The sequence below is a fragment of the Chryseobacterium sp. L12 genome (assembly GCF_056133985.1).
Genome location: NZ_JBVYOF010000006.1, coordinates 1 through 57671 on the forward strand (window position 1 = coordinate 1; position 57671 = coordinate 57671).

Below are 57671 nucleotides of genomic sequence, written 5' to 3' on the forward strand. Positions count from 1 at the left end.
ATCGAACTCACGTTATTTATGATGTCCGTCCTAAAGCATGCCGTGAATATCCTCACACAGACCGTAAAAAAATCTACCAGATCAATCATTTAATGATGAAAAATATAGTGATTTGTCCGGCTGCCTTTGAATTTGTGGAAAGGATGATGAAAAATTTGAATAAATAGTATTCCTTACAGCAGTTTAGTCATCAATTGTATCATTTTCATCAAATTATAGCGCTGATTATAAATAGTTTAAAACTTAAATTCCATCTATTTCAGCAATTCTGAATTGTACCATTTTTTCAATAAGAGCCAAAGGCAATTGTTCTTCCAAAGGAAACTGCACTGCACCTTTTGAAAAGCTGTATTTTCTTTCAGTAAAATCTTTTTCAAATTTTTTCAACGTCTCGGGAAGCGGATAAAAGCCAATGTGATTTTTATACGCAGCAAAATAAATCAGCGGTTTATTTTTATATTTGAAAGCAGGCATTTGGTAACTAATACATTCTTCCGCATTAGAAATCTGTAGATGTACCATATCTCTTATAGCCTTCAGTTTCATCTGTGTTCTGCCGGGAAAAGAAGAAAGTATCCTTCGAAGGTTTCATACGTATTTTTCATTTATTAAAAATAAAAAAAAGCGCTGAAAATTTCAACGCTTTCACTTTCACTATTACTTTTTTCCCATTTATTCCCGGGAACAGGCTTTAAGAAAAAAGGTCGGAAAAACTTCCCGACCTTTTATATTTTTATACTACTCCCTGAGCCAACATTGCTTCGGCTACTTTTACAAAGCCGGCAATATTTGCACCTTTTACGTAGTTTACATAGCCATCTTCCTCTTTACCATAGTCTCGGCAAGCTTTGTGGATACCGATCATGATTTCTTTCAGTCTCGCATCTACTTCTTCAGAAGTCCAGTTAAGTCTGATGGAGTTTTGAGTCATTTCCAGACCTGAAGTAGCAACACCACCTGCATTAGACGCTTTACCAGGAGAGAATAATACTTTTTTCTCCAGGAAGTAATTGATTGCATCCAGAGTTGAAGGCATATTGGCAGCTTCAGTTACGCACATACATCCGTTATCAACCAAAATTTTAGCGTCTTCAAAATCAAGCTCGTTTTGTGTTGCAGAAGGAATCGCAACATCACATTTCACTTCCCAAGGACGTTTTCCTGAATGGAATTCAGCCGAAGGATATTTTTTTGCGTAATCTTCAGCTCTGTTGTTTCCGGAAGCTCTAAGCTCTAGTAAATATTCAATTTTTTCGCCTTCAATTCCGTCTTTGTCATATACGTAACCGTCTGGTCCTGAAATGGTAACAACCTTTCCGCCCAATTCGTTTACTTTTTTGATTACGCCCCATGCAACATTCCCGAATCCTGAAACCGTAACGATTTTATCTTTGAAAGTCTGTCCGATTGTTTTCAGCATTTGTTCTGCGAAATACACCACACCGTAACCTGTAGCTTCAGGACGAATTAATGATCCTCCGTAAGCAAGACCTTTTCCTGTAAGAACTCCGGTGAACTCATTTCTGATCTTTTTGTACTGACCGAATAAATATCCGATTTCTCTTGCTCCAACTCCAATATCTCCGGCAGGAACGTCTGTTTCAGGACCTACATGTTTGCACAATTCGGTCATGAATGCCTGACAGAAACGCATTACTTCCATGTCGGATTTTCCTTGCGGATCAAAATCTGAACCTCCTTTTCCACCGCCCATCGGGAGCGTAGTAAGAGAGTTTTTGAAAACCTGCTCAAAAGCCAGGAATTTCAATACAGAAAGATTTACGGTAGGATGAAAACGGATTCCTCCTTTGTAAGGTCCGATTGCTGAGTTCATCTGGATTCTGAAACCTCTGTTTACCTGGATTTCACCTTTATCGTCAACCCACGGAACTCTGAAAATAATAATTCTTTCAGCTTCAGCCATTCTTTCAAGCAGCTTCATGCCTGTATATTCTTTTCTTGTCAAAATAAAAGGAATTACCGTAACGGCAACTTCTTTTACAGCCTGTAAAAATTCCGGTTCATTCGGGTTTTTTGCTTCAATTTTTGCAATAAATTCCTGAATTTTCTGGTCAACATTATATTGTTCCATATTAGGTAAGGGTTGAATATTATCTCAACAAATTTAATTTTTTTTTCAAGATTCACAATAGCTGATTTGTTATTTGTTGAAAATTGAATAATAATGCGACATAATATTGTAAGTATGATAATTATTGTTTAAATATTATTAAAAATTAAATGTTATTTGTGAAATAATGAAATATTAAGAAATCATTAATTCTTACAAAGCTGTAAATTGTCTCCCCGAAAATGATTTTACTTTGCCCAAAAGCTCAAGTTCAAGAATTATAGGTAAAATTTTATGTGAAGGCAGAGAATTTTTTTCAGCTAAATCATCTAAACTTATGTGAGGATTGGCTAAGATAGATCGGTATATTTCTTCTTGATTTTCAGTAAGCTGAATGGAAGCTGTACTCTGAGGAAAAAGTTCGCCTGTAGTTTCTGATGACTGATGCAAACCTAAAGATTCTCTGAGATCCTTAATAGTGGAAATGGCAGTAGCTTTGTGCTGGAATATCAGCTGATTACATCCCTGACTGTATTTGTCTGTAATTTTTCCCGGAAGTGCGTAAACATCACGATTATAGCTGTTTGCAAATGTTGCTGTACTTACAGAGCCACCTCCAAACGCTGTTTCTACAACAATTGTAGCTGGTGAAATTCCTGCTACAATCCTGTTTCTTTGGATGAAATTTTCCCGGTCAGGTTTTCGGGTAGTATTAAATTCGGTAAGTAAAGCTCCATTTTCTTCCAGTATTTTCTCTGAAAGTTTTCTGTTTTTTGAGGGATATAAAGTATGAAACCCATGAGCTAAAACGGCTGTAGTGGGAATACCATTTTCCAGAGAATATTCATGAACCTCTTTATCTACACCCAATGCTAAACCACTTATTGATTGGTACTTGCTGTGCTTTGTTTCAGTGAAAAAATCTTCAATAAATTTTTTTCCGTAGGAAGTCATATTTCTTGTTCCTACAATGCTTACACATTTTAGATGAGGATCAAAAGTTCCTTTTTGGTATAAGATTGCAGGAGCATCATCACATTCATTCAACAGAAACGGAAAGTCTTTCTGATGCCTTAAATTGATGCGGATATAATTTTTTTCACAAAATTGGATTTCTTTTTCGGCAAACTTCAGGTGTTCAGGATTGCCAATATCCGAAACTGTTTTTTTTCCAATCCCGTCAACTTCAGCAAGATCTTTTTTAGTAGTTTCCCAAACAGTTTTTGCGCTGCCGAAAGTTCTTACCAATTTGCTGAATATGATGTCGCCTATGTAACTGCACTGCCTTAAAGCGATAGAATAGAGATGTTCTTCTTTATACATCTGTGTTTTTATTTTCAAAAATAATCAAATTATTTCTTTCTGAGTTCATCCAAATGATCCCAGATATCATCTCTTTTTTTATACGGAAGTTCCAGAAAATCGTCAGGATTATTTTCTTTATATTCCTGCCAGAGTTTATCATCTTTTTCACTGTAATAATTCGGAAATTCCCAGATAAATTTTTTCTTTTTTTCTCCTGATTTTTTAAAAGTAAATGCCATAATGCTGCCTATAAGAGCGCCGGATAGGTGAGCCTGCCAGGAAATTTTGCTTGGCTCGTTCATTGTGTAAAACAGCTCTTCGGGAAACATTCCCCAAATAAGGCTTCCGTAGTACAAAACAACGAGAAGCGAAATAGTAAGAAGTTTCATATTCCAACGGAAAACTCCTGCAAAAAAAAGAAAAAATGCAAGTACATATACTACTCCGCTGGCTCCGATTGTACAGGTATAGAGATATTCACCCGTGAAAATATCTATAGGAGGAAGAATCCAAAGCAGAAAACCACTGCTGATCCACCCTAATAAGAAAACTTTGTTAGCTACCTCAGGATAAAACTGATATAAAAGAAATAAAAGGAATATAATAGGAATAGAATTACTTACAATATGATCTACATTTCCATGTAAAAGAGGTGAGGTGATAATGCCAAACAAGCCTTCCGGAAGCAGAGGAATAATGGAGCCGAAACAACTTGAAAAAAAGCCCATGCTTTGGAGTAAAAATCCAAACCACATGGCTGCGATCATGATCACCGGAACAATAACCGCTCTTTTATGAATTATATTTTTAATCATATCTGTATGCTGTCAAATCAAAAGCCAAGGATAAATTTCGGTAATTTTGGCGATGATTGGTCTCTTAAGTTGCTATTTGAGACAAAAAGTAATAAATTTGATTTTCAAACCTTAAGAATATTCATTCTTATCTAATTTTTAAACTAAGTAAACACAACTTCATGAAAAAACTTTTTGTGTTATTTTTATGTTCTGCAATGAGTGCTTATGCACAGGTTATAGTGAGTGATTCTGCAGCTGTTGATACCATTGAGAAGCCCAAATACTGGTCTGTTGATGTTAAAAACAGCCTTCTGTTTAATCAGGTAGCTTTTTCCAATTGGGTAGGAGGAGGAGCCAATAATGTTGGGTGGCTCGCTAATGCTAATTATAATCTTACCTATGAGAAAGACCGTAATCTTTGGGAAAATGTCATTATTTTAAATTATGGACAAAATACAACCAAAGGAATCGGAACCAGAAAAACTCAGGATGTCATTAATTTTTCCAGTAATTACGGAAGACAGTTCTCAAAAAGCTGGTATGTGTCTGCGGGAGCAAGTTTACTTTCACAGTTTTCGGGAGGTTTTGAAGACGGTAACAATCCTGAAGCTAAAAAAATATCAAATTTTATGGCGCCGGGTTATGTAAATGCCGGTTTGGGTATCACCTATAGGCCTGATGAAAACCTTACTGTTACCTTAAGGCCTGCCAACGGGAGATTTACTTTTGTTCTGGATAAAGAATTGCAATTGGCGGGAAATTACGGTTTGAAATCTGATGGAGATTTTTTCCTGATGCAGCTTGGTTTTTTGGGAACAGCGATTTACAAAGTAAAATTGATGGAAAATATTGAAATGACCAATACGGCATCTGTCTTTTCTAATTATCTTGAAAATCCCGATCACATGGTTCTTTCGTATAATATGCTTCTGAATATGAAGATCAATAAGTACATATCTTCAATAATTACGGTAGATCTGATGTACGACCACAATCAGATTCAGAAAACTCAGCTTAAACAAACATTGGGAATTGGGCTTGCCTATAATATTAATAACGGGGTGAAGCGTTCTGCCAAAAAATATAATCAGACTTGGCTGAAATGATAATCTCTAATATGAAAAGAATTGTTTCAAAACTCAATATGTGAATCAAAAATCCCTTTCAGAAAAGTCAGAGAAATCATAAAAAAAGTCCGTTTCATAACAAATGAAACGGACTTTTGTATTTTAGAAATAAATTAAAACTCAATATTTACTTCGAGCTTTTCTGTCAAAAGTTTAGAAATTTTTTCTTTTAGAGGTTCAATGTCAATATTTTGCATCGCATCATTGGCAAAAGCAAATAACAATAACGCCTGTGCTTCTTTTTTAGAAATTCCTCTTGCTCTCAGATAGAATAATGCATCCTCATTTAATTGTCCTACGGTGCAGCCGTGAGAACATTTTACATCATCTGCGAAAATTTCCAGCTGTGGTTTTGTATCAATAGTAGCGCCTTCGCTTAAAAGAACATTATTATTCTGCTGATAAGCATTGGTCTTTTGTGCTATTTTGTCAACGAAAACTTTTCCGTTGAAAACCCCGTGAGACTGATCTTTAAAGATACCTTTATAATTCTGGTAACTTTCGCAGTTAGGCTGATTGTGATGAACAGCAGTATGATGATCTACTAATTGATCTTTTCCGATAATGGTAATTCCGTTCATAAAGGAATTGATATTTTCACCGTTCTGAATAAAATCAAGATTGTTTCTAACCAGTTTTCCGCCGAAAGAAAAAGTATTTACTGTAGTCAAACTGTCTCTTTCCTGTTTTGCAAAAGTATGGTCAACCATATAAGACGTATCATTGTCATTCTGAAGCTTATGCCAGTCTGCTTTTGCATTGGAGTGGGTAAAAATTTCCGTCACAGAGTTGGTAAAAACATACGTTTCATCAAAATTGTGGTGACTTTCAATAATCTCTACTTTCGCACCTTCTTCTGCAATCAATAAATTTCTTGTGTTATAGAAAGTATTTTCTTCCTGATTTTGTGAAAGGTAAAATATGTGAATTGGCTTCTCAATTACTACATTTTTAGGGACTTTCAGGAAAAATCCGTATTTGCAGTAGGCTTCATTCAGATTGGTAAAAGCTAAATCTTTTGAAGCAATTGTATTGAAATACTGATCGAAAACGTCTTTGTGATTCTCATCATTCAAAGCGTAATTGAAAGATAAAAATTCTGCATTTTCAATAGAAATCTTAGAAAATTCTTTGTGAAGCTTACCATTTACAAAAACAATCCAGTCAAAGTTTTCTTCTCCTAAATGCAGCTCATCAAGCTGTTCTTTTGTTATATTATGGCTTTCTTTCGGAAAGAAATTATATTCTTTCTCAATGATTTCCTTAATGTTGGTGTATTTATATTCTTCGTCTTTCTTTGTTGGAAAGCCAATCTGCGAAAATTTCCTCAATGCTTCAACTCTTGTATCATGTAAAAAACGATGACGGAGTGTGCCTAGGAATTCGCTGTGATTGTTTAAAATTTGTTCGTTTAAACTCATTATATAATTTGAAATTTAGATTTAAAATTTAAAATTAAGGACGCTGAAATTTATTTCCATTATGATTAATATTTTTAAATATCTCATAAAACCAGAAATCATTTTAGATAAATCCGTAAGATCATTCTTCAAATCATTAAATTCATTTTCGTTATTAAAATTTCTATCAAATGCTCTGATTAATTGTGAACGTACTTCACCGTGAGAACCTTTTGGCATTGATAAAAAATTGATAAATTCTTTATTATCTTCCCTTTTCAAAACCTTCTGCAATGTTCCATTACTGAAGCAGCTGCTCTGTCGATTTGTGATGATTAAGAAATTTTTCATTTTGCAGGCAATTTTGATATATCAATTGGCAAAAGTTTCTTGAACTCTTCCAAATTTCTAAGTCTTCAAAATTGTTTATTGTTCCCACAATGTCAATTTCAAATATCGAACCTCAAATTAATTTAGAAGCCAGTCATAGCCTTTAGCTTCTAGTTCCAGTGCTAAAGACTTGTCTCCGGTTTTGATGATTTTTCCGTTAGCTAAAACGTGTACAAAATCAGGCTGAATATAATTTAATAATCTTTGATAATGCGTAATCAGAAGAACTGCATTTCCTTCATTTTTAAAAGCATTAACGCCGTCTGCCACAATTCTCAAAGCATCAATATCCAATCCTGAATCTGTTTCATCCAAAATAGCTAATTTAGGATTCAGCATCATCATCTGGAAAATTTCGTTTCTTTTCTTTTCACCTCCGGAAAAACCTTCGTTCAATGATCTGGAAAGAAAATCTTTTTTGATTCCTAATTTCTCAGACTTCTCACGAATCATTGCCAGCATTTCTTTTGCAGGCATATCTTCAAATCCGTTTGCCTTTCTTGTTTCGTTTACTGCAGCTTTAATAAAATTAGTTACAGAAACTCCGGGAATTTCTACAGGATATTGAAACGAAAGAAAAATGCCCTTATGGGCTCTTTCTTCGGGCGCATCTTCGATGATATTTTCACCATCAAAAATAATTTCGCCTTCGGTTATTTCATAATCTTCTTTTCCTGCAATAACAGATGAAAGGGTAGATTTTCCGGCTCCGTTGGGTCCCATGATTGCATGAACTTCGCCCGGCTTTATTTCTAGGTTGATACCTTTTAAAATTTGAGCGCCATCTTCAATTCTGGCGTGTAAGTTTTTAATATTTAACATTTTAATTTATATAAATTATCGCAAGGTTAAACAAGCTGATTTAAGTTGCGTATATGTTTTAAGTTAAACAATGGCGTTTCACTTATTTTCGAAATACAATTAGTCTAAACCGTTTGCAATTCTTTTGACACCATTTTTAAATAATTGAGAATTAAAGTTTAATAACATTCCCAATTTATAATTTCCCAATCTCAAATAGTTTTTCAGTTGAGAAGCATGAAAACTGTTCAGATTTTCTACTGATTTTATTTCTAAAACTACTTTGTTTTCAATAAGTAGATCCATTTTAAAGGCTTTCTGTATTACTAATTCATCATAGGTAACGTCCAAGAACTTTTGTCTTTCTACTATTAACCCAGTTTTTTGAATTTTATAATACAAGCATTCTTCATAAACACTTTCGAATAATCCTATTCCAATTTGTCTGTGAATTTTTAATCCGCTTTCGAATACAATTTTTGAAATTTCGTTTTCATTCATCTTATGTTATTTTCGTAAAGATAAACAAGTTCTTGATGTCTGATAAAATAAAATTGTATTACTTTCTTAAGCTTTAGCGGCATAGTTTAACTTTAAAATGTTTTCAAACAATTAAAAAAAACTTTGTCTTGCTTTGCGTTAAAAACTATCCTACAGAACCCTCCAAAGAAATCTCCAATAATTTCTGAGCTTCAATAGCAAATTCCATTGGTAATTTGTTGAGAACTTCCTTGCTGAAACCGTTTACAATTAATGCAATTGCTCTTTCAGTATCAATTCCTCTCTGATTACAGTAAAAAATCTGATCTTCCCCGATTTTTGAAGTCGTTGCTTCATGCTCCAATTGTGCAGAAGGATCTTTAATTTCTATATAAGGGAAAGTATGCGCACCACATTCGTTACCCATTAATAAAGAATCACATTGAGAAAAGTTTCTGGCTCCTTTTGCTGAAGGCATTACTTTCACCAATCCTCTATATGAATTATTAGATTTTCCGGCAGAAATTCCTTTTGAAATAATGGTTGATTTCGTATTTCTTCCAATATGAATCATTTTTGTTCCTGTGTCGGCATACTGATGATTATTGGTTACTGCGATAGAGTAGAATTCACCGATCGAACCGTCTCCTTTCAGGATACAAGAAGGATACTTCCACGTCACCGCAGAACCTGTTTCAACCTGAGTCCAGGAAATTTTTGCTCTTCTTTCGCAAAGACCTCTTTTGGTTACAAAATTAAAAACACCACCTTTTCCTTCTTCATTTCCGGGATACCAGTTTTGAACGGTAGAATACTTAATTTCAGCATCATCCAAAGCAATCAGTTCAACCACTGCGGCGTGAAGCTGGTTTTCATCTCTGGATGGAGCAGTACAGCCTTCAAGATAAGATACATAACTTCCTTCATCCGCAATCACAAGTGTTCTTTCAAACTGACCTGTTCCTGCCTGATTGATACGGAAATATGTAGATAATTCCATCGGACATCTTACCCCTTTTGGAATATAGCAGAAACTTCCGTCTGAGAATACTGCGGAATTTAAAGCTGCATAAAAATTGTCTCCTCTCGGAACTACTTTTCCAAGATATTTCTTAACCAGATCAGGATGATTTTTGATTGCTTCTGAAATTGAACAGAAGATAACTCCTTTTTCTGCTAATGTATCCTGAAAGGTTGTTTTCACGGAAACAGAATCCATTACAATGTCTACTGCAACTCCCGAAAGTCTTTTCTGTTCTTCAATATTGATTCCTAATTTTTCAAAAGTTTTCAATAATTCAGGATCTACCTCATCCAGACTTGCCAGTTCAGGTTTTACTTTAGGTGCGGCATAATATCGAATTGCCTGAAAATCAGGCTTCTCATACTTAATGTTTGCCCAATCCGGCTCTGTCATTTTCTTCCATATCCTGAAAGATTCCAGTCGCCATTCTGTCATCCATTCCGGCTCTTCCTTTTTTGCAGAAATTGCGCGGACAATATCTTCGTCTAAACCCGTTGGGAAATCTTCGTAATCAATTTTGGTTTCCCAGCCGAATTCGTATTTTTTATTTTCCAGATCGACTCTAAGGTCGTCTTCAGTATATTTACTCATTTTGATATTTTTTAGATTTTAGGCTAAGATTTAGATTTCGCATAATCTGCTTTCCAAATCTGACTCTAATTTCTAATTATAAAGAAAAACTCTCTCCACAACCACACGTTCTGGATGCATTCGGATTGTTAAAAACAAATCCTTTTCCATTTAAACCTCCGGAATATTCTAAGGTGGTACCTGCCAGATAAAGTATAGATTTTTTTTCGACAACTATTTTAATTCCGTTATCTTCAAAAATCTGATCGGTTTCTTCTTTTTTATTATCAAAACCCAAAACATACTCTAGACCTGAACATCCACCACTTTTTACCCCAACTCTTATATAATCTTCAGCAGGGTTAAAGCCATCCTCTGTCATCAGCTGAACCGCTTTTACCTTTGCCTGATCTGAAACCTTTATCATTGTATTTATTTAGAATGATTTAATTATGCAAAAATACGAACAATTATTAGGAAATAAAAATTAGCATTTTTATTTTACCTATATTTATGATTGATAGCTTTAACTTTACATTTCTTTTAAAATCAAAAGACTAAATAATAAGAACAATGAAAAAAATAGGATTTGCTGCATTGGTACTCATTGCGCAGCTTTCTTTCGCCCAAGCCAACAGGTTTGTTTATCAGGTTACAATGAAACCTAATGCGGAAGATAAAAATGATGTAAAAACTGAAAATGCATATCTTGATATTTCAGCTGAAAAATCAATGTTTTATTCTGAAAACAGAATAAAAAGAGATTCTGTGATTCGGGCGGGTTTCCAAAGTGGTGGTGCAAGAGGTTTTAATCGTGAACAAATGCAAAATTTTAGATCTTCCATCAATTATTCAATTGAAAAAAGTAAAAAAGATCAAAAAACAATTTATAAAGACAGGATAGGAAGAGATATTTATTCTTATGAAGAAGACAGACCTGTAGAATGGAAAATCTTATCTGAAACGATGAAAATAGGGGATTATAAAGTACAAAAAGCTGAAACTGATTTTGGCGGAAGAAAGTGGACGGCATGGTTTACAACAGATCTCCCGTATCAGGACGGACCGTACAAATTCAGCGGATTACCCGGATTGATAGTGAAAGTTGAAGATACTAAAGGTGATTATTCTTTTGATTTGATGAGAAATTATAAAATTTCAGATTTTCCGGAAATGAATCAGTTTGGGAATGTGGTCAAGGTAAAACGTAAAGATTATATCAAGCAGCAGCAAAAATTTGTCTCTGATCCGATGTCATTTATGAATCAGTCTTCAGGAGGAATTTCTGCGCCGATGAGAATGGGCGGAAACCGTAGTCAGAATCCTGCGGAAATGCGAAAAAGAATAGAGGAAAGAATAAAAGAAGAAGTGAAAAACAACAGTAATCCTATTGAGCTGTAATATTGTCAACAAAAAAACCTGTCAAAGCGACAGGTTTTTTATATTTAGAGTAAGAAAATCTTATTCTGCTGCAGTAGTTTCTTCAGCTGCAGGAGCTTCTCCTTCTACTTCGTCCTCATCATCATCCTGTGCTGCTGCACCTCCTTTCATTGCATTTCTAGACATCTTAACAGCTACAACAACTGCGTTGTCAGGATGCATAAAAGAATATCCTTCAGCTTTAATACCACCTACATAAAGTTTGTTACCAATCTTTAATGGAGTAACATCTACCACGATCTCATCCGGTAAGTTAGCAGGTAAAGCTTTTACTTTTAATTTTCTGAAAGACTGACGAAGAACACCACCAGCTACAACACCTTTAGAACGACCAGTAATTCTTACAGGAACCTCCATGATAACAGGCTTATCGTCTGATAATCTGTAAAAGTCTGCATGAATAATTTTGTCTGTAATCGGGTGAAACTGGATATCCTGAAGAACAGCCGGAATTGTCTGACCATCAACCTCAATAGATACCGTGTGTGCTTCAGGAGTATATACCAAACCTTTGAAAGATTTCTCTGTTGCAGAGAAGTTCAATGGTTCACCACCTCCGTAAACAACACAAGGAACTAATTCAGCATCACGTAAAGCTTTTGTAGACTTTTTGCCCACGCTTTCTCTTTTTGTACCTTGAATTGTAATAGATTTCATTTATAAAAAATTTAAAAAATTGTTTTTAGTTTAATTTGCAATAGTCTGTTTATGAGTTATATAACAAACTTGCTGCTGATAGATTGGTGCTCATGTACCATCTTCATAACATCTGCAAATAATGGGGCGCAAGATAGCACTTTTATTTTAGATGACAAAGATGTTTTTACAGGAATTGAGTCAGTTACAATAACTTCCAGTAATTTGGAGTTTTGAATATTGTCATAAGCCTTTCCTGAAAGTACCCCGTGAGTTGCCATCGCTCTTACAGATTTTGCTCCTTTTTCCATTAAAATATCAGCGGCTTTGCAAAGTGTACCTGCGGTATCAATCATATCATCAATCAGAATGACATTTTTACCCTCTACGTCGCCAATCAAAAACATTTCCTCTACCACATTTGCTTTTTTTCTTTCTTTATAAGCAATCACAACATCTGCTCCTAAGTGACCGGCATAATTTTTTGCTCTTTTGGCACCTCCCATATCCGGAGATGCAATGGTAAGATTATCCAGATTTAGGTCTTTGATGTAATCAACAAAGATGGTAGAAGCATACAAATGATCTACAGGAATCTCAAAGAATCCCTGGATCTGGTCTGCATGAAGATCCATCGTCATGATTCTTGTCGCTCCGGCTGCTGTTAAAAGATTGGCAACCAGTTTTGCTCCTATCGGAGCTCTTGGCTTGTCTTTTCTGTCTTGTCTTGCAAGTCCGAAATAAGGAAGTACAACAGTGATGCTTTTTGCAGAAGCTCTTTTAGCAGCATCAATCATTAGAAGCAGTTCTAAAAGATTGTCTGCTGGCGGAAAGGTAGATCCGATAAGGAATACTCTTCCTCCTCTCACGGATTCGTCCAAAACAGGCTCAAACTCTCCGTCGCTGAACTCCTGAATGATAATTTTTCCTAATTCTTTCCCATAATGCTGGGCGATTTTTTCTGCAAGATCCTTGCTTGTTCTTGTTGAAAACAGATAACTTTGTTGATCAGCCATTTTTACTTTTTAAGATTGTGCAAATTTAAAAAAAAACCACAAGAATCAATCCTGTGGTTTCTAAGTTTTTACATTTCCTTTATTTTAAGGGAAAGTTACGCCTGAATATTTATTTGAATCAACCTCTGGTAAAGTAGATTTGTACTTAGCATTAATTGATTTAATAAATTCATTGGCAACAATAGCATATCCTCTTCCGGTAAGGTGAACTCCGTCCAAAGAGAATGCTCCTCCTGTAACAAACGTTGCAGTATATTTTACTCCGTTCCACACAATTCCGGATTTCGAATTAAGTTCCAGCATTTTTGCATTCATATCAACAAATGCAAGACCTTTAGAATCGGCCAATGATTTGATGGTTGTATTATAAGATGCTGTTGCAGCTAAAACTTTTGCAGCTTCCATTTCCGTAAGTACAAGTTTATCTTCTAAAGGAACGGAAGTTCCTCCACCAGCTTGAGGGGTAAGAACAGCACTTGCGGTTAATAAAATATAATCCTTTGAAGTAGTTTGTCTGTATTTTGGTAATCCAGGAACAGGAGATAAATCTTTATCTACGATAACAGCTCCGTTAGCACCGGTTCCTGCAGTAAATTTTATTAATCTTTTTTGATACTCAGCATCGTTGATTGCGCCCAAGGCTTTTGCCTGCGCTAATCCTGCGTTGTAAGCAGCATAACCTCCGTTCAACTGAGAAACCTGAGCATCCGTCAGATTGGTCAGTGGCATTGCCGGAACTCTTGTGAAAAAAGGAACATTTGTTACGCTCGGAATGTTTGCAATTACTCCTTTTCTTGTAGTTCCTGCCGGAAACAACGTATTGATTAAAGTAGTATAAGTGCTTGTAAAGCCAACTCCCGCAGTTCCATCAACAGGAGTTATGGGGTTTGATCCGTCACCTCCTGAAGTAGCGTATCCTAATACATCATTAGCGCCAATCCATAAAGAGATAAAAGTTGGGTTCTGAGCAAGAGCGTCTCCTACAACAGAAGAAGTAGTGGGATTAGCAGCAAATCTTACAAAATAAGGATTTGCCAATCCCGCTGAAAGTCCTGCAGGATTACCGTAGCCAGGAGCCAGCAAATGAGAAACTTTTGCTCCCGGAACACCCATATTTTGATATGAACCTCCTGAAGCAATATTATCCAATGTAGCGGCAGCGCTATTATTTACTGGAGATAACGCGCCATTAACCATTTTTAGCTCTAATTTTCCTGGAAAACCGGGGATTCCGATAAATCCTCCCACGTTATTCGGCATCATTGGCTGTTTGAAATCGCCACCGCCTGCAAGTTTCATCTGCATTGAAAGCATATTTGGGTAAGATTCCTTTTGTCCATCACTGTAAAGGGCACCGTCTCTGTAACCGGAAGTTAATGAGTTTCCTAAAGCAACGTATCTTGTAAAATCTGCCTCACCTTTGCTCACGACTATATCTTTTACATCGGTGTCAAAATCTGTTTCACAGCTGGTTGTAAAAAACAAAGCAGAAACAGTAAGTGTAGATATTATTATTTTTTTCATATTATTCAATTAAAATGCGTTATAAGATAATCCCAGACCAAAATAGAATGCCTGTGCTTTAGCCTGACCGTAGAAACCAAGGTTTGAATTTTTTACATCTCTAGACTGCGGCATCGCATAACCTCCTGCAATATCAACTCCGAATTGTTTTAGTTTAAATCCAAGTCCTCCCGTTACAACATAGGTATTGAATGATGGAGTTTCCGGAATGAAATTCTCGTCAGAATACGGCGATTCATCATAATATGCCCCAAGACGGCCATAGATCATATTGGTAAATGCATATTGAGTTCCTAATCTGAAAGTTTTTGCATTTCGGAAGTTTTTAGGAGAAACCAAAACGGTAGGATCTGCCTGATTTCCGATAGGCGCATTAGCAAAATCTAGAGTAAGCTTGCTGTACCTTTGCCATCCGTGATAGTTAAAGTCTGCAGAAATGAGCCATTTAGGCGTAACCTTGTAAGTCATACCAATAGTGTACTCTTCTACAAGCGGTAAGGTTGCAGTAAAGCTGTCCTGTCCTGCGCCATTAAGACCTAAAAGTCCGTTTACGGTATTTTGGGCAGGGACTCTGAAGGTTGCCGTTCCGTTTTTGGCTTTCATATCAACAGGAGAACGGTAAGCAATACTTACATCAAGCTTAGGATCAGGTCTGAAATAAAATCCGAAACCAAACCCATGTCCGCTCGCTTCATCATCATTAATGTTAACTGTTCCGCTGAATTGAGTGACTGCTTTATCCCAATCAACCTTTCCTTTGGCGTAAATATAACTTGCACCAAAAGAAAGCCAGTCTGCCATTTTTACGGAAACCATCGGCTGGAAATAAAAGCTTTTCAGCTCAAGTTTCTGTACAAGCTCTTTTCCTTCCCAGTCATTCGGATACTGAATTGTACTTCCGAAAGGAGTGGTAAAACTGAAACCTACGGATAAATTTTTGATAGGTCTGTAAGCAATAGCAGCATAAATAGGCGTTCCAAGAGGATTATCTGTTTCTGTGCTTGTTAAAGTATTCAGATTTTGAAAAGTTATTTTATTACTTGCTCCGAAACCTCCCGCAACAATACTTAGTTTTGATGGAATGAATGACATCCCTGCTGGGTTGAAGAACGCTACACTTGCGTCTTCAGCATGGGCACTCGTATGTGCCATTGCCAGTTGTTTTACCCCTTGCAAAGAAACTCTGAAGCCTCCTGCGTAAGATAAAACCCCAGCTAATAAAGCAGTTGATATTAATATTTTTTTCATAGACTATTATTATATAAGTCAAATATAAAGTTATTTTACATACGTCTGTTAATATTTCTTAATATTTTAAACATAACACCAAAAGAAAACTATGTTTAAAATAGTATTTTCAAACTAAAACTATTCAATTATCTGTTTTAATGGTTGTTAATTATATTTTTAACCTATGAAAAAGCATTTGTTTAACCTTAAACAAAGCAAGAAATTAATATTTAGTACATTTGGAAATGCTATAAAGATAAAAATCAATAAATTTGCAAGATTAAATAAATTATAATATGAGTTGTGGATGTAAAACATCCGGCGATTCTGCACATTCTTGCGGAACAAAATCTGCGAATGGCTGTGAAAGTGTAAATACCTGCGGTAATAGTTATAAATTAAGTGTTTTCGACTGGCTTTCCAATGTACAAAATCCTGCATCGAACAGGTGTGATTTTGTGGAGGTTAGGTTTAAAAATGACAGAAAATTATTTTATAAAAATGTAAATAATATTCCATTACATATAGGTAGCGTAGTAACAGTAGAATCGAGTCCGGGACATGATGTGGGCGTAGTAAGTCTCACAGGGGAATTGGTAAAAATCCAGATGAAGAAAAAAAGATTTTCTGAAGATGGAATACCTAAAATATACAGGCTAGCCAATCAAAAAGATATAGAAGTCTGGCAGGAAGCCAGAAAAAAGGAAGAAAGCGTAAAAATAGAATCCAGAAAGATTTCGCACAGACTTGGTCTTGAAATGAAGATTACAGATGTGGAATATCAGGGTGATGGTTCTAAGGTTACATTCTATTATACAGCTGATAATCGTGTAGATTTCAGGATGTTGATTAAAGAATTTGCCGGGACTTTCCGTACAAAAATTGATATGAAACAAATCGGTTTCCGTCAGGAAGCTGCAAAAGTAGGAGGAATAGGATCTTGCGGAAGAGAGCTTTGCTGTTCTACATGGCTGACAGATTTCAGATCTGTGAACACAAATGTCGCTCGTTATCAGCAGTTAAGCATTAATCCCCAGAAACTGGCAGGACAATGCGGTAAACTTAAATGTTGTCTGAATTACGAATTAGACAGCTATCTGGATGCATTAAGCGATTTCCCGTCATCATCAACTACACTAGATACAGAAAAGGGAAGAGCTTTTTGTATTAAAATTGATGTCTTTAAAAAGAAAATGTGGTTTGCATATGTAGACAGCTCAATGGCGTGGTATGACTTTGATGTGGCTTTGGTAAAAAAAATGATCGCAAAAAATAAAAAAGGCGAAAAAACGTTACCTCTTGAAGAATTGAAACAGCCGGATGTTGCTGTTCAGACTGTTGATTTGATTCAGGAAAACAGTGTCGACCGATTTGAGAAGAAAAACCGTGGATCTAACAAAAACAGAAATCAGAATAAGCCTAACAATAATAACAGTTCTAGAAGAAATAGAAATGAAACAGGTGACAAAAACGTGCGTTCTGAAAAATTTGATAAAGATGACAAGCCTGTAAGAGCAGAGCGTCCGTCTAAACCAAATTTACCTCCAAATAATAATAATCCAAAATCACCAAAACAGCAGCAAAAACCTCCAATGGTAAAGGTGGAATCTGCAGTAAGTGATTCCGATAATAAACCTCAAAATCAACCGCCTAAAAAGAAGTTTAAAAAGAAATTCCCTCCCAAAAAAGACAATAATGCATAAAATTTCATGTTTTGTTCTTCTTATGATTCTCGCAGGATGCAATGCTTCTGATGAGAATGTGATCATGAATCATGTTGATAATAAATGGGATAAAAATATCCGGCAAAAGTTTAATCTTGAAATTTCGGATCCTGAAAATCCTAAAAATATTATATTTGTTGTAAGAAACAATAATGATTATCCATACAGCAATATAAGATTTATTGTGAATCTCACCAATCCTAAAACCAAGAAAGCAGAAACTGATACGCTGAATTATATTTTGGCAAAACCAAATGGAGAGTGGTTGGGGACAGGATTTGGCGAAACAAAGGAAACATTATTTCAGTATAAACTGAATTATAGATTTCCGGAAAAGGGGAGCTATGAAATTGAAGTTTCTCAGGCCATGAGAAATGATCATCTTCCGGGAATTGAGGATCTAGGTATAAAAGTAGAAACGGCAAAAACCGTAAGTGCAAATACAAATGGAACAAAATAAGCAAAATACTGGAAGCAAAGGAAAAACATTTCCGCTTCCTCCTAAAAAAAATCAAAAAAATACAGTCTGGAAAAAATGGGTCAAATTTATCTGGATTGGTCTTATTGCAGTGGTTTTAGGGATATCGGGACTGTTTTTTGCAGTTTCTCAGGGCTTTCTTGGGGAAATGCCCGATGTAAAAGAACTTGAAAACCCAGACATCTATGTTGCTTCTGAAATTTATTCTTCGGATGGCGTTCTCTTAGGAAAATTCGAAAAAGAGAAAACTCAGCCGATTGAATATAAAAATCTGCCTCCTCACCTTATTTATGCTCTTCAGGCAAAAGAAGACGAGCGTTTTAAAGAACATTCAGGAATTGATATGCAATCTGTTGCAAGAGCTGTTATTTATGGAGGGAAAAGAGGTGGCGGTTCTACTATTACTCAACAGCTGGCAAAGCTCTTATTTACAAAAGAGCCTTCTAAAAATCCGGTAAAAAGAGCTATTCAAAAGCTTAAAGAATGGGTTGTAGCCGTAAGTCTTGAGAAAAGATATACAAAAGAAGAAATTATTACCCTTTACTTTAATAAATTTGATTTTACACACAATGCCAATGGTATTGAAATGGCGTCAAAAATTTATTTCAATAAATCAACGTCACAACTTACTCTTCCAGAAGCGGCTGTATTTGTTTCTATGTTAGAGGCTCCTATTGCTAATAATCCGTTAAGAAATCCAGAAAGGGCTAAAAGGAGAAGAGATGTTGTGCTGGATCAAATGCTTGAAACAGGATATATAGACCAAGCCACCCGTGACAAAGCTGTAGATACACCTATCACAACAGATTATCATCCAATAAAAGATATTACAGACGATTACTCCGCTTATTATAAGTTTTATCTTAGAAAAGAAATTGATAATTATCTGAAAGATTATGAAAAAGAAACAGGTAAAAAACTAAATCTTTATAAAGACGGGCTTAAAATTTTTGTCACTCTGGATTCCAAAATGCAGAAATATGCTGAAGAATCCATAAAAGAGCACTTAACAGATCTTCAAAGAAGATTTGATGCAGAACAGAGAGGAAGAAAAAACAGACCATTTTATTTTTTGAATGATCAGCAGGCAAATAAAGTGATGATGCAGGCGGTAAAAAGAACAGGTCGTTATAAGCAGCTAAGCAGGGCAGGAATTCCTGAAGATTCCATTTTAATGGAGTTTCATAAGCCTGTGAAAATGACAAGATTCACTTGGGCAGGTGAAGAAGAGGTAGAAATGAGTCCGTGGGATTCCATTCGCTATCATAAACAGATTGCACAGGCAGGGTTGATGTCGATGGTTCCGGGAACAGGTGAAATTAAAGCTTGGGTTGGAGGAATCAACTGGCAGCATTTTCAATATGACCACATCAAACAGGGAAAAAGACAGGTTGGCTCGACCTTCAAGCCTTTCGTGTATGCAACTGCGATCATGAAATTAGGATTAACTCCTTGTTCAACAATTTCAAATGCAACTTATAGAAAAGGAAGTTGGGTTGTTGAAGGTTCTGGAGGAATGTTAACACTTAAAAATGCATTAGCACATTCAAAAAACCCTGTTGCAGTAAGATTAGCTGAAATGACGGGAACGCAGAGTGTAATACAGACAGCAAGAGATTTAGGGGTGACAGAAGAAATTTCCACAAGCCTCCCAATGGCATTGGGATCTTCAGATATTACAATTTATGAAATGTTGGGAGCTTACAGTACTTTTGCCAATTATGGTAATTATAACAAACCTGAAATGATCTGGAGAATTGAAGATGTCAACGGAAGAGTAATCAAGGAAGTAAACCAGGAGCCTAAAGAAGTGATGAATCCTAATTATGCCTATACAATGATTGAATTGATGAAAGGTGTTGCAGAATTTGGTACTGCATCAGGAGAATTGGGAAGAAGGGGTGTTTCTAAAGCAGTTGAAATTGCCGGAAAAACAGGAACTACGCAGAATAATTCGGATGGTTGGTTTATGGGAATTGTACCGAAGCTGGCTACCGGAGCGTGGGTTGGCTGGGAAGACAGAGCTACTCACTTCTACGGAACAGGTGAAGGACAGGGAGCCAAGATGGCTTTACCAATCTGGGCGATTTTTATGAAAAAAGTCTGGGCAGATAAAAGTCTCAAAATTTCACCGGATGACAAGTTTGTAAAACCAAGTGATTGGAAAGACGGCTGCAATAATCTGCGTGGATTAGGAGGAGGATATGGTGATGAGGGCGGTTTGCAGACTATTGATGATTTAAAAAATCCAAAGCCTGCAGATAATACTCCAAAAAGCAATACAGGGAAGAAAGAAGAAAATGTCAATGAAAATCTCAATACAGGAGAAAACATTGATTTTAATAAATAAAGATTCCTTATCATTATCATAAGACCTTTCAATGAAATTGAAGGGTCTTTTCTTTTATAATTAATACCTTTGGATTATGAATATTGAAAATATTAAACAACCATTTATAGAAATATTTCCTGGAGACTTTTCCGGAAATACCATGCAGAGAAACACTCCTAAAGTTTTGTTTTCTACTGTTGCAACAGTGGGTTTTGATCATCCGGAATTAATTGCTTTTAATGAAAGACTTTCTGAAGATATAGGATTGGGAACATTTCATGAAAAAGATCTTAATTTTTTAGCCGCCACCAATCTTCCAAACCATATTAAAACTTATTCTACTGCTTATGCCGGACATCAATTCGGTAATTGGGCAGGTCAATTGGGAGACGGACGTGCAATTTTTGCCGGTGAGATTACCAATTATGTTGGAAAGAAAACTGAAATACAATGGAAAGGAGCAGGAGCTACACCCTATTCCCGTCATGCCGACGGCAGAGCTGTGCTTCGTTCTTCAGTAAGGGAATATCTGATGAGTGAGGCGATGTTTCATTTACAGATTCCCACAACCAGAGCTTTAAGTTTATGTCTTACCGGTGAAAATGTTGTACGCGACATTATGTACAGCGGAAATCCTCAGGAAGAAAAAGGAGCAGTCGTTGTGAGAACTGCTGAAAGTTTTCTTCGTTTTGGTCATTTCGAACTGATTTCATCACAAAGAGAATATGATACATTAAAAAAATTAGCCGATTTCACCATTGAAAATTATTTTACTGATATAAAATCTGTCAATGGAGATAGATATAAAGAATTTTTCAATGAAGTTTGTAAAAGAACTGCAGATCTGATGGTAGAATGGTTAAGGGTTGGTTTTGTGCATGGAGTGATGAATACTGATAATATGTCGGTTCTGGGTTTAACTATAGATTACGGACCGTTTTCTATGATGGATGAATATGATCTGAATTTTACACCCAACACTACTGATCTTCCGGGAAGAAGATATGCTTTTGGAAAGCAGGGACAAATCTCGCAGTGGAATTTATGGCAGCTTGCCAATGCTTTATTTCCTTTAATTAACGATGAAAAATTTTTGGAAGAAGCGCTAAATAATTACGGAACTTATTTTTGGGAAAAGCATGACGAAATGCTTTGCCGGAAATTTGGCTTTGATAAACCAAGAAAAACAGACGAAGAATTTTTCACCAACTGGCAGGGATTGATGCATGAACTTCAGCTGGATTATACTTTGTTTTTTAATGAACTGGAAAAAAGCCGCAACGAGGAAGATGTTAATTTTTCGTCCGTTTCCTATAGCATTTTAGATGAAACGGCAATAAGCAAGCTTAATCACTTTATGAATGCATACCAGAAAAGACTGTTAGAAAACAATATATCAAGTAATGAATCTCTGGAATTAATGAAGAAAAGTAATCCAAAATTCATTCTCCGAAATTATCTCTTGTATGAATGTATTGAAGAAATTAACACCGGCAATGATGAAATGCTGAAAAAATTAGTTCAAGCTTTAGAAAAGCCTTATGAAGACATTTTTCCTGAATTTTCAGTAAAAAGACCTTCAGGTTATGATGATGTTTCCGGATGTTCAATGCTGTCATGCAGTTCATGATCTAAAATTACATTTCCCGCCTTACAGGTGGGTTTTTTGTTTTACTTTTGCAAAAAATTTACAAGTGTCTTTCAAATCCAAACTGGCTTCTTTTTTCAAAATTGTTTTTCCTTCTACGTGGTCGGAATTGTTGTTATTCCTTTTTTTTGTAAGTGCCTATGGTATCTTAGGAACTTATCTTGCACAGCATTACAGAATCGTTTTTGATGCAAGAATTCCGTGGGATGCTTATTTCAGTTTTGATAATAAGGCTATTGTAATGACGGGTGGAAGTTTTGAAAGACATCCGCTTTCTTACTATTTCTTTAATTGGATAAGAGAGCTTGCTTTTTTTATTTCTGATGGTAAAACAGGTAGTAATTTCAGACTCACTTTAGTTTGGCTGAGTAATTTCACCATAAGTTTAAGTTTAGTTCAGATTTTTAAATATTTGAAAAATATAATAGGACTTCCTTTATGGTTAAATGTCCTGATTGTAGTTTTCTTCAGTGTTTTCTCTACCAACATACTTTTATCTTTCACACCTGAAACTTATACCTATACCTTGTTCTTTTTGGTTTTATTTAACTATTATACTGCTGTAAAATTCAAAAAAGATAAAAAAATTGCTGGCTCTGCCATGGTTTTGGGCGGAGTTATTATTGGAGGCCTTACCATTACAAATATTGTAAAAGTTTTTGTTCCGGTTTTATTTGAAAAAGATGTGTTTAGAAGCTGGAAAAGATTTGGAAATGCAGTATTTAGAGTTTCGAGTACAATTATCATTTTTGCTTTGCTTTATCTTTACAGAATTGATTTTAAGTATCAGAATATTCTTTCAAAATCCGGTGAGCAGTATGAGAAATTTTCCAATGTAAAGTCTGTTCCTGTTTGGGATATGATCATTTCTTATTTTTTTGGCGGAAATATATTATTTCCCGGATTTTTTATTCGTGAAAAACATAATATGAAAGGGTTTTATTATCAGGCTCTCTTTATGGATGTTTACACTTCTGTTTTCCCGTATATTTTTGTAGGATTATTGTTGGGTTTTATGATTTGGAGCTACTTTAAAAATTTCAGAAATAAGCTTGTTCAGATTCTCATGCTTTCTTTGCTGGTGGATGTTTTTATTCATTGCGTATTCCGTTTCGGACTGCACACTTCTTACATTTATGGCGGACACTTTGTTTTTATTTTTCCTTTAATGTTGGGGTGGCTGTTTTTCAGTTATCGGCAATCACCAAAAATAGTTTCGTTCTTAACGGTGACTTTAGGTGTATTTCTGGTTTTTCTGATACAAAATAATTTCTTCAGAATGCTTGAGTTTTTTGACTTCATCAATCATTTTTACAAATAAAAAAACCGGAAAACTACTTCCGGTTTAATGATTTTTTTAAGTGAAAATTATTTTGCTTCTGCACAGAAAACCCTGTATTGTATTGCAACAGCAGACTTGAAGTATTCTTTAATTTTTGCAAGATCTCCGGCTGCACTTTGCTTGGTAAAATAGCTTCCCGCAAGAATTTTATAATTAGGTCTCAAAGAGGCATCAGTTTCAACCTTTATTCCTGGAAATCTTTTTCTGAAATAAGTTTTGATTTCATTCGCTTCATCATTACTTTTTACAGTTGTTATCTGGATTTTGTAACCTAAAATTCTCGGATTTCTTCTGCATATTTCAGCATTGGTAAGTTCGCGGCTGGGAACATATATTTTGGAAGGTTTTGATGGTACATCATCTTCGGAATTTGCTTTTGAAGCATTAGAAGTTGCGCATTTGTTTTCCAGAGAAGACAAAGCATCATTTACTTTAGCGTCCATCGTTATTACAAGTTCTGTTCCGGCTAAGGTGTCTTTCTTTACAACCTGTTGTGCATCAACAGTATAAAAACTTACAAAAGATATAACAGCAATTATTTTGATTAAATTTTTCATTTAAAGTTGTTTCAGCAAATTTAGGATAATTATAAAAACCCCGCAAACTTGGCTATTTAGAATAGTTATAAATTAAACAGAAATGACATTTTACCTTTTGTTAAGGTCGTTAAATTCTTCTTAAAAATATTATTTTTGCGGAATTGATTACATACTCAATATTTACTAACATAAGATAATTTAAATGATTAGTTGGAGAAAGCATTATAAAAAAGGGCTGATTGCGATAGGATTATTGCTATCAACAAGTGCTTCAATTTACGGGCAGGCCGGCGATCCTAAAAACGGCGAAAAACTTTTCAAAGCAAATTGTACGGCGTGTCACGCATTAGACAAACAGGTTGTAGGGCCTGCGTTGAAAGGTGTGGTTGCAAGACTTGAAACCGAACAGGGACTTGGGAAAGACTGGCTTTATAAGTGGATTAAAGACAATAAAGCTTTAAGGGCTTCTGGTGACAAGTATGCTAATGAGGTTTATGAAAAGTACAACAAAACTGAAATGCAGCAGTTTCCTAATCTTTCTGAAAAGGATATTGATGATATTTTAGAGTACACAACTAATCCTCCGGCTCCGGAACCGGAAAAAGCACCCGAGACTGCTGCAGCTGGTGCTGATGCGGCTCAGGCTCCTGCTAATAACACAACTTCAAGCATTGTGATTATTTCACTTTTGGCAATTGCAGGTTTGTTAGTTTGGATCTTAATTAAGTTAAGACAATTGGTGAAATTGGGACAGTCAGAAGATTTGGCAGGTCTTGATGAAACAAGAGTAAAATCATTCAGAGAAATTTACGAAAAGTACCACTACATCGGAAAAGGAGCTTTAGCGATATTAGCGATACTGGCTGCTTACGGAGTTTGGAACTGGATCATGTGGATTGGTGTTTATAAAGGGTATAAACCTGAACAGCCAATTTATTTCTCTCACAAAATTCACGTTGGTGAAAATAAGATCGACTGTCAGCTTTGTCACTCAAGTGCAAAATATGGTAAAGTTTCAGAAATTCCTTCTATGAATGTTTGTATGAACTGTCACAGAACTATCTCTGAGTACAACGGTAAATATATTGAGCCAGGAAAAGATAAGGCATTCTATGATGGTGAAATCAGAAAGATTTACGAAGCAACCGGATGGGATCCTGAAAAACAGCAGTATACAGGAAAAACTACCCCTGTAGAATGGACGAGAATTCACAATATGCCGGATTTCGTTTACTTCAATCACGCACAGCACGTTGTTGCAGGTGAGCAGGCAATCATCAACTCATTCAATAAGAAAAATCCGGATAACAAAATCGACGTAGTTTGTAAAGCTTGTCACGGTAAGATTGATACTATGAATGTTGTACAGATGGCAAATGACTTTACGATGGGATGGTGTATCGAATGTCACAGAACGACAGAGATTGATATGAACAACGGTTATAATAAAGAATACTTCAAAAATCTACACGAAAAGCTTAAAAAGCAATATCCTAAAGATGGCGGTAAGATTACGGTAGATGCGATTGGAGGTCTTGAATGTGGTAAATGTCATTATTAATAACTAAAAAATTAGAAGTATAAATGGCTTCAAATAAAATACAATTTAGAAGTATTCACGAACTTAAAGATCCGGCTTTAAACAATAAGCTGGCTCAGAAAGAGTTCCAAGAAGAAATTCCGGTAGAAGATTTCTTAGAAGGTGCTCAGAAAAACGAATCAGGTACATCAAGAAGAGATTTCTTGAAACTATTGGGATTCTCTACAGCAGCAGTTACTTTGGCTGCCTGCGAAGCACCGGTAATCAAAACGATTCCTTATGTGGTAAAGCCGCATGAAATCATTCCGGGTATTCCTAATTATTACGCTTCAACATATTTTGACGGTTTCGATTTTGCAAGTGTTTTAGTAAAAACACGTGAAGGAAGACCTATCAAGATTGAACCTAATCCGGTTGCAGGAGATTTAGGTAAAACCAATGCAAGAGCTCAGGCGAGTGTACTTTCTCTTTATGATAATGATAAAGTAAAGCAGCCAAAGCTTGACGGTAAAGATGAAACTTTTGATAAAGTTGATGATTTCGTTATCAAAGGTTTAAATGAAGCTCAGTCTGCAGGTAAAAAAATTGTGCTATTATCACATTCTTTTGCTTCACCAACATTTAAAAAATTATTTGCTGAATTTAAAGCAAAATATCCTACCGCTGAACTCGTAACTTACGATACTCTTCCTTATTCTGCAGGTTTAGATGCCGCTCAGGAAGTTTTTGGAATGAGAGCTTTGCCGGTTTATGACCTTAGAGGAACTGAATTAGTGGTTTCTTTCCAAGCAGATTTCTTAGGAGATTACAATGCTTCGAGCTTAGAAACTTCTTATGCAGCAGCAAGAACTCCCGGTGCTAATATGTTGAGACACATTCAGGTTGAATCTAATATGTCTCTTACAGGAGCAAATGCCGACGAAAGAATAAGACTGAAGCCAAGCGATGTAAACAAAACATTGGTAGAAGTTTATAATGCAGTTGTTGGTGGAAGTTCTTCAGATAAAGTAGCTACAGGAATTGCAAAAGAACTTCAGGCTAAAGGAAATAAAGCTGTTGTTTTTGCTGATGGTTCTAAAGCTGCACAGGTTTTAGCTCATTTAATCAACCAAAAATTAGGATCAGTAGCTTTCACAGGTAAAGCAAACTTCCTTAAGGAATTTGATAAGGCAAGATTCCAGGAGTTTTTAGGTTGGATGAATGCAGGACAGGTTGGAGTTTTGATTTCTAACAACGTAGATCCTGTATATTCTCACAATAAAGGTCAGGATTTCAAAAAAGCTTTAGAAAAAGTACCTTACGTAATTGCGGTTACGGATAAGAAAAACAATATGTATAAAGCAGCAAAAGCTGTCATTCCGGTTGCTAACTGGCTTGAATCATGGGGAGATATAGAACCTCAGACCGGTGTTTATACATTAATGCAGCCTACCATTCAGAAAATTTACAAGTCAAGACAGATCGAGGAGTCTTTATTGGTTTGGAAAAATGGTAAGAATAACGCTTCTAATAACTATTACGATTATTTAAAAGCTAATTCTGCATCTGTTTTAGGCGGAGTTTCATTCAATAAAGCGCTTTACAATGGTTTTGTGACTTCCGCTAACGCGACAATGCTGTCTTATGCAGGCGGAAATCCAAATCAGGCTATTGCTGAATTAGGAAACTTCAAAGCTTCTAAATTAGAATTAGTGCTTTATACTAAGACCGCAATGGGAGACGGAACTCAGGCAAACAACCCTTGGTTGCAGGAATTGCCGGATCCATTGACTAGAATGTCTTGGGATAATTATTTAACGATTTCTCCAAAAGATGCTGAAGAGCTCGGTATAGAAAATGATCTTAATGCAAGAATGCAGTTAGATGGTTCTATAGTAAACCTTACAGTAAACGGAGTTAAAATTGAAAACGTACCGGTATTTATCCAACCTGGACAAGCTGATGGATCTGTGGGTCTTGCATTAGGATATGGTAAAAAAGATTCTGGTGCTACAGCTGATACGGGAGTGAATGCATATCCTTTATTTGACGGTTCAAACTTAGTGGTTTCTAATGTTTCTATTGAAAAAACAGGAGAAGAACACGAGTTTGCCGGTATTCAGCTTCAAAATACATTAATGGGACGTTATGATATTGCTAAAGAAGTTCCTTTGGCTGAATTTATTAACGTACCTTTCGACGACGAACATCATGGCTGGAACAAGCCATTGGAATATCATACCATTAGTGGTGCTCTTCCTGCAGGTAAAATCGACCTTTGGGATGCATTTGATGATACAGACGGGCCTCACTTCAATTTATCAATTGACCTGAACTCTTGTACTGGTTGTGGAGCATGTATTATTGCTTGTCAGGCAGAAAACAATGTTCCGGTTGTAGGTAAAGAAGAGATGAGAATGTCTAGAGATATGTATTGGTTGAGAATTGACCGTTACTATTCATCTAAACAGAAAGTTGGAGTTTATGATGGGCTGAAAGAAGGAATGGCAGTTCCTGAATTATATGGAAGTGATGTTTTAGGAATTGAAGGAGCTTTAGAAAACCCGGCAGAAAACCCGGATGTTATCTTCCAGCCTGTAATGTGTCAGCATTGTAATCATGCTCCTTGTGAAACTGTTTGTCCGGTTGCTGCGACATCTCACGGTAAGCAGGGACAAAACCACATGGCTTATAACAGATGTATTGGTACAAGATATTGTGCTAACAACTGTCCTTATAAAGTAAGACGTTTTAACTGGTTTACATACAACCTGAATGACAAGTTCGATTTCAATATGAATAATGATCTTGGAAGAATGGTTCTTAACCCGGATGTTGTTGTAAGAACAAGAGGGGTTATGGAGAAATGTTCTATGTGTATCCAGATGACTCAAAATACTATTCTTGAAGCGAAGAAGGAAGGCAGAAGAGTGGCAGAAGGAGAGTTCCAGACTGCTTGTTCAAAAGCTTGTTCTACAGGTTCTATCAAGTTTGGAGATATGAATGATAAAGAATCTGAAGTTAGAAAATTATATTCTGGCAACAGAAGATATTATTTACTTGAAGAGATCGGAACCAAGCCAAACGTGTTCTATCACACTAAAGTAAGAAACAGAGTAGAAAAATAAAGTTTAAATAATAAATAGGTAAAAAATGTCAGGACATTACGAAGCTCCGATAAGGGAACCTCTGATTATTGGTCACAAAACTTATCACGATATCACAGAAGATATTGCACGACCTATCGAAGAAAGAGCAGGTAAATTATGGTGGATTTCACTATATGCAGCCTTAGTTCTGTTCATCTACGGATTTGGCTGTATCGCTTATACTATCGGAACAGGTATTGGAGCATGGGGGCTTAACAGAACTATTAACTGGGGTTGGGATATTACCAACTTCGTATGGTGGGTAGGTATTGGTCACGCCGGTACACTGATCTCAGCAGTATTATTATTATTTAGACAAAGATGGAGAATGTCCGTAAACCGTTCTGCGGAAGCGATGACAATCTTCGCTGTTGTGCAGGCTGCAATCTTCCCGGTAATTCACATGGGTAGAGTTTGGGTAGGATATTGGGTTTTCCCTTTACCAAACCAGTTTGGTTCTCTTTGGGGGAACTTCAACTCACCTCTACTTTGGGACGTATTTGCAATCTCTACTTACTTCTCAGTATCTACAGTATTCTGGTTTATGGGATTGATTCCTGACTTTGCAATGATCAGAGACAGAGCCAAAACTCCTTGGACTAAGAAGATTTATACATTCCTTGCATTTGGTTGGGGTGGTAAAGCAAAACACTGGCAAAGATTTGAAGAACTATCTTTGGTTCTTGCAGGTTTGGCAACGCCGCTTGTATTCTCGGTACACACTACGGTATCATTTGACTTCGCAACTTCGGTTATCAAAGGATGGCATTCTACAATTTATCCTCCTTATTTCGTTGCAGGTGCGATTTTCTCGGGATTCGCAATGGTACAAACACTATTGTTAGTAGCAAGAAAGGTGTGCCACCTTGAAGATTACATCACAATGTATCATATCGAAATTATGAACATCGTAATCATATTGACAGGTGGAATGGTAACTGTAGCTTATGCAACTGAATATTTTATCGGCTGGTATTCCGGATCAAGATATGAAGACTTTACTTATCTTTCTCCTGGTGCTGCAGTTGGACCTTACTGGTGGGCTTTCTGGTCATTAATCATCTGTAACTTGGTAGTTCCGGCTTCATTCTGGTTCAAAAGAGCAAGAACGAATATTATCTGGACTTTCATCGTAGCTTTGATTATTAACATCGGTATGTGGTTTGAGCGTTTCGACATTATTGTAATCAACCTTTCAAGAGATTACTTGCCAGGATCTTGGACGATGTTTAAACCAACAATTATTGATGTTGGAGTATATTTAGGAACAATCGGATTCTTCTCTGTGTTATTCTTATTATATGCAAGAACATTCCCTGTAATTGCACAGGCGGAATTGAAATCAATTTTGAAAATCTCAGGTGAAACTTATAAAGCAAAAGAAGGAGATGAGCACCACTAAAATTGTATACGGACTTTATGCTGACGACGATGATTTAATGAACGGCGTTAAAGCATTCAACGATAAAGGAATCGCAATCAACGAAGTTTATACTCCGTTTCCGGTTCACGGGCTAGACAAAGCTTTAGGTTTAAAGAAAACCAGAATTTCTGATGCTGCTTTCATCTATGCATTATATGGTGTAAGTATTGGTGCAACAGTTACCTGGTATGTCATGAATCATGACTGGCCTCAGAACATTGGTGGTAAACCTGCATTTGACTGGGCTCACAATATGCCTGCTTTTGTAGTGCCTATGTTTGAATTAATGGTTTTCTGTGCTGCCCACATGATGTCTTTAACTTTCTTGGTTAGAAACAAAATGTATCCAGGTGCACCGGCTCAGAATCCGGATCCGAGAACTACTGATGATAAATTCCTGATGGAGTTTATTACGAATGATGTTGATTCGGTAAAGCAACTTTTGATTGATACAGGAGTAGAAGAAATAACCGTTAAAGATGCTTAAAATGAAGAGAAATATTTTAAAAATTACAGCGGTTTTAGGTTTAACTACAGTTTTACTTAATTCTTGCGGACCAAAAGAAAACGCACCTCTTGTTTATTTTCCGGATATGTATTTTCCTGTAGCTTACGACCCTTTGATGAAAGCTCAGGATGCATACTCAGATCATGAAAATGAGATTCCTGCATTTGTAAAAAATAATGGTGCAACAGGACTTTCTCCGGTAGAAGGTTCGGTAGCTCAAAATAAAGACGGTATTTTTGCTGAAGACAAGCTTCCGAGAAATCCGGATCAATATAACGCAGGTTATGATGCTTCCAAAGGAGTTAATTCATCACCCTTAAATCCTGCTAATGCAGCAAAGGATTTAGAGAGAGGTAAAATACTTTTTGAGCGTACTTGTTCTGCATGTCACGGTGTCGCCGGCGATGGACAAGGACCGATCGTACAAAGCGGAGCTTATTCTGGTGTGCCGAATTATGCAGACAGAGAACTGACTGTAGGATCTGTACACTATGTTTTAACAAATGGTAGAAATGCAATGGGATCTTATGCAGGACAACTTAGTCCTGGAGACAGATGGAGAGTGGCTATGTATGTAATGAATGCTTTCAAAGGTGCATCTGCGACTCCGGCTGCAGCTCCTGCAACTGCTGATGCAGCAAAAACCGAAACTACCGAAACTAAAAAATAAGAAAAGAAATGTATAGTTTTTCACCAAAATTAAAATCAGCTTCTATAATACTTCTAGTTGTAGGTTTAGTTCTTTTTGCTGTTGGTTTCTTTATGAATAAAGGAATTACTACAGAGAAAATTGAGCATATGATGGAAGCAGTACATGCTTCAGGACATGATGCGCCTACACACTCAAGCCAAATGGTAGGTCCGCAGGATCATGAGTCACATTTGAAACATGCAGAGATGCAGATTCATAATCAACCTTTGGCAGCAATTCATTTTGTAGCGGTATTTTTCTTCGGAGTGAGCTGTTGTGTATTGTTTTTCTACTGTATTCAGCATGCTGCACACGCAGGATGGCCAATCATTATTACAAGAGTAATGGAAGCTATTGCTTCTTACATTCCATGGGGTGGTATTATTTTGATCATTATCATGATCCTTAATATTACACACAACGGGCATCTTTTCCATTGGATGGATCCTGAGTTGACAAGAGAAGGATCTCCTGAATTTGATGTTATTCTTTTTGAAAAGAAGAGATTCTTAAATATACCTTTCTATGCTATAAGAACTGTTATTTATGTAGCTGGAGCTTCATTCTTCGCATGGAAACTAAAAGCAATGTCTAAAAAAGTAGACGAAACAAAGTCCAGAGTAGATTACCAATATCTTTACAGATGGGCGGTAGGATATATCGCATTCTTCGGATTTGCTTCTGCAGCTTGGGCATGGGACTGGTTGATGTCTATTGACCCTCACTGGTATTCTACAATGTATATTTGGTATTCAATGGTGAGTTGCCTTTCAAGTGGAATTGCTGTAATTATTTTACTAAGCGTTTTCTTGAAGAAAAATGGTTTCCTGCCACAGTTTAACGATAATCACTTGCACGATTTAGGAGTGTTCCTTTTTGCTACAAGTATGCTTTGGACATATACATGGTTCGCGCAGTTTATGTTATATTGGTACGCAAACGTACCTGAAGAAGTAAATTATTTCTTCGGAAGATTTGAACACTATTCTACAACATTCCTTCCAATGCTCATTGTAAACTTCCTTTTACCATTATTGGTATTAGTAAGCAGCAGCATCAAGAGAAATTATAAAGTTGTTACGATAATGGCAGTTGTTGTAATCTGTGGTCACATTTTAGATTACTTCAACATGGTAATGCCGGGAACAGTTGGTCCTTACTGGAAGACTCCTGAAGTTTTACTTCTTGTTGCAGGTGCTATTTTATTTGTAGCTGGATTGTTTATGTTCACAGTGCTTTCAGCATTGGCTAAACTAAAACTTATTCCTACAGGTAACCCTTATTTACATGAATCTGAGATTTACGAGTATCCTTTTTAGGAATTGTAACACATAAATATTTAAAGACTGATTTCAATAATCAGTCTTTTTTGTTTTAGAAATGTTTAATGCAGGCAACCTTTTCAGTTTCTTCTTGTCTTATAAGTGACAGCTATAGACAAATTACTGATTATATAATTATATTAATAACACATACTAGCTCTTATGAAAACTTCAAAAATCCTATCAGTTCTATTTATTTTAATTTTAAACTTATTTAATTCTCAAAGTATTACATTCATTTCAGAAAAAACCAATTTACCAATTCCCAAAGTATCAGTTTTCGGAAAAGACGGGAGTATTCTGGCAATATCTGATATTGATGGAAAGATTGAAAAATCTGTATTGGTTAAAGAGCAGGAACAGTTCCAGCTTATTTATGATAATATTATTCTCGCAAGGTTGTCTTACAGTGATTTTGATAAAGAGATTATCAAACTTGATGATAAAATTAAAGATATTGAACCGGTTGTTATCAAAAATAGTAAACCGGCAAAGTACATCAAAATACGTGGAAATTTTAATACATATGTGACGATAAATACAAAGCTAAACTGTTATGCAGATGGGGTTATTACGTATGTTTTTGATAATAAAACTAAGAAATTAAAGAGTACAAACGTTGAACAATACCGCGTTTTCAGGCTCGAAGATGCCAAAAATGAAAAAAAAGAAACGGCTTCGTGGGATTACAATAGTTTTTTGGATCTTCCAAAACTGAAAGATGTAGGCAATATTGCAGAATTTAAATCTAAAAGGGCTACAATTAAAGAACTTAAAGGTCTTAATAAAGATGAAATTGAAATCACGGGTGAGGCTTTGCAGGAAAAAGAATTAGCATTATTCGGATATCGTTTTTTTGATGTTAAAGGAATTATTAACCATTCTTACGAAAAAGATTCAGAAAAAACATTGAGAGACTTTTTAGAGTCTAATGAAATCAGCTTTATCAAATTAAAGCATAAAAGCGAGCCTAATTATAACCAAGTTATTGTTTACAGGAATTTTTATTCTGTTGAAATTGACTTTACGGACGACAATGATGTAAAGCAGAAAGTAAAATTCAATAAAAATAGCAGCGATTATCACACAAATTATTGGAAAGATTCTTCATTCCCGAATATGCAGACAGTTTTCAGCTCTTTTTTTAAGGATAAGTTAAAAGAGCAACAAAATAAGAAATAAAAATATTTATTAGTAAAGGTTTTATTAAATTTGCCATAAACCATACTAAAATGAAAAAGTTTTCTTTGATGCTCATCTTCAGTTTGTTGCTTTTTACATCATGTAAAAAGGATAGCGTAGATGCTACAACTACTCAGTCTTTTCAATCGAGTATTAATGATATGGCATCTAGCCTTACAACGATAAAGCAGATTAAATTCAATGAAGCATTATATATTCTCAAAACTTTCGGTGTCGAAGCTGAAGGGGATGTTGCAGAATTAAAAGCACTTGGACAATTGATTAACGGAAAAAAAGTACCGGAAATTTTGGCTATGGCTGATAAAGTAGCTCAGGAAAACGGAATAGAATGGGCAAGTACGGCACCGCCATCTTTGGGTGAAATGAACATTTTTGGTGACGAATTGGCAAAAGAAAGCGATCCGAACGATGTAAAAGCAAGCTCACTAAATATTCTTACGCAGTTCTCAGGAGATAATGGCAATGGTCCTACCGCAATCCAGATCATTCCGAGATTGGTTGACAATGCAGGAAATCCTGTTGCGTTTACCGGAGCTGGTTTAGAAGCCACGTTAGAAGTTTTCAGCAACGGAGTAAGAATTTCTACAGCCAAAAACCTGATGCAGGACAATAATTTTAAAGGTTTCAACCTTAAGTTTTCTTCCTTACTGGCATCTAAAATTACGGATAACAAAATTGATGTTACTGTATCAGTTAAAACAACAGCTAAAACTTTTAAGATGTCTAAAATCGGTTTAGATGTTAATCCGACGGCATTGAAAGTTCCGGAAGCTCCTAAAGTAGATTCTACTGTAGTTGAACAAGATCCTGCTGCAGTGATAGATCCTAATAATCCTGCTGGTACCGTTACGCCGGGTACAGATCCTGTTGCACCTGCACAGCCGAAACAACCCGCTGCAGATCCTAAAAATACGGTGAGCAAATTTTTAAATAATGTAAGTTCACAAAATTTAAAAGCTGCTTTTGATGCATCTAGCAATCCAAGCTGGGGAAGCTACGAATCATTTGCAAATCCTACTTCGGGATTCGGAGCTATAAAAAGTGTTAGCGTTAAGAATATTACAACGAACGGCTCAACGGCAAATTCATCAAGTGTAAGCGCAACTTATGATGTAATGGATAAAAACGGTAGAACAACGTCTCTGAAAGCTACTTTTGGTCTTAAAAACGTAAACGGAGAATGGAAAATATCCAGCTATAAAATAAATCCTTAAAAGTATGGCATCTGAGCAGCTCATTAAGAGACTTGAAGCAACAATAGAAAATATACCCGATTTTCCAATTCCCGGAATTCAGTTTAAAGATATTTCACCTATATTTTTAGATCCAAAATTGTATGAAGATGTAATAGCGGATCTTGTAAAATTCAGCAGAGGCAAAGTAGATGCAGTGTGCGGAATAGAAAGCCGTGGTTATCTGTTCGGGATTGCTGTTGCTGTTGCTTTGGATGTGCCTTTTGTTTTGATCAGAAAAAAAGGTAAACTTCCACCTCCGGTTATTTCTGAAAAATATGATCTTGAATACGGCAGTGCAGAAATAGAAACCAGAGAAGGTCAGATAAAAAAAGGACAAAAAGTTTTAATTCACGATGATCTTTTAGCAACAGGCGGTACAACAGAGGCTGCCGCAAAACTTGTCCAAAAGCAAGGCGCAGATGTAGTACAGTTCAGTTTTTTAATTGGCTTAAAAGATCTTAATGGTGAAGAAAAACTCCGAAAGTTTAGCGCTGATATTTACAGTATTCTGCAATATTGATCAGTCCGTATTAATATAAATCTGAGAAAGAAAAATATTATAAGAAATATTATCATTTATGATTGTTTCAAAAGATTTTCAATTATTTCAAGACATTTATTAATAATACAAATAAACATTTTGTAAATCATTCAGAAACAATTAAATTTGCAGTTCAATTTTTAAGAATTTATGGCAAAATTGGGAAAAAATGCTCAGGAAGAGCTGGAAGGAAAAGAAACAGTAGAGTTTTTTAAAGATCTTGACAGAGAAGCTTTAAATACAGAAAAATTCCTGGAGAAATATCAGAAACCACTAAGTGCCGTTTTTATTGGTTTGGTGGTTGGCGTTTTAGGTTATTTTGGGTACCAGCAATTTATAGTAGCTCCGAAAAATGCAGAAGCAGTAAAAACTTACCTTGCGGCGCAGAAAAATCTTACGGAAGGTAAAGATAAAGAGGCTTTAGGAGGTAAATCTGCCGCTAATCCTGGTTTTATGGGAACCTATAAAGAATATTCTTCAACGGATGTTGGTAAATTGGCGGCTTACAATGCTGGTCTTATCAAATTCAAAGAAGGGAAATTCCAGGAAGCCTATGATCTGTTGGATAAATTTTCTTCAGACAACAAGACATTGATGGCTATGAAGTATGCCGCAATGGCAGATGCCAAATCCGGTCTTAATAAAAATGATGAAGCATTGTCTTTATTGGATAAAGCGGCTTCAGCAGCAGAAGATCCTTATACTTCATATTTTTTTACTAGAAAAGCTGGTATTTTAGCTTTAGGAATGAAAAAAAATGCAGAAGCTAAAAAATATTTTACTACAATTGACGAAAAATATCAGGATTATGACAACGGGATGTCTGATTCTTATATTGAAATGGCTAAATACTTAAACTAAAATATGGCAACAGTTAATCTTTCAGATTACAAGCCACTTCATATATCCAATGCCGAAGATTTTTCTATCGGCATTGTTTTTTCTGAGTGGAATGACTTTGTAACCTACAATCTTCGTGATGCAGCTTTGGAAATCCTTGAAAAAGAAGGGGTAAAAGCAGAAAATATAAAACAGTTTTCTGTTCCCGGAGCTTTTGAACTAAGCTATGCAAGCATGCAGCTTTGTAAAGAACGGAAATTTGATGCGGTAATTGCCATTGGCTGCGTAATCCGCGGAGAAACCCCGCATTTTGATTTCGTTTGTTCTGCAGTTGCCCAGGGAATTAAAGACTGTAATATTATGACCGATACACCAACTGTTTTTTGTGTACTGACCGATGACACCAAAGAACAGTCTATCGCAAGGAGCGGAGGCGATTTAGGTAACAAAGGGGTAGAAGCTGCCGTTACTGCCTTACAAATGATAGATTTCAAAAAGAATCTTTCTGGTGCAAAAGGAAACATTGGATTTGGAAATTCGTAATTCTAAGATAATAATATTGAAAAGCAAAGTCTACTTCGATTTTGCTTTTTGTGTTTATTTATAAGAAAAAATGTGACACCGTATAAATTATCAAACCGACCAATCCGCCCACTAAAGTTCCGTTTACACGAATGAATTGCAGGTCTTTACCAACCTCTAATTCAAGCTTTTCGCTTAATTCTTTACCTTGCCAGTTTCCGACTGTTGAACTGATGAGGTTCCCGGCTTGATGGGTGTTTCTCAGAATATATTTGTAAGCAGTTACTCTTACCCAATTGTCAATTTTATTCTGAAGATTTTCATCAGTTTTAAGATTTTGAGAAAACTCATTTAGATTTTTTGTAATATATTTTTTAAGCGAAGAAGTTTCTTCCTGCAATTCTGTACTCAGTGTTTTTTTAATTGAATTCCAGATGTCGTCTGAATATTCTTTTAATTTGTCATCTTTCAGGAAATCTTTTTTAATGGTTTTAAATTCGTCATTCCATTTCGGATCTTCCTTTAATTCATTAGAAAAATCATAAATCTTTTTTGTAATTAAAGATCTGATTTCATGATTGGTATCCTCTTCTACTTCACGGAAGAAATCTGAAAGTCCGCTTGCAATTTTTTGGGCAATTTTGTTATCTATAAAAGAGGGAATAAAAGAATAACTTCCTTTTTTTACTCTTTCCTGAATCATTCCGTCGTTTTCAATAAGATATTCTTTAATCTGTTTGGAAAGATTGGTCACGATTTTCTGGTGATCATTTTTGTCTAAAAGATAAATAATTCCGTTTCCTAAAATTTGGTTAAGCTGAATATTATCAGTCATTTCCGAAACCTTTTTACTGATAAACGCACTCACTTCAGAATCATCCAGTTTATTAAGAATATCCAAAATGATGTCAGAAATATTTTTAATTAAAGCTTCCTGATTTCTTTCTTTTGAAAGCCATTCTCCCACAAAATTTGAAATTTTTATTTTCTGAATATAAGGACGGATGGTTTCCGGCGAGAGAAAATTAGAAACCACAAAATTTCCAAGATTATCACCCAATTTCTGTTTGCTGTTTTCAATCAGGTTTGTATGCGGAATCGGCAGACCAAGAGGGCGGCGAAAAAGTGCGGTTACGGCAAACCAATCTGCTAAAGCTCCTACCATTGCAGCCTCAGAAAATGCTCTTACATAGCCTATCCAATGAGAATCATGTGTTTTCTGAAGTATTGTGGTGACTACAAAAATTACTGCCATCAAAACGAAAAGTCCGGTGGCAAAAGCTTTATATTTATTGAGCTGTTTTCTTTTACTATTATCATTCATATCATCAAGTGTAATAAATTGGTGATAAGTTCGTTTAATATAATGTTATCGCAAAATCAATCTTAAATAATTTCAAAAAACATTCCATAAATAGATTTTAACTTAATTTTTAACAATAAATTTCATTATAAAGCGGAAGAATTTACGTTAAAATCTCTTAAATTGAGTTAAACTGCTGTTTCAATAACGCACTGACAATTATGTTTTTATAATTTTGCATGACCTAATTAAATTTAACATAATATTTAAATGAAAGGATTTTATAGCTTATTAGGAATGGTTTATCTTATAACAACTTCTTTTTATCTTTCTCCAGAGAAAAATGTTACAGAAAATAAAAAAATCATCGCCGAAAGAACAGTAAAAACAACTCCGGAAAATGTATCTAACGAAAAAACCGGCAATCTAAGTTCATCTGAAGAACTTTACAATTCCATCTTATTTGACAATGAAAATAAACTGAATTTTGATGTTTTTGCAAAAGCAATTTTAGGATTTAACAATCTTAAAAAAGCAGGAAAACTGAATGAAGATGCTCATCTGCTGACCGTTTGTGATTTCTCTATGTCTTCCAACAAAAAAAGACTTTGGGTAATTGATATGAACGAAAGAAAAGTAGTTTTCAATTCTTTAGTAGCACACGGAAAGAACACCGGTGAGGAATTTGCGGAAAAATTTTCAAATACTGAGAGTTCGTACCAAAGCAGTTTGGGCTTTTATATTACCGATACCACTTATGAGGGTGGAAACGGCTATTCACTAAGACTTTTGGGAATGGATAAAGGTTTTAATGATGCAGCTTTACAAAGAGCCGTAGTGATGCACGGTGCTGATTACGTAAGTGAAGAATTTGCTGCCGCTCATAAAAGAATCGGAAGAAGCTGGGGTTGTCCCGCTGTTCCGAGAGCTTTGGCAGAACCCATGATTAATACCATCAAAGGGAAAAATGTACTCTTCATTTACTATCCTGATGAAAATTACCTCTCATCTTCCGAGTGGTTAAAATCATAAAAAATTAAGGCAGTCTAAATAGGCTGCTTTTTTTGGCACTAAAAAAACAATTGTTTATCACTATTTTTGTAGTGATATTTTTTTTATTTAGATTTGCCAATCAATTTAAATCTCCGTCTTGTGTAACAAAAAAGTTTTAATGATAACTAATTATTCAACCTTTTAGGGTTTAAAAGATTTCAGATAAGAAATTTTACCACAATAATTTAAACTATAAAAAAGTAAAATCTTATCAATAGCAATGATTTTAAAAGCAAATTAATAAATCAGCGACTGCATAAGATTAATAAAAACAATAAATATCTACATATATGAAAATAAAAATCTCCCTTTTACTGATGTTTTTTTTCTCTCTCATCACGTTTGCACAGAAAACTGTTACGGGAAAAATTACAGATGAAGACGGCGTAGCCATTCCAAGCGCAAGTGTAACGATTGAAGAGCCGGGAAAAGATGCCATTTTAGCTTATGGAATTACCAATTCTAAAGGTGAATATAAAGTAACATTTACCTCATCTGAGTCTAATGTAGATCTTAAGGTAAAAGCATTTAATCAAAGAACTCTTACCCAACAAATCAGCAACAGCAATCAGAATCTCAGCTTTAAGCTTCAGCCGGAGGCTACAGAGATAAAAGAAGTACAGCTGAAAACCAAGATGATTACAGCCCGTGGAGACACCATTGCATACGATCTTAAAGCATTCGACAGTAAAAATGACCGAACGCTTGCTGATGTAATGAAAAAAATCCCGGGAATTGAAGTGAAAACTGACGGAACGGTTCTTTATCAAGGCAATCCTATCAACAAATTTTATGTAGAAGGAAAAGACCTGATGGAAGGCGGCTACGGAACTATTAATAACTCGCTTCCAAAAGATGCGGTTGCAAAAGTTGAGGTTCTGGAAAATCATCAGCCTGTGAAAATGCTGCAGGGAAAAATTCCTTCTGATGCAGCCGCCCTTAATATTAAACTCAAAAAAAATGTCACCATGACCGGAAGAGGCGAAGTCGGAAGTGGTTTTGGTGATCCATGGTTGTGGAATGTAAAACTTACCCCGATGTTTTTCAGTAAAAAACAGCAGTGGGTTCTCAATTACAAAACCAACAACATGGGAGAACAGGTAGAAAACGAAGGTAACATTATTGGTTTCGGAAGTTCATGGGAAGGAAGAAGAAGCAACATAGGACAAAATAACTGGCTTAGTGTAGAAAATGCAAGTGTTCCTAATCTTCCGGTACGAAGATATTTATTCAATAATGTTCATTATTTATCCGCCAATTACCTTACTAATATTGATAAAAAGCAGGAATGGGAACTGAAAACCAATGCCAATTATACTAATAATGCGGTGGAAAGAGAATCGACGACGTATGTTACCGATTTCCAGCAAAATACACAATATGGATACAGCTTTTTAAACAATTTTTATACAGATAAACTAAAAGGGGAATTGATTTTTACGAAAAACGCAAAAAAAGGTTTCTTTAAAAATGTTACTACTTTCTCGCAATTCTGGAATGGGGAAAGAGCTGACGCAAACAGATGGGATGCTTTGAGCAACAGATTCGGAAATCAGTCTGTACAATCTCCAACTTCTTCATTTCAAAACTCATTAAGTACGATTATTCCATGGAAGGAAAAAATGGTTAATTTAAAATCATACATCAGCTATCAGGATGATAATCAGACTTTACAGATAACACCAGCCAATTACCTACAGATTCCGTTTATTCAAAATAATGCATTTACAACAATACCTTTTGCCCCCGGAAGTATTGCCTTACAAAATTACCGAATGAAAACTTTAGACACATCGCATTCGGCAAATATCAGCTTTACTACGAAAGGATGGACTTTTACTCCACAGATTGGTGTTGATTTTTCTACGGACAATCTTACAACAAACTTTGACGGCGTTACAACAGGAGTTGTAGGAGCGCCAGATTTCAACAGCCCATTATATGACAATGCTTTGAAATTCACAGAAGTTACACCAACTGCCTCAGTAGGAATCAACTATAAATCTGATGCATGGAGTTTATTTTCTAATATTCCTGTAAATTTCAACAGCATCAAAGCTGAAGATCCGGCAAGAAATGTTTACAAAACCTTAAACAGAACAACTTTTACTCCTAATATTTTTGCTCAGTACACTTTCGCTTCTTTTTTTAAGGCAAGTGTTAACGGAAACATCAGCAATAATTTCGGAGATATTCAGACTGCCTATGCAGGATATATTTTAACAAGTCCCGGAGGTTTTAATGTAATGAATGCTAATAATCCAATCCCGCAAACCACTACAAAGAGTTTGGGAGGAAGATTAGAATACAGAAATCCGCTTAATAATTTATTTTTTAATACAGGATACAGATTGAGTGATTCTAAAAATAATTTACTTGCATCAAGCAGAGTAAATGAGTCAGGATTTAGTGTAATCGAATATATTGAGAGAGAAAACAATAGACAAACGAATACTTTATACGCGGAAATTGGAAAATACTTTCCAAAATTTAAGACTAATCTATCGGTAACATTCAACGAGACTGAAACAACTTCACAACAGCTGAGAAACAACGACTTTATTGACAACAAAAATACAGGAAATACACTTGGTTTCAAATTCAACAACACATATTTCTCCTGGATGAGTATTGATTTTAATCTTTCGAAGAGCTGGACAAAACAAACTAACGGAATTCAGGACAACAAAACCGAAGGCTACAATCACAACCTGAATGTATTCTTTTATCCTTTGGAAAATCACACAATCGGTTTTTACTGGGATCAGATCAACTCAACGTTTGTGGATACACAATACCAAAATGCATTTTATGACTTGTCTTATCAGTTTAGCTGGGCAAGTAAAAAAATAGATTTTGAACTAAAATGGATGAATATTGCCAACCGAAAAGTTTTTGAAAGAATTGATCTCAACTTAGCTACAGTAGCACAAACAACCATGTTGCTCCGTCCAAGCCAGGTAATGTTTACCGTTAAATTCAACTTCAAATAAAACAGAAAGCCAATCAGGAAGATTGGCTTTTTTAATGTTCATTCAAAAAATAATTTAAAAAAAGTGTAACATTTTTTATATAACCCCAACTAATTAATTAAAATAAACATTCAAATCTCTATAAAATAGATTGATGATTTAATAAGCACAGATGAATAACTATAATTATCTATATTCTTAAATAAATACCTATTATGAAAAATATACTATCATTCTTATTTATTGCTGTTTTTGCCATTGCAAATGCGCAGGAAACCGCAAATAGATTTTTTTATGAATTGACTTATGTACCAAATAAGGATTCTTTGGAAAAGAAAAACAAAGAAATGATGATCCTGGATATTACAAAAGATAAATCTATTTACCGCGATTATCTTGCTGTTTCTCAAGATTCAATCTTAAAAGTTGAAGTAGAGGCTATGCAAAAGGCTGGGGTTTTTAAAGATTTATCAAAAACATTGAAACAGCCGAAATTTTCTCATGTAATTACTAAGACATATCCGTCAATGGACGTTTCTTATGCAGATTATATATTGCAGGACAAAGTGAGCTATAAAGATGGAAGCTCATTAGTCTGGAATATTTCCAATGAAAAAGCTAAAATCGGCACTTATGACACTCAGAAAGCCACTACAACTTTTGGAGGCAGAAAGTGGACTGCATGGTTTACAACAGAAGTGCCTTTTCAGGATGGACCTTACAAATTTAAAGGTTTACCCGGCTTAATTGTAAAGGTGGAAGATGATGCTAAAAATTATTCTTGGGAATTGAAGGGCAATAAAAAAATCGCTGATTACAATCCTGAAAGTTATTCAGAAAAATTAATGAAGCAATTCGGACAAGGGAGAAACAACTTAGAAGTAAATAGAGAAAAATTTGAGCAAATGTATGCTGCTTATAAAAAAGATCCTTTTGGAAGCATTAGATCCCAATTATCACAAATCCCGGCAGATGCAAAAATGCCTGATGGAACATCAATGTCTCAAATGATGAAAGATGCTGAAGAAAGAATGAAAAAATATTTAAGCGAAAATAACAACTCTATTGAGATTCTTGAGGCAACAGCAAAAAAGAAAAAATAGCATTCATATTTAACTAAACTATATTTTGATAAACCCAGATACTATTCGTATTTGGGTTTATTTATGAATTTTCATTATTTAGATTAAATTTAAATAGCGTATATTTGCACTCAAAATTTTGGCTTTGCAGGATATTTCATTACACAATCTTAGCAGCTTTCCCAAAAACAAATTGGGGATAATTACCGGTTATGATAACGACGGAATGGATATGCCTGTGAAGATCATAGAAATGGGGCTGCTTCCTCATACTACTTTCAGAATTCTTTATCAGGCTCCTTTCGGAGGACCCCTTTATGTGGAGTTTGGAGAAGAGAAAAGCAGGATCGCTCTTCGCCGGGAAGAGGCAGACTTTATCACTGTAGAAGAATTGACAGATGCGGGAAAATAATCAAAAACAAATTCTATTAGTAGGAAATCCAAACGTCGGAAAATCTACTCTCTTTAATGCTCTTTCCAATAAAAAACAAAAAACCGGAAATTATGCAGGCGTTACCGTTTCCAGCCATTCCGGGAGATACACTTACAAAAATGAAGAGGTAGAAATTATAGATTTACCCGGATCATACAGCATCTATCCAAGCTCAGAAGATGAGGCTATTTTTTCTCAGTTTTTGATTGATAATCAGAAAAAGTATTCCGGTGTCATTTATATTCTTGAAGCTCTAAGCATTAAGAGAGGTCTTTTACTTTTTCAGCAGATACAGGATTTGGGAATCCCAATGATTTTGGTTCTTAATCAGATAGATCAGGCGGAAAGAAGAGGAATTCATATTGATGCAGATAAGCTGTCTGAAAAGCTCCATATAAAAATCATTAAAACCAATGCAAAAGAACAGTTAGGCATCGAAGCTATAAAGGAAGCTGTACTTAACAATGATTTTGCGCTAACTAATAATTCAGTTTTTAAAATACCTTCAGAACATCAGGAAAAATTATCCGGTAACACTTATCAGGACTGGCTCAAAATAACTTTAGCTAAAAGTACTGAGCAAGAAAAAAGTCTAAACCCTAAAAGGTTACAGGTGCAGGAAACAGTAAGACGTTACCAAAATATTGACGGAATACTTTCTGAAGTCATTTCAAAAAAAGCACAGTTCAAAGAACTCCTTACAGAAAAGCTGGATAAAATTCTTGTACACCCGGTTTTAGGATACTTCTTCTTTTTGCTGGTACTTTTAATAATTTTTCAGAGCGTTTTCTTTATCGCAGAATATCCGATGAACTGGATTGATGCACTTTTTGCCTGGCTTTCAGAAACTTCAGCAGCCTATCTTCCCGAAGGACCTGTAAATTCATTAGTCTCTAAGGGGATTATTCCCGGATTAGGCGGAATTATTATTTTTGCTCCTCAAATCGGAATTTTACTGTATTTCCTTTATCTTTTGGAGGATTCGGGATATATGGCAAGAGTGGTTTTCCTGATGGATAGAATCCTGCGTCCTTTCGGATTAAACGGAAAAAGTATTGTGCCTTTGGTTTCCGGAACTGCGTGTGCGATTCCTGCTGTAATTTCTACAAGGAATATTGAGAACTTAAAGGAAAGATTATTGACCATTCTGGTGACACCTTTTATGACCTGTTCTGCAAGACTTCCTGTTTACAGTATTATTATCGGATTAATCATTTCAGACAAAACTGTTTTCGGAATTCATTACAAAGCTTTGGTGCTTTTAGGCATGTATCTTCTAGGATTTTTCGTCGCTTTATTTTCGGCTTTTATTTTGAAAAATTTCATTAAAGAAGACAAAAAAACATATCTGGTGATGGATCTTCCTACTTATAAAAAGCCTTTATTCGGGTATGATTTTCAGTTAGTTTTAGGCAAAGTATGGGAGTTTATTACCGGAGCCGGAAAAATAATTTTTGTTGTAAGCATCATCATCTGGTTTTTAAGCTATTTTGGTCCTAAAGAAAAGCCGGAACAATGGGTTGCCACTGACGTTTCGCTGGATCATTCTTATTTAGCGAGAATGGGAAAAGTATTAGAACCTGCTATAGAGCCTTTAGGCTATGACTGGAAAATGGGGGTCGGTATTCTAACCAGTTTTGTGGCAAGAGAAGTTTTCGTAGGTACGATGTCAACATTATACAGTCTTGACGATGACGTTCCTGAAGGGAAAATAATTGACAAAATGCGTCATGATGTAAAACCCAATGGCGAAAAAGTTTTCAGTTTTGCAACAGGAATTTCTATACTTTTATTTTATGCTTTTGCGATGCAGTGCGTTTCTACGATTGCAGTAGTATATAGAGAAACAAAAAGCTTAAAATGGACAGCCTTACAGGTAATTATGATGACCGGTTTGGCATATTTTGTGTCGATGATTGTATATCAGATTTTAAAATAAATGGATAATTCTTTAATCTTTCAGTATATCGTTGTGGCGTTGATTGTGATTTTCGCCTGCTACTCTCTGTACAGAATTATCCGTAAGAATTTTTCACCCAAAAAATTCAGTTCCAAGAGAAGCAATTGTGATAAAGATTGCGGATGCTCATAGTTTAGTATTTGTAAAATAATTTAACTAATTTAGTTTTGCAAATATTTCCTCTTGGTTAAGTATTTCTTATTTATTGCCACTTTATCTTTTCTCAGCCTTAAAGCTCAGAGCATATCAGATTCTGCAAAAATAATTTCATACGAAGAAAAACTCATCCTTAGAATTAATTTTGACACCAATATTGAAGACTTTGTAGCTTCTTTTAAAAATTCCGACAAAGATTTTCATATAAGGCTTTCCATCAACAATAAAATCAGAACATCGTTTTCAATAGATTATAAGATTATTAGTGCAGCATTATCTTTTACACCCGATTTCATTCCCGGAAATGACGATAATGACCTCAAAGGTAAAAGTTCATATACCGATTTCAGATTCAGATTTTTTCCTGATCAGATTATTCAGACATTAGGATACAGAAATGTGAAAGGTTTTTATCTCGACAATATGGAAGACTTTTTTCCTGATTGGCAAAAAGGAAAAGATCCGTATTTTCAGTTCCCGAATCTAAAGATTCAAACCTTTAGCGGCAGTACATCGTATGTATTCAACAAAGATTTTTCATTAAAAAGCATTCTCTATCAGCGTGAATGGCAAAATTACAGCTCCGGAAGCCTGATTCCTGAAATAGAGTATGATCTTTCTTTATTTAAAAATAAAATTGATGAAGTTAGAACGAAAGAAACACAGCTCAATCTAGGATTTAATCTTGGTTATCATTACAATTGGGTCATCCAAAAGAAAGTCAATATTGCACCGTATTTTTTCACAGGAATTGGCAGAAAATGGACAAGCTATAAAGCAGATATTCAAAATTTCCCCGCTGAAAGAAACAATTATTGGGTAGGAAAAGCAGGAGCAGGAATTCATTTGGGTTATAATTCAGAAACTTTTTTTTCAGGCATAAAATTAAATTTGAATTCGTCTTACTACAGGGAAGATTCGTCCTCTGAAATTACTAATACGAATGTTTTTGGCTTGATTTATTTTGGATATCGCTTCCCACCTCCCAAAATATTAAAAAGAAATTACGATAACGTAAAGAAAAAGGTCCCATCTTATAAATTGTAGGTATTTGAGTATCTTTGCAAAAATTTAATTCAACATAAATCAGAATAAACTAAAATGTCATTAATAAAAAGTATTTCAGGAATCCGCGGAACAATTGGTGGTAAAGTAGGCGATAATTTGACACCGCTTGATGTTGTAAAATTTGCTTCTGCTTTTGGAACTTGGCTTCAGAATAATAAAAACAAAAAAGACTTGACTTTAATCATCGGACGTGATGCAAGGATTTCAGGATTGATGGTTAATTCTCTGGTAACTGCAACTTTACAGGGATTGGGAATCAACGTGGTTGATTTAGGTCTTTCTACCACCCCGACTGTTGAAGTGATGGTTCCTGAGCTCAACGCAGATGGCGGAATTATCTTAACCGCTTCTCACAACCCAAAACAATGGAACGCTCTTAAACTTTTGAATGAAAAAGGAGAATTCATCAGCGGAGAAAATGGTGCTGAAGTTTTATCTTTAGCTGAAAATGAAGATTTCAATTATGCAGAAGTTGATGATCTGGGAAAATACGAAACCAGAGAAAATGCATTTGATATTCACATACAGAAGATTTTAGATCTACCCATGGTAGATGTAGAAGCTATCAAAGCCAAAAAATATAAAATTGTTCTGGATGCCGTAAACTCTACCGGAGGAATTGCCATCCCGATGCTTTTGGAGAAGTTAGGCTGTGAAACCATAAAGCTGTATTGCGAACCCAACGGACAGTTCCCTCACAATCCTGAACCCTTAAAAGAGCATTTAGGAGATATTTGTGAATTGGTAACAAAAGAAAATGCTGATTTTGGCGTTGTAGTAGATCCTGACGTGGACAGACTGGCTTTAATTGATGAGAAAGGAGAAATGTTTGGCGAAGAATATACTCTGGTTGCCGTTGCTGATTATTTGCTGAAAAATAAAAACGGTGCAGCAATTTCCAACCTTTCCTCAAGCCGTGCTTTAAGAGATGTTGCCCGTTCACATAATTCAGAATACTTTGCAAGCGCAGTAGGTGAAGTAAATGTGGTGAATTTAATGAAAGAAAAAAACGCCGTGATTGGCGGTGAGGGAAATGGCGGAATCATCTATCCTGATCTGCATTATGGAAGAGACTCTTTAGTAGGTGTTGCATTATTTTTAACACATTTGGCTAAAGAAAACAAAACGGTTTCCGAACTGAGAGCAGGTTATCCAAGTTATTTCATGGGAAAAAAGAAAATTGAACTGACTGCCGGAATAAATGTGGATGATCTTTTAACTAAAATGGAAAAAGAATATCAAAATGAAGAGGTTTCAACCGTGGATGGCGTAAAGATAGATTTTGATAACAGCTGGGTTCACCTTAGAAAGTCGAATACAGAACCGATTATCAGAATTTACACCGAAGCTAAATCTCAGGAAGAAGCCGATAAGCTGGGTGATGATATGATAGCTAAAATCAATAGTTTGATTTAGAAAAACACAATCATTTTCATCATTTTAAAAAATTATTATTATTAAATTTATAGTCATTAAGATTTTCAGAAGCGGGGATTAGTATATCTCATATCTCAGGTCTTAAATCTTAAAACTCGTTATATTGGAAGAATATTTTGGAAATGAACTTGTAAAGAAGTTCGAGGAAATGATGGAAAACAATGATGAATTCTACTTTGATACAGAAGAGTTAGAAGACATTATTGTCTATTATCTGGAGTTGGGAGATTTTAATTATGCCGATATGGCTGTTAATTATGGTCTCAAGCTACATCCCAATTCTTTAGACATCAAGATCAAAAAGCTTGAAGTGCTGTTGGAATGGGAAGATTATAATATGGCGAAAGAACTCATAGACGAGCTCAAAGGTTCATCTATGGAAAACACAGATTTTCTGGTGTGCTATGCCAAATATTATTCTAATTTGGGAAATCCGAAAAAATCAATAGAAATCTGTAAAAAAGCATTGGAACTTGAAGAAGAAGAAAACTTTCTCAACAATTTCATTGCAGATGAATATATAAATCTTGGCGACCCTTTTAATGCTCTAAAACATTATCAGCAAGCCTTGAAAGAAGATCCTACGGATGAATATTCATTGGAAAATGCCATGATTTGCTTTAATGATCTCAACAAGAGCGAAGAAGCCATTGCTTTTCTGAATGCTTATCTTGACGATTTTCCTTATTCAGAAATCGCATGGAGTGAGTACGGACAATATTATTTTAACCGGAAAAATTATGAAGAGGCTATCAAAGGCTTCGATTATATGCTTGCAATCAATTCCGGCGCAGTTGGAGTTTACGCAAGCAAAGCAGCTTGTTATGAAGCTTTAAACCAATACCAGAAAGCAATAGAAGTATATGAAGAAATGCTGGATCTGGAATATACCAAAGCATTTACTTTTTATAAAATCGGCTTATGCTATAAAGCTTTAAAACAACCAATCGTAGCATTAAATTCTTTTCAGAAATCATTGAGAGAAGACCCTCAGTTTTATCTTTCTATGATGGAGCAGTCTTATCTTTATGAAGAGATGGGAAGTATGCCGGAAGCTTTGTATTTTGCAAAAGAAGCCACATTGCTTAACGATAATAATCTGGATTATCAGAAAAGACTTGCATTTTTATTTATTGATGCAGGAAAATTTGAAGAAAGTCTTTCCTGTTTAAAAAAGCTCGTTGATGCAGAACCGTCCAGGTTTTACAACTGGTATGCTTATTCTGAAGTAATGATGCTTGTCGGAGAATATGAAGAGGCGGTAACAGTTGTGAAACAGGCGATAAAATACCATTATCGCGCCGAATTGTTTTATCAGCTGAGTAATTGCTATCTTAATCTTAGAGACAAAGAAAAGGGGATTGAATCTTTACAGAAAGCTTTGGAACTTGATTCTACTTTGATCTCTGATATGCAGAAAAAATATCCTTACATCAAAGATGAGGTGAAAGAGGCAAAGGCAAAAGTAAAAAAGCGAAATTAAAACTAAATCAATTTTGTTTAAACATAAGTCTGGCTCAAGCCAGACTTTTTCTTTTATAGTAAATTAAGAATATTATCTGCAAAAAAATTCCCCTGAAAGCATAACTTTCAGGGGAATTTCATATGAAACGCTGATTTGATTAAGCGTTCGGTTCTACAGATACAAAAGATCTGTTGTTTGCTTTCTTTCTGAAAACTACTTTACCGTCTACCAATGCAAACAAAGTGTGGTCTTTACCCATTCCCACGTTTTCACCCGGGTGGTGCTGTGTACCTCTCTGTCTGATGATGATGTTTCCGGCAATAGCTTCTTGTCCTCCGAAAATCTTCACACCTAATCTTTTAGAGTGAGATTCTCTACCGTTTTTGGAACTACCAACTCCTTTCTTGTGTGCCATTTTATTATAAGGTTTTTTGGTTTAAATTATTCTGCGCTTTCAGTGGTTTCAGCGTCAGCTTTTTTAGTTGTTTTCTTAGCAGGCTTTTCTGCTTTTTTAGCTCCGTCAAATCCTGTAATGCCAGTGATTTTGATCTGAGTAAGAGATTGTCTGTGACCGTTTTTCACTTCGTAACCTTTTCTTCTTTTCTTTTTGAAAACGATTACTTTATCAGCTTTTACATGGTCAAGGATCTCTGCCTCTACAGTGATTCCGTTTACAGCTGGGGCGCCTACAGTGATTGCTCCGTTTACGGTAAGAAGAATTTTATCGAAAGATACTTTTCCTCCTTTGTCTCCTTTCAAACGGTTTACAAACAACTTCTGGTCTTGCTCAACTTTATATTGAAGCCCTGCTATTTCTACAATTGCAAACATTGTCTATAAATTTTTAGTTAATTCGAGGTGCAAATGTAGTGATTTTTTATTCACTAACAATATGATTTTGAGAATTTTTCTAATTTCTGTGCAGATTCATTTTAGGCGGATTATTTATTTTCTTATATTTTAAATAAATTATATCTTTCAAAATACTTTAAACTTGAACATCATCAGCGAGTTAACACTTAAAATCTTACAGGATAATTCAGAGATTATCAATGTTGTAAATTAACTTATATAAACAGATCAGGCTATATCATATTTAAATATAGAAATTAGATTGATTGCAATTAATTTGTATTTTTGAAAAAAGCTTACAATGAAAATAATCTTAACTATTTTATTCTCTTTATTACTCACTTCATGTACTGTATACGGCTGGTCAAATGATTATAAAAAACTTTCCGGAGAACAGCAAAATTCAATTGTCACTCTACAAAGTTTTGAAAATACAAATTCACAAAACATATACAAAATAACGGGAAACCAGCTCAAAGAAGAGCTTAAAAAACATCCGAAATCTCTTGTCTATATTTTTACCAATGGCTGTGTTTCAGAATACTGTCTTCCGATGTCCAACTACGAAAGGTTTGCAAAAGAAAATAATTACAAACTTTTCCTGGTGATGAACGGTTATGGTCAGCTGGAGGAAACTACAAAACAAAGATCAGAAGTTTTTACAGAGCCTTTGTACGCTATCAATAACGAAGCCTACAATTCAAATACCCGGTGGAAATATTCCAGATATTTTGAAAATGAATTGAGAGGAATTGACAGAAAATCTAAACCCAAATGGGAAGGAAGTCTTTATTTCTTCAATTACGACAAACTAGAAAAAGTGATGCAAGATTTACCTAAATAATATGAACAGAGATCTTTATATTGATTTTGCCAAAGGATTAGCAACGCTTTCCATTATATTTATTCATACTGCATTTTGGTCGGGACAATTTTACATTATTCCGGAAGTCAGGGTTTTTTCTTTGGTTTTTGATGTCGCACTATTTTATGCCTTAAGCGGAATTACTTCGGGATCAAATATCGAAAAAACCTTTTACCGGTTGCTAAAACTCCAGATTACTTACATGATTTTTGTAACGTTGCTGTTCTTTTTAGACTATTTCTTCAAAATTTTCGGACTTACATTTTTTTCTCTGGAGTGGCTGCAGAACTTCTACTCTACTTTCGGATCAAAATATGTGGCAACAAGTATTTCTACTACTCCGCAGTGGCAGAATCTGGGAAACTGGTATTTGCATGAATATTCTAATGCAGATACTTTTCCGGTCGTAATGGGAAGTTTCTGGTATCTGAAAGTCTATTTTATTTTAACAGTTTTTGGAGTTTTAATACTAAAATTTTTCCCGAAACACATCAATTGGTTTATAGGAATCTGCGTTGTTTTGACGGTGCTGTTTAATATTTTCCCGCAATTCTATCCTTCGGGACAAGTAGGTTATATCGCATTTTATATGACCGTTTTTCTGGTTGCACATCAGATGAGAGGGAAAAAAATCCCCGCAAAAGCAATTCCTGTGCTTTACGGATTGGTTGCTGCTGTTATAATCTGGATGTTCTGGTATTTTGGAAATGAAATTTTCTTTAAAATCAATAAACAAAAATTTCCGCCAAAGACTCCTTATATTATCTGGACTTTATTTTCGCTGACAACATTATTTGTATTCTATAACAGGCTAAAAATTACTAAAGAAAATCTTATAACCTACATTGGCAAGAACGCTATTTTTTTCTATTTCGGACAGGGAATAAGTTCTTCTTTGGTGTACTTTTTAGTTGTTCCTATGAAAGAAACAATGCCTTGGTGGGTTTTAATGATCCTAATTTATATCATTAATGTCATTTTAGCGTTTATTATTGCTGAAGGTTTGAAGAAATTTGATGGTTTCGGATGGAAGATGCTGGAATTTTTACGAAAGAAAACCGCCACAATGTGACGGTTATCAATTTTTTAGAATAAAGATTAATCTCTGCTGGAGGATCTTCCGCCACGCATCAGAACTGCTATCAGTACAATAAACAGAATCGCTCCAATGATGATATAGACCGGATTGGCATACCATTCCTCGGTTTTAGTAGTCGTAGTGGTTACTTCAACTTTCGGTGCGGTTTCCTGAGCGAAAGTGATAAATCCTGTCAGTAAGGTCAGAATGCATACTGCAAATCTTTCCAGTCTTTTTGTAATTAGTGGTGAGTTCATTCGTTTAGATTTTAATGTTGATTTAACATAATCCAACTTTATGCCATGATGTTGATTAAAATGACACCGAAAATCAAATTCTTATCTAAAGAATATTTATTTTAATTAAATTTACAGAAATTTTTAAAGTCATGTTTAAGCTAAAACTTCCTACCGATCCAAGGTGGGCAAATATTGCAGAGGGAAATCTTGAGGAAATTTTAACGGATCATGCATGGTGCGAACAAAAAGCCGCCACCAACGCAATCGGATTGATTACTATGCTTCCGGAATATCCTGAAATTGTGACCGAACTTTTGGCAATTGCACAGGAAGAATTGGAACATTTCAATCAGGTGCATGAAATCATTAAGAAGCGGGGTTACACTTTCGGGCGCACCAGAAAAGATGATTACGTAAATGAATTGGTAAACTTCATACAAAAAGGAGGAAACAGAGACACTTTAATTATTGATAAAATGCTTTTTGCCGCAATGATTGAAGCGAGAAGCTGCGAAAGATTCAAAGTTTTAACAGAAAACATCAAAGACGACGAGCTGAGAGAGTTTTACAAAGAACTGATGATTTCGGAAGCCAATCACTACACTACATTTATCGGGTTTGCAAGACAGCTGGGGAATCCTGAACAGGTGAACAAAAGGTGGGAAGAATGGCTGGAATATGAAGCAAAAGTAATTCAGTCTTACGGAAATAAAGAAACCATACACGGATAAAAAACATTGAGAAAGCCTACTTTTGAAACCATGACCAATATTTTCCTGAAAAATTTTTTTCAGGGACTTGTGATTATTGGACCCATCGGGCTTACCATCTATGTCATTTATTTCGTCATCACCTCTATTGATAATATCATTCCTTCTGTTGCGCGGCAGATTCCCGGTCTGGTTTTTATTTCAGTTTTATTGGTGACAGCGCTTTTGGGTTATTTGGGAAACAAATTTGTAGTCGGAAGATTTTTTGTAGATGCTGTAGACAGTCTTTTGGAAAAAACTCCTGGTATCAAGCATATTTATTCGTCTACAAAAGATGTGATGTCTTCTTTTGTTGGAGACAAAAAAAAATTCAGTGATCCGGTCTGGGTAAAAACCAATGAAAACCCTGAAATCTGGAGAATAGGATTTTTAACTCAAAAAGAAATGGCAGATGTAGACAAACACAATTACGTAGCGGTCTATCTTCCGCATTCTTATGCTATTTCGGGCTGGGTAATTGTGACCGAAGAGAAAAACATCAAACCTGTAATAGGAATGTCTGCTGCTACAGCAATGAAATTTGCAGTAAGCGGCGGTGTGGCAGGTTTTCACTCTGATGAAAATATATTTAAAGCTCCTGAGTAAATTTCAATTTACTACTTTAAATACATTTGATGATTTGAAATTAATTTTCAAATTAAATTTTTCTTTAAAATCTAAAAATTATATCACATGGAATTACCATACGCAGAACCATTTCGTATAAAAATGGTGGAAGAAATCCGCCAGTCTACAAGAGAAGAAAGAGAGCAATGGCTGAAAGATGCCAAATTCAATTTATTTAATCTTAAATCTTCGCAGGTTTATATTGATCTGCTTACCGATTCCGGAACCGGCGCCATGTCTGACAGTCAATGGGGAGCTTTAATGACAGGTGATGAAAGCTATGCCGGCTCACGTTCTTTCGAGCAACTGCATACTACTGTTCAGAATATTACCGGTTTCAAATATTTATTGCCTACTCACCAGGGAAGAGCGGCTGAAAACGTTTTGTTTTCTGTATTGGTGAAAGATGGAGATATTATTCCCGGAAATTCGCATTTTGATACCACAAAAGGGCATATCGAAATCAGAAAAGCTCATGCTGTTGACTGTACCATTGATGAAGCTTTTGACATTAATGACCTTCATCCTTTCAAAGGAAATATCAATCTGGAGAAGCTGGAAGCCGTGTATCAGTCACATCCGAAAGAGCAGATCCCTTTTTGCCTGATTACGATTACCTGTAATTCTTCAGGAGGACAGCCTGTTTCTCTGGAAAATATGAAAGCTGTAAAAGAACTTTCTGACAAATACGGAATTCCTGTGTTTTTTGATTCTGCCAGATTTGCCGAAAATGCTTACTTCATCAAAAAAAGAGAAGCGGGGCAGGAAAACAGAAGCATTAAAGACATCTGCAAAGAAATGTTCTCGTATGGAGAAGGGATGACGATGAGTTCTAAAAAAGACGGATTGGTTAACATTGGCGGATTTATCGCTCTGAATAACGAAGATGTTTTCAGAAAAGCATCCAATTTCACCATCATTTATGAAGGTTTCATCACTTATGGCGGTATGGCAGGAAGAGACATGGCTGCTTTGGCTGTAGGATTGGATGAGGCAACTGAATTCCCTTATCTGGAAAGCAGAATATCTCAGGTTGAATATCTTGGAAATAAGCTAATTGAATATGGAATTCCGGTACAGAAACCGATTGGAGGTCATGCTGTTTTCATTGATGCATTGAATTTTCTGCCTAATGTTCCCCGTGAAGAATATCCTGCACAGACTTTAGGACTTGAGATTTACAAAGAAGCGGGAGTGAGAACTGTAGAAATCGGGACTTTATTGGCAGACAGGGATCCTGAAACCAGAGAAAACCGCTATCCAAAGCTTGAACTGCTGCGTTTGGCAATTCCAAGAAGAACGTATACCAACAATCACATGGACTATATTGCCGCTGCAGTAAGAAACGTGTACGAAAAAAGAGACGAAATTACCAAAGGCTACAATATAACCTGGGAACCGGAAATTTTAAGACATTTTACAGTTCATTTAGAAGAAGCTTAATTGCATCTATAAAAATAAAATCCATTCCAGTTTTTTTTGGAATGGATTTATTCTTTATGTAAAACAGCCTTTAATTCAACTCTGTAATAAAATCTTCCTTAGATTTTCTTACTTTAGCCAAACCAGCCAGCCAGTCATTATCAGTATCTCTGTACCCTATTGGTAACAACAGAACGCTTCTTAGACCTTTCTCTTTCAAATTTAAAATTTCATCTACAGCTTCAGGTACAAAGCCTTCCATTGGCGTTGCATCTACCTCTTCAAAAGCTGCCGCAATAATTGCTGCTCCAAATGCGATGTAAGCCTGCTTTGCTGTGTGAATAAAGTTTTCTTCTGCAGGTTTTGGCGGGTACATCTGCAAAAGCTGCTGTCTGTAATTTTCCCATCCTTCATTTTTGAAACCTCTTATCTCATTCGTCAGATCAAACATTTTGTTGATTCTTTCTTCCGTATAATTATCCCACGCTGCGAAGACCAAAAGATGCGAACAGTCTGTAATCTGTGGCTGATTCCACGCATTGGGTTTAATTTTTTCCTTAATTTTCTGGTTTGTGATTACTATAATTTCAAAAGGTTGCAATCCGCTTGATGTAGGCGCTAATCTCGCCGCCTCCAATATTCTGTCAATTTTTTCCTGCGGTACTTTCTGTCCGTTCATTGCTTTTGTTGCAAATCTCCAGTTAAGTTTGTCTAATAATTCCATTATTTTTAAAAATTTTCAGGACAAAATTATATCAAACAACTGTAACAAAAGCGATAAAATTCTAATTTGAATAATTGTTAAAATCTATAATGTAACAAAATCAGTTACATTTGAACTACGACAGCATTTTTTTTGCTTTTTTAACTCCTTCAACCAACAGATCAATCTCACTAAAAGTATTATAAACTGCAAAACTTGCCCTTACTGTTCCGGCAATATTCAGAAAACTCATAATAGGCTGAGTGCAGTGGTGACCGGTTCTTACAGCAATACCCATTTTATCAAGGATCATCCCTACATCAGACGAAATACCAATTCCGTCCAGATTAAATGACACAACACCTGTTCTTGTGGCTTTTTCGCCATAAACTTTTAAACCTTCAATTTCCAGAAGCTGTCTCTGCGCATAATCAAGCAGTGCATTTTCATGATTCTGAATATTCTGATGTCCAACTTTTTCAATGAAATCAACGGCTGCTCCCAAAGCAATATTCCCTCCGACATTTGGAGTTCCGGCTTCATATTTAAACGGTAGTCCCGCATAAGTAGTTCCATCAAAAGAACACGTTGCAATCATTTCACCACCTCCGTGAAAAGGCGGAAGTTTTTCCAGAATATTTTCTTTTCCGTATAAAATTCCGGTTCCCATCGGAGCATACATTTTGTGACCTGAAAATACAAAAAAGTCACAATCAAGTGCCTGAACATCAATTTGAAAATGCGGAGCTGACTGAGCGCCGTCAATCACAATATAAGCATCAGAATTAGCTCTTGTTCTGGCAATGATTTCTTCAACAGGATTTACAATTCCCAATGCATTGGAAACCTGATTTACTGAAACCACTTTTGTTTTTTCGCTCAAAAACTGATCTAAAAAGTCCAGCTGAAGAACTCCGTTTTCATCCATAGGAATCACTCTCAGTTTCGCACCGGTTCTTTCACAAAGCAATTGCCATGGAACGATGTTTGAGTGATGCTCAAGATGCGAAATGATAATCTCATCATCTTTTTTCAATTCTGATGTTAAAATATAAGAGATAAGATTGATTCCTTCTGTAGTGCCTTTGGTAAAGATTACTTCAAAATCATGTTTCGCATTAATGAATTTTTGAATTTTTCTTCTTGAAAGTTCCATTTCTTCGGTAGCCAATTGGCTCAAAGTATGGATTCCGCGGTGTACATTGGCATTAAGCTCGGTATAATATTTCGTCCAGACCTGCAAAACTGAATCCGGTTTCTGGGATGTTGCTGCATTGTCTAAGTAAACCAATGGCTTACCATTCACTTCCTGATTTAATATAGAAAACTGACTTCTGATTTCCTGAATGTCAAACATTGTAAATAATTTTTAAAATAAAG

The 57671-nt window shown here is 35.5% G+C and carries 53 protein-coding genes; 32 read left to right on the plus strand and 21 right to left on the minus strand.

The annotated features are described in order from the left end of the window. The coding region (locus AC0NBN_RS04415) for a YkgJ family cysteine cluster protein (RefSeq protein WP_474467278.1) at window positions 1-167 on the plus strand (167 nt) is incomplete at its 5' end. Window positions 168-243: 76 nt separating this feature from the next. Here the strand turns inward: AC0NBN_RS04415 and AC0NBN_RS04420 are convergent. The 4 genes from AC0NBN_RS04420 to AC0NBN_RS04435 form a co-directional block, all read right to left on the minus strand. Then, window positions 244-546 carry a DUF1801 domain-containing protein gene (locus AC0NBN_RS04420; protein WP_160812102.1) on the minus strand — a complete coding sequence of 101 codons (303 nt, stop codon included), beginning with the start codon at window positions 544-546 and terminating at the stop codon, window positions 244-246. Window positions 547-733: 187 nt separating this feature from the next. Continuing rightward, the gene (gdhA, locus tag AC0NBN_RS04425) at window positions 734-2092 is read right to left on the minus strand and encodes an NADP-specific glutamate dehydrogenase (protein WP_143882904.1); all 1359 of its coding nucleotides are present in this window, start codon (window positions 2090-2092) and stop codon (window positions 734-736) included. A 192-nt stretch (window positions 2093-2284) separates the two neighbouring features. Next, window positions 2285-3394, minus strand: a complete 1110-nt coding sequence (dprA, locus tag AC0NBN_RS04430; RefSeq protein ID WP_160812103.1) for a DNA-processing protein DprA — start codon at window positions 3392-3394, stop codon at window positions 2285-2287. 29 nt (window positions 3395-3423) lie between these two features. Continuing rightward, window positions 3424-4191: a rhomboid family intramembrane serine protease gene (locus AC0NBN_RS04435; RefSeq protein WP_160812104.1), complete on the minus strand. Its 768-nt coding sequence runs from the start codon at window positions 4189-4191 to the stop codon at window positions 3424-3426. Between the two features lie 161 nt (window positions 4192-4352). Between AC0NBN_RS04435 and AC0NBN_RS04440 the strand changes: the two genes are divergently transcribed. Continuing rightward, entirely contained in the window at window positions 4353-5279 is a 927-nt protein-coding gene (locus AC0NBN_RS04440) for a DUF3078 domain-containing protein (protein WP_160812105.1), read from the plus strand. A 134-nt stretch (window positions 5280-5413) separates the two neighbouring features. Here AC0NBN_RS04440 and sufD read toward each other — a convergent pair whose 3' ends face one another. The 6 genes from sufD to AC0NBN_RS04470 form a co-directional block, all read right to left on the minus strand. Then, complete coding sequence (sufD, locus tag AC0NBN_RS04445) at window positions 5414-6721, minus strand: Fe-S cluster assembly protein SufD (protein WP_160812106.1); 1308 nt, start codon at window positions 6719-6721, stop codon at window positions 5414-5416. Window positions 6722-6742: 21 nt separating this feature from the next. After that, window positions 6743-7051 (minus strand): four helix bundle protein, encoded by a 309-nt coding sequence (locus AC0NBN_RS04450; protein ID WP_474467221.1) that lies wholly within the window; start codon window positions 7049-7051, stop codon window positions 6743-6745. Between the two features lie 117 nt (window positions 7052-7168). Beyond that, window positions 7169-7912: a Fe-S cluster assembly ATPase SufC gene (gene sufC, locus AC0NBN_RS04455; RefSeq protein WP_143882900.1), complete on the minus strand. Its 744-nt coding sequence runs from the start codon at window positions 7910-7912 to the stop codon at window positions 7169-7171. A 99-nt stretch (window positions 7913-8011) separates the two neighbouring features. After that, the gene (locus AC0NBN_RS04460; protein WP_143882899.1) at window positions 8012-8392 is read right to left on the minus strand and encodes a GxxExxY protein; all 381 of its coding nucleotides are present in this window, start codon (window positions 8390-8392) and stop codon (window positions 8012-8014) included. Between the two features lie 145 nt (window positions 8393-8537). Beyond that, a complete protein-coding gene (sufB, locus tag AC0NBN_RS04465) occupies window positions 8538-9986 on the minus strand; it encodes a Fe-S cluster assembly protein SufB (RefSeq protein WP_143882898.1) in 1449 nt (482 codons plus the stop codon). Between the two features lie 76 nt (window positions 9987-10062). Beyond that, entirely contained in the window at window positions 10063-10392 is a 330-nt protein-coding gene (locus AC0NBN_RS04470) for a HesB/IscA family protein (protein WP_089744592.1), read from the minus strand. Window positions 10393-10538: 146 nt separating this feature from the next. On the opposite strand from AC0NBN_RS04470, the gene AC0NBN_RS04475 reads away from it, so the two are divergent. Next, window positions 10539-11366 (plus strand): GLPGLI family protein, encoded by an 828-nt coding sequence (locus tag AC0NBN_RS04475; RefSeq protein ID WP_160812107.1) that lies wholly within the window; start codon window positions 10539-10541, stop codon window positions 11364-11366. Window positions 11367-11426: 60 nt separating this feature from the next. Here the strand turns inward: AC0NBN_RS04475 and AC0NBN_RS04480 are convergent, their stop codons facing one another. From AC0NBN_RS04480 to AC0NBN_RS04495, 4 genes are all read right to left on the minus strand, one after another. Continuing rightward, entirely contained in the window at window positions 11427-12062 is a 636-nt protein-coding gene (locus AC0NBN_RS04480; protein ID WP_143882896.1) for a 50S ribosomal protein L25/general stress protein Ctc, read from the minus strand. Between the two features lie 56 nt (window positions 12063-12118). Then, a complete protein-coding gene (locus AC0NBN_RS04485) occupies window positions 12119-13057 on the minus strand; it encodes a ribose-phosphate pyrophosphokinase (protein ID WP_143882895.1) in 939 nt (312 codons plus the stop codon). Window positions 13058-13141: 84 nt separating this feature from the next. After that, window positions 13142-14581, minus strand: a complete 1440-nt coding sequence (locus AC0NBN_RS04490) for an SGNH/GDSL hydrolase family protein (RefSeq protein ID WP_160812108.1) — start codon at window positions 14579-14581, stop codon at window positions 13142-13144. 9 nt (window positions 14582-14590) lie between these two features. Further along, window positions 14591-15829, minus strand: coding sequence for an OmpP1/FadL family transporter (locus tag AC0NBN_RS04495; protein WP_143882893.1), 1239 nt, complete (start codon window positions 15827-15829; stop codon window positions 14591-14593). Window positions 15830-16107: 278 nt separating this feature from the next. On the opposite strand from AC0NBN_RS04495, the gene AC0NBN_RS04500 reads away from it, so the two are divergent. The 5 genes from AC0NBN_RS04500 to AC0NBN_RS04520 all read left to right on the plus strand — a co-directional run bounded on the left by AC0NBN_RS04500 (window position 16108) and on the right by AC0NBN_RS04520 (window position 23314). Continuing rightward, on the plus strand, window positions 16108-17514 hold the full coding sequence (locus tag AC0NBN_RS04500) for a regulatory iron-sulfur-containing complex subunit RicT (RefSeq protein ID WP_160812109.1): 1407 nt from the start codon (window positions 16108-16110) through the stop codon (window positions 17512-17514). Beyond that, the gene (locus tag AC0NBN_RS04505; protein ID WP_143882891.1) at window positions 17507-17995 is read left to right on the plus strand and encodes a gliding motility lipoprotein GldH; all 489 of its coding nucleotides are present in this window, start codon (window positions 17507-17509) and stop codon (window positions 17993-17995) included. Before AC0NBN_RS04500 ends, AC0NBN_RS04505 begins: the two co-directional genes overlap by 8 nt. Next, window positions 17982-20363 carry a transglycosylase domain-containing protein gene (locus AC0NBN_RS04510; RefSeq protein ID WP_160812110.1) on the plus strand — a complete coding sequence of 794 codons (2382 nt, stop codon included), beginning with the start codon at window positions 17982-17984 and terminating at the stop codon, window positions 20361-20363. The genes AC0NBN_RS04505 and AC0NBN_RS04510 overlap by 14 nt, the downstream gene beginning before the upstream one ends. 76 nt (window positions 20364-20439) lie before the next feature. Further along, window positions 20440-21975 (plus strand): protein adenylyltransferase SelO family protein, encoded by a 1536-nt coding sequence (locus tag AC0NBN_RS04515; protein WP_160812111.1) that lies wholly within the window; start codon window positions 20440-20442, stop codon window positions 21973-21975. Window positions 21976-22039: 64 nt separating this feature from the next. Continuing rightward, window positions 22040-23314: a DUF6080 domain-containing protein gene (locus AC0NBN_RS04520; protein ID WP_160812112.1), complete on the plus strand. Its 1275-nt coding sequence runs from the start codon at window positions 22040-22042 to the stop codon at window positions 23312-23314. Between the two features lie 47 nt (window positions 23315-23361). Here the strand turns inward: AC0NBN_RS04520 and AC0NBN_RS04525 are convergent, their stop codons facing one another. Then, entirely contained in the window at window positions 23362-23892 is a 531-nt protein-coding gene (locus AC0NBN_RS04525) for an SPOR domain-containing protein (protein ID WP_160812113.1), read from the minus strand. A gap of 184 nt (window positions 23893-24076) precedes the next feature. On the opposite strand from AC0NBN_RS04525, the gene AC0NBN_RS04530 reads away from it, so the two are divergent. The 11 genes from AC0NBN_RS04530 to ribH all read left to right on the plus strand — a co-directional run bounded on the left by AC0NBN_RS04530 (window position 24077) and on the right by ribH (window position 36848). Beyond that, the gene (locus tag AC0NBN_RS04530; RefSeq protein WP_143882886.1) at window positions 24077-25435 is read left to right on the plus strand and encodes a c-type cytochrome; all 1359 of its coding nucleotides are present in this window, start codon (window positions 24077-24079) and stop codon (window positions 25433-25435) included. Between the two features lie 23 nt (window positions 25436-25458). After that, the gene (locus tag AC0NBN_RS04535; protein ID WP_160812114.1) at window positions 25459-28521 is read left to right on the plus strand and encodes a TAT-variant-translocated molybdopterin oxidoreductase; all 3063 of its coding nucleotides are present in this window, start codon (window positions 25459-25461) and stop codon (window positions 28519-28521) included. A gap of 25 nt (window positions 28522-28546) precedes the next feature. Beyond that, entirely contained in the window at window positions 28547-29944 is a 1398-nt protein-coding gene (gene nrfD, locus AC0NBN_RS04540) for an NrfD/PsrC family molybdoenzyme membrane anchor subunit (protein ID WP_089744605.1), read from the plus strand. Then, complete coding sequence (locus tag AC0NBN_RS04545; RefSeq protein ID WP_143882884.1) at window positions 29931-30452, plus strand: DUF3341 domain-containing protein; 522 nt, start codon at window positions 29931-29933, stop codon at window positions 30450-30452. Before nrfD ends, AC0NBN_RS04545 begins: the two co-directional genes overlap by 14 nt. Continuing rightward, window positions 30445-31143 (plus strand): c-type cytochrome, encoded by a 699-nt coding sequence (locus AC0NBN_RS04550; protein ID WP_160812115.1) that lies wholly within the window; start codon window positions 30445-30447, stop codon window positions 31141-31143. Before AC0NBN_RS04545 ends, AC0NBN_RS04550 begins: the two co-directional genes overlap by 8 nt. 8 nt (window positions 31144-31151) lie before the next feature. Then, on the plus strand, window positions 31152-32483 hold the full coding sequence (locus AC0NBN_RS04555; protein ID WP_143882882.1) for a quinol:cytochrome C oxidoreductase: 1332 nt from the start codon (window positions 31152-31154) through the stop codon (window positions 32481-32483). 165 nt (window positions 32484-32648) lie between these two features. Continuing rightward, complete coding sequence (locus AC0NBN_RS04560; protein ID WP_160812116.1) at window positions 32649-33668, plus strand: hypothetical protein; 1020 nt, start codon at window positions 32649-32651, stop codon at window positions 33666-33668. Window positions 33669-33718: 50 nt separating this feature from the next. Next, entirely contained in the window at window positions 33719-34903 is a 1185-nt protein-coding gene (locus AC0NBN_RS04565) for a nuclear transport factor 2 family protein (protein ID WP_160812117.1), read from the plus strand. Window positions 34904-34907: 4 nt separating this feature from the next. After that, window positions 34908-35444, plus strand: a complete 537-nt coding sequence (locus AC0NBN_RS04570) for an adenine phosphoribosyltransferase (protein ID WP_160812118.1) — start codon at window positions 34908-34910, stop codon at window positions 35442-35444. A 171-nt stretch (window positions 35445-35615) separates the two neighbouring features. Beyond that, complete coding sequence (locus AC0NBN_RS04575; protein WP_143882878.1) at window positions 35616-36326, plus strand: YfgM family protein; 711 nt, start codon at window positions 35616-35618, stop codon at window positions 36324-36326. A 3-nt stretch (window positions 36327-36329) separates the two neighbouring features. Next, window positions 36330-36848 carry a 6,7-dimethyl-8-ribityllumazine synthase gene (gene ribH, locus AC0NBN_RS04580; protein WP_160812119.1) on the plus strand — a complete coding sequence of 173 codons (519 nt, stop codon included), beginning with the start codon at window positions 36330-36332 and terminating at the stop codon, window positions 36846-36848. A 58-nt stretch (window positions 36849-36906) separates the two neighbouring features. Here ribH and AC0NBN_RS04585 read toward each other — a convergent pair whose 3' ends face one another. Beyond that, complete coding sequence (locus AC0NBN_RS04585) at window positions 36907-38151, minus strand: DUF445 domain-containing protein (protein WP_160812120.1); 1245 nt, start codon at window positions 38149-38151, stop codon at window positions 36907-36909. A gap of 249 nt (window positions 38152-38400) precedes the next feature. On the opposite strand from AC0NBN_RS04585, the gene AC0NBN_RS04590 reads away from it, so the two are divergent. From AC0NBN_RS04590 to AC0NBN_RS04625, 8 genes are all read left to right on the plus strand, one after another. Next, window positions 38401-39162, plus strand: coding sequence for a murein L,D-transpeptidase catalytic domain family protein (locus tag AC0NBN_RS04590; RefSeq protein WP_160812121.1), 762 nt, complete (start codon window positions 38401-38403; stop codon window positions 39160-39162). Between the two features lie 311 nt (window positions 39163-39473). Next, window positions 39474-42176, plus strand: a complete 2703-nt coding sequence (locus AC0NBN_RS04595; RefSeq protein ID WP_160812122.1) for a carboxypeptidase-like regulatory domain-containing protein — start codon at window positions 39474-39476, stop codon at window positions 42174-42176. 194 nt (window positions 42177-42370) lie between these two features. Continuing rightward, window positions 42371-43258 (plus strand): GLPGLI family protein, encoded by an 888-nt coding sequence (locus tag AC0NBN_RS04600; protein ID WP_143882861.1) that lies wholly within the window; start codon window positions 42371-42373, stop codon window positions 43256-43258. 124 nt (window positions 43259-43382) lie between these two features. Beyond that, window positions 43383-43649, plus strand: coding sequence for a FeoA family protein (locus AC0NBN_RS04605; protein WP_160812123.1), 267 nt, complete (start codon window positions 43383-43385; stop codon window positions 43647-43649). Then, window positions 43636-45609, plus strand: coding sequence for a ferrous iron transport protein B (gene feoB / locus AC0NBN_RS04610; protein ID WP_160812124.1), 1974 nt, complete (start codon window positions 43636-43638; stop codon window positions 45607-45609). The genes AC0NBN_RS04605 and feoB overlap by 14 nt, the downstream gene beginning before the upstream one ends. Before the next feature lie 204 nt (window positions 45610-45813). Further along, window positions 45814-46833 (plus strand): DUF4421 family protein, encoded by a 1020-nt coding sequence (locus AC0NBN_RS04615; protein WP_160812125.1) that lies wholly within the window; start codon window positions 45814-45816, stop codon window positions 46831-46833. Between the two features lie 54 nt (window positions 46834-46887). Further along, complete coding sequence (gene glmM / locus AC0NBN_RS04620; RefSeq protein WP_160812126.1) at window positions 46888-48270, plus strand: phosphoglucosamine mutase; 1383 nt, start codon at window positions 46888-46890, stop codon at window positions 48268-48270. 124 nt (window positions 48271-48394) lie between these two features. Then, entirely contained in the window at window positions 48395-49774 is a 1380-nt protein-coding gene (locus tag AC0NBN_RS04625) for a tetratricopeptide repeat protein (protein ID WP_160812127.1), read from the plus strand. A 139-nt stretch (window positions 49775-49913) separates the two neighbouring features. Here the strand turns inward: AC0NBN_RS04625 and rpmA are convergent, their stop codons facing one another. Together rpmA and rplU are read right to left on the minus strand one after the other, a co-directional pair. Then, window positions 49914-50171, minus strand: coding sequence for a 50S ribosomal protein L27 (gene rpmA / locus AC0NBN_RS04630; protein WP_007842221.1), 258 nt, complete (start codon window positions 50169-50171; stop codon window positions 49914-49916). 26 nt (window positions 50172-50197) lie between these two features. After that, window positions 50198-50587 carry a 50S ribosomal protein L21 gene (gene rplU, locus AC0NBN_RS04635; protein WP_089745877.1) on the minus strand — a complete coding sequence of 130 codons (390 nt, stop codon included), beginning with the start codon at window positions 50585-50587 and terminating at the stop codon, window positions 50198-50200. A 322-nt stretch (window positions 50588-50909) separates the two neighbouring features. Between rplU and AC0NBN_RS04640 the strand changes: the two genes are divergently transcribed. Together AC0NBN_RS04640 and AC0NBN_RS04645 are read left to right on the plus strand one after the other, a co-directional pair. Beyond that, window positions 50910-51452, plus strand: a complete 543-nt coding sequence (locus AC0NBN_RS04640; protein ID WP_160812128.1) for a hypothetical protein — start codon at window positions 50910-50912, stop codon at window positions 51450-51452. Between the two features lies 1 nt (window position 51453). Further along, window positions 51454-52545 (plus strand): acyltransferase family protein, encoded by a 1092-nt coding sequence (locus tag AC0NBN_RS04645; protein ID WP_160812129.1) that lies wholly within the window; start codon window positions 51454-51456, stop codon window positions 52543-52545. Window positions 52546-52571: 26 nt separating this feature from the next. On the opposite strand, the gene AC0NBN_RS04650 is transcribed toward AC0NBN_RS04645, so the two are convergent. Then, window positions 52572-52808 (minus strand): hypothetical protein, encoded by a 237-nt coding sequence (locus AC0NBN_RS04650; RefSeq protein ID WP_160812130.1) that lies wholly within the window; start codon window positions 52806-52808, stop codon window positions 52572-52574. Between the two features lie 131 nt (window positions 52809-52939). Here AC0NBN_RS04650 and AC0NBN_RS04655 point away from each other — a divergent pair, with 131 nt between their 5' ends. The 3 genes from AC0NBN_RS04655 to AC0NBN_RS04665 all read left to right on the plus strand — a co-directional run bounded on the left by AC0NBN_RS04655 (window position 52940) and on the right by AC0NBN_RS04665 (window position 55609). Beyond that, the gene (locus tag AC0NBN_RS04655; protein WP_143882870.1) at window positions 52940-53521 is read left to right on the plus strand and encodes a MiaE family protein; all 582 of its coding nucleotides are present in this window, start codon (window positions 52940-52942) and stop codon (window positions 53519-53521) included. A 6-nt stretch (window positions 53522-53527) separates the two neighbouring features. Continuing rightward, on the plus strand, window positions 53528-54145 hold the full coding sequence (locus tag AC0NBN_RS04660; protein ID WP_089744619.1) for a DUF502 domain-containing protein: 618 nt from the start codon (window positions 53528-53530) through the stop codon (window positions 54143-54145). An 87-nt stretch (window positions 54146-54232) separates the two neighbouring features. Next, window positions 54233-55609, plus strand: coding sequence for a tryptophanase (locus tag AC0NBN_RS04665; protein WP_160812131.1), 1377 nt, complete (start codon window positions 54233-54235; stop codon window positions 55607-55609). 70 nt (window positions 55610-55679) lie between these two features. Here the strand turns inward: AC0NBN_RS04665 and AC0NBN_RS04670 are convergent, their stop codons facing one another. Both AC0NBN_RS04670 and AC0NBN_RS04675 read right to left on the minus strand, forming a co-directional pair. Next, on the minus strand, window positions 55680-56312 hold the full coding sequence (locus tag AC0NBN_RS04670; protein WP_160812132.1) for a nitroreductase family protein: 633 nt from the start codon (window positions 56310-56312) through the stop codon (window positions 55680-55682). A gap of 115 nt (window positions 56313-56427) precedes the next feature. Then, window positions 56428-57648, minus strand: coding sequence for a cysteine desulfurase (locus tag AC0NBN_RS04675; protein ID WP_160812133.1), 1221 nt, complete (start codon window positions 57646-57648; stop codon window positions 56428-56430). Window positions 57649-57671: the final 23 nt, after the last annotated feature.

What these genes read in the sequence shown, in the direction of transcription:
- AC0NBN_RS04420 (WP_160812102.1), bottom strand. Translation starts at nt 546, where the DNA reads ATGAAACTGAAGGCTATAAGAGATATGGTACATCTACAGATTTCTAAT.
- sufC (WP_143882900.1), bottom strand. Translation starts at nt 7,912, where the DNA reads ATGTTAAATATTAAAAACTTACACGCCAGAATTGAAGATGGCGCTCAA.
- AC0NBN_RS04570 (WP_160812118.1), top strand. Translation starts at nt 34,908, where the DNA reads ATGGCATCTGAGCAGCTCATTAAGAGACTTGAAGCAACAATAGAAAAT.
- AC0NBN_RS04670 (WP_160812132.1), bottom strand. Translation starts at nt 56,312, where the DNA reads ATGGAATTATTAGACAAACTTAACTGGAGATTTGCAACAAAAGCAATG.
- AC0NBN_RS04470 (WP_089744592.1), bottom strand. Translation starts at nt 10,392, where the DNA reads ATGATAAAGGTTTCAGATCAGGCAAAGGTAAAAGCGGTTCAGCTGATG.
- AC0NBN_RS04480 (WP_143882896.1), bottom strand. Translation starts at nt 12,062, where the DNA reads ATGAAATCTATTACAATTCAAGGTACAAAAAGAGAAAGCGTGGGCAAA.
- dprA (WP_160812103.1), bottom strand. Translation starts at nt 3,394, where the DNA reads ATGTATAAAGAAGAACATCTCTATTCTATCGCTTTAAGGCAGTGCAGT.
- ribH (WP_160812119.1), top strand. Translation starts at nt 36,330, where the DNA reads ATGGCAACAGTTAATCTTTCAGATTACAAGCCACTTCATATATCCAAT.
- AC0NBN_RS04640 (WP_160812128.1), top strand. Translation starts at nt 50,910, where the DNA reads ATGAAAATAATCTTAACTATTTTATTCTCTTTATTACTCACTTCATGT.
- AC0NBN_RS04565 (WP_160812117.1), top strand. Translation starts at nt 33,719, where the DNA reads ATGAAAAAGTTTTCTTTGATGCTCATCTTCAGTTTGTTGCTTTTTACA.
- feoB (WP_160812124.1), top strand. Translation starts at nt 43,636, where the DNA reads ATGCGGGAAAATAATCAAAAACAAATTCTATTAGTAGGAAATCCAAAC.
- AC0NBN_RS04575 (WP_143882878.1), top strand. Translation starts at nt 35,616, where the DNA reads ATGGCAAAATTGGGAAAAAATGCTCAGGAAGAGCTGGAAGGAAAAGAA.
- AC0NBN_RS04525 (WP_160812113.1), bottom strand. Translation starts at nt 23,892, where the DNA reads ATGAAAAATTTAATCAAAATAATTGCTGTTATATCTTTTGTAAGTTTT.
- AC0NBN_RS04505 (WP_143882891.1), top strand. Translation starts at nt 17,507, where the DNA reads ATGCATAAAATTTCATGTTTTGTTCTTCTTATGATTCTCGCAGGATGC.
- AC0NBN_RS04490 (WP_160812108.1), bottom strand. Translation starts at nt 14,581, where the DNA reads ATGAAAAAAATAATAATATCTACACTTACTGTTTCTGCTTTGTTTTTT.
- AC0NBN_RS04645 (WP_160812129.1), top strand. Translation starts at nt 51,454, where the DNA reads ATGAACAGAGATCTTTATATTGATTTTGCCAAAGGATTAGCAACGCTT.
- rpmA (WP_007842221.1), bottom strand. Translation starts at nt 50,171, where the DNA reads ATGGCACACAAGAAAGGAGTTGGTAGTTCCAAAAACGGTAGAGAATCT.
- rplU (WP_089745877.1), bottom strand. Translation starts at nt 50,587, where the DNA reads ATGTTTGCAATTGTAGAAATAGCAGGGCTTCAATATAAAGTTGAGCAA.
- AC0NBN_RS04545 (WP_143882884.1), top strand. Translation starts at nt 29,931, where the DNA reads ATGAGCACCACTAAAATTGTATACGGACTTTATGCTGACGACGATGAT.
- AC0NBN_RS04440 (WP_160812105.1), top strand. Translation starts at nt 4,353, where the DNA reads ATGAAAAAACTTTTTGTGTTATTTTTATGTTCTGCAATGAGTGCTTAT.
- AC0NBN_RS04460 (WP_143882899.1), bottom strand. Translation starts at nt 8,392, where the DNA reads ATGAATGAAAACGAAATTTCAAAAATTGTATTCGAAAGCGGATTAAAA.
- AC0NBN_RS04655 (WP_143882870.1), top strand. Translation starts at nt 52,940, where the DNA reads ATGTTTAAGCTAAAACTTCCTACCGATCCAAGGTGGGCAAATATTGCA.
- sufB (WP_143882898.1), bottom strand. Translation starts at nt 9,986, where the DNA reads ATGAGTAAATATACTGAAGACGACCTTAGAGTCGATCTGGAAAATAAA.
- AC0NBN_RS04495 (WP_143882893.1), bottom strand. Translation starts at nt 15,829, where the DNA reads ATGAAAAAAATATTAATATCAACTGCTTTATTAGCTGGGGTTTTATCT.
- AC0NBN_RS04435 (WP_160812104.1), bottom strand. Translation starts at nt 4,191, where the DNA reads ATGATTAAAAATATAATTCATAAAAGAGCGGTTATTGTTCCGGTGATC.
- AC0NBN_RS04665 (WP_160812131.1), top strand. Translation starts at nt 54,233, where the DNA reads ATGGAATTACCATACGCAGAACCATTTCGTATAAAAATGGTGGAAGAA.
- AC0NBN_RS04530 (WP_143882886.1), top strand. Translation starts at nt 24,077, where the DNA reads ATGATTAGTTGGAGAAAGCATTATAAAAAAGGGCTGATTGCGATAGGA.
- AC0NBN_RS04475 (WP_160812107.1), top strand. Translation starts at nt 10,539, where the DNA reads ATGAAAAAAATAGGATTTGCTGCATTGGTACTCATTGCGCAGCTTTCT.
- AC0NBN_RS04595 (WP_160812122.1), top strand. Translation starts at nt 39,474, where the DNA reads ATGAAAATAAAAATCTCCCTTTTACTGATGTTTTTTTTCTCTCTCATC.
- nrfD (WP_089744605.1), top strand. Translation starts at nt 28,547, where the DNA reads ATGTCAGGACATTACGAAGCTCCGATAAGGGAACCTCTGATTATTGGT.
- sufD (WP_160812106.1), bottom strand. Translation starts at nt 6,721, where the DNA reads ATGAGTTTAAACGAACAAATTTTAAACAATCACAGCGAATTCCTAGGC.
- AC0NBN_RS04560 (WP_160812116.1), top strand. Translation starts at nt 32,649, where the DNA reads ATGAAAACTTCAAAAATCCTATCAGTTCTATTTATTTTAATTTTAAAC.
- AC0NBN_RS04675 (WP_160812133.1), bottom strand. Translation starts at nt 57,648, where the DNA reads ATGTTTGACATTCAGGAAATCAGAAGTCAGTTTTCTATATTAAATCAG.
- AC0NBN_RS04515 (WP_160812111.1), top strand. Translation starts at nt 20,440, where the DNA reads ATGAATATTGAAAATATTAAACAACCATTTATAGAAATATTTCCTGGA.
- AC0NBN_RS04600 (WP_143882861.1), top strand. Translation starts at nt 42,371, where the DNA reads ATGAAAAATATACTATCATTCTTATTTATTGCTGTTTTTGCCATTGCA.
- AC0NBN_RS04500 (WP_160812109.1), top strand. Translation starts at nt 16,108, where the DNA reads ATGAGTTGTGGATGTAAAACATCCGGCGATTCTGCACATTCTTGCGGA.
- glmM (WP_160812126.1), top strand. Translation starts at nt 46,888, where the DNA reads ATGTCATTAATAAAAAGTATTTCAGGAATCCGCGGAACAATTGGTGGT.
- AC0NBN_RS04650 (WP_160812130.1), bottom strand. Translation starts at nt 52,808, where the DNA reads ATGAACTCACCACTAATTACAAAAAGACTGGAAAGATTTGCAGTATGC.
- AC0NBN_RS04510 (WP_160812110.1), top strand. Translation starts at nt 17,982, where the DNA reads ATGGAACAAAATAAGCAAAATACTGGAAGCAAAGGAAAAACATTTCCG.
- AC0NBN_RS04550 (WP_160812115.1), top strand. Translation starts at nt 30,445, where the DNA reads ATGCTTAAAATGAAGAGAAATATTTTAAAAATTACAGCGGTTTTAGGT.
- AC0NBN_RS04535 (WP_160812114.1), top strand. Translation starts at nt 25,459, where the DNA reads ATGGCTTCAAATAAAATACAATTTAGAAGTATTCACGAACTTAAAGAT.
- AC0NBN_RS04585 (WP_160812120.1), bottom strand. Translation starts at nt 38,151, where the DNA reads ATGAATGATAATAGTAAAAGAAAACAGCTCAATAAATATAAAGCTTTT.
- AC0NBN_RS04590 (WP_160812121.1), top strand. Translation starts at nt 38,401, where the DNA reads ATGAAAGGATTTTATAGCTTATTAGGAATGGTTTATCTTATAACAACT.
- gdhA (WP_143882904.1), bottom strand. Translation starts at nt 2,092, where the DNA reads ATGGAACAATATAATGTTGACCAGAAAATTCAGGAATTTATTGCAAAA.
- AC0NBN_RS04450 (WP_474467221.1), bottom strand. Translation starts at nt 7,051, where the DNA reads ATGAAAAATTTCTTAATCATCACAAATCGACAGAGCAGCTGCTTCAGT.
- AC0NBN_RS04555 (WP_143882882.1), top strand. Translation starts at nt 31,152, where the DNA reads ATGTATAGTTTTTCACCAAAATTAAAATCAGCTTCTATAATACTTCTA.
- AC0NBN_RS04485 (WP_143882895.1), bottom strand. Translation starts at nt 13,057, where the DNA reads ATGGCTGATCAACAAAGTTATCTGTTTTCAACAAGAACAAGCAAGGAT.